We start from the raw sequence: 57,022 nt of genomic DNA, 5'->3' as shown, positions 1-57,022 counted from the left end.
ACCGCCGGGACGTACTGGCCCGCCGATCAGTGGACCGCGCTGCTGACGATGCTGCTCACCGGGGCGGCGGTGGTCTGTCTGCGGGGCTTCTGGTCGCGTATCGCGATCTTCCTGGGGCTGGTCTTCGGCTATGCGGTCTCCTGGGTCTTCGACCGCGTCTTCGGCAGGATCCACTCGATGGACGGCAGCGGACGGGTCACCGACCACTGGCGGCTGGATCTGTCCGGTGTGGGCAAGGCGGACTGGATCGGTCTGCCGTCCCTGCACGCGCCCAGCTTCCACTGGTCGGCGGTGCTGGTGGCGCTGCCTGTCGTGATCGCGCTGATCGCCGAGAACGCCGGGCATGTGAAGGCGGTCGGCGAGATGATCGGCGACCCGCTCGACGACCAGCTCGGTACGGCGATCGCCGCGGACGGCGCGGCGACCATGATCTCCACATCGGTCGGCGGCCCGGCCAATACGACGTACTCCGAGAACATCGGGGTCATGGCGGCCACCCGGGTGTACTCCACCGCCGCGTACTGGGCGGCCGCGGGCTTCGCGCTGCTCTTCGGGCTGTGCCCGAAGTTCGGCGCGGTGGTGGCGGCCGTGCCGGGCGGGGTGCTGGGCGGGATCACCGTCATCCTCTACGGCATGATCGGGCTGCTCGGTGCGCAGATCTGGGTGCACAACAAGGTGGACCTGCGCAATCCGCTCAATCTGGTGCCGGTCGCGGCGGGCGTCATCATCGGCGTCGGCGGCGTCAGCCTGAAGATCGGCCAGAACTTCGAGCTGGGCGGGATCGCCCTCGGCACGATCGTGGTGCTGCTCGGCTACCACGTCCTGGGCGCCCTGGCCCCGGCCCATCTCAAGCCGCAGGAGCCCCTGCTGGACGCGGGCACCAGCGGATACGACGACGACCGCCCGGCCTGACCGCTGGAGGGATTGTCCCCGCGGGGCGAAGTCCTGTCATCCCCGCGGAGCGAGGTCCTGCAGGCCCAGCACCCGGAGCAGTTCGAGCCGCTCGGCGGACTCGCTGCCGGGGCGGGCGGTGTGGACGATCAGCCGCTGGGCGTGTTCCGAGCTCAGCAGGACCTCGCAGTCCAGCTCCATCGCGCCCACCACCGGGTGGATGAACCGCTTGACCGAGGAGTGCCGTACGGCCACCTCATGGGCCTCCCACAGCGCCGCGAACTCCGGGCTCACCGACAGCAGTTCGGCCACCAGGGCCGCCGGGCCCGGGGCGTCGGGGCGGGCCGCGAGCACGGCGCGGAGGTTGGCCACATGCAGCCGGGCGTGCTCCTCGATCTCCTCGCTCGGGAAGATCCCGGGGGCGCCGGAGGCGTCGTCGGGCCGGGTGAAGAAGCTCCGGACGATATTGCGGTCGCCGACCGGCCGCGCCGTGATGTCGCCGACCAGCGCCGCCGCCATCGCGTTCTGCGCCAGCACCTCGCCCCAGTCGGTGATCACCTGGGCCGGGGTGTCGTACAGCCGGTCCAGCACCCTGAGCAGACCGGGCCGCACATGCTCCGAGGTGCTGCGGTCCCGCGGCGGCTCCTCCCCCACCAGGTGGAAGAGATAGTCGCGCTCGTCGTCGGTGAGCCGCAGCGCCCGGGCCAGCGCGGTCAGCATCTGGCGGGACGGGCGCGGGCCGCGGGCCTGCTCCAGCCGGGTGTAGTAATCCGGCGACATGCCCGCGAGCTGGGCCACCTCCTCCCGGCGCAGTCCGGGCGTACGGCGTCGGGGGCCGGGCGTCAGGCCCACCTCGGCGGGGCCGATGCGGGCGCGGCAGCGGCGCAGGAAGTCGGCGAGTTCCGATCGATGCACGCTCCCATGGTCGCCGCGCCCGCGTCGCGTATCCAGGGTCTGCCGATCCCTGGATGGGGAGGTCTCTCCCGGCCCTGCCGAGGCCGTCGCAGGCTGAGGCCGAGCGAACGGGACGAAAGGCGGATGCTGATGCCCTTGATTCTGGTGACGGGTGCGACCGGCCAGGTGGGACGGCGGTTCACCAAGCGGCTGCTGGAGCGGCCCGCGGCCGGTACCGAGGTACGGGTGCTGGTGCGCGACGAGGAGCGCGGTGCGCCCTTCGCGGCCCAGGGCGCGCAGCTCACGGTGGGCGATCTGCGCGAGGAGAAGGATCTGCGCAGGGCCATGGAGGGGGTGCATGCGGTGGTCAACATCGCGGCGGCCTTCCGCGGGGTGCCGGACGAGGAGGCGTGGGCGGTCAACCGGGACGCGGCGGTCGCGCTCGGACGGGCCGCGGTGGAGGCCGGGACGAGCCGGTTCCTCCAGGTCAGCACCAATCTGGTGTACGGCGCCTCACGCGGCCGGCCGTTCACGGAGGACGACGAGAGCGTGCCCGGCGGTCTGCTGTGGGGCGCCTACCCCGCCTCGAAGGCGGAGGCGGAGCGGGAGTTGCTGGCGCTGCACCGCGAGCACGGCCTCGATCTGCGGATCGGCAGCCTGGCCTTCGTGTACGGGGACGGCGATCCGCATGTGGCGAACTTTCTGCCGTACGCGGCGAACTGGGCCGGGAGCAAGCGGCTCGCCATGGTCCACCACGCGGATGTCATACAGGCGCTGCTGCGGCTGCTGCGGGCACCGGGCGGCACGGCCGGCGGCTCGGTGTCGGGGCGCAAGTACAACATCGTCGACGACGCCCCGGCGACCGCCGTCGAACTGCACCAGCTCAGCGGCGCGCCGCTGCCCGAGGGCATGACCGGGCGGACGGACGACGACCCCTGGTCCGGGATCACCTCCAACCTCCGGCTCCGCGATGAGCTGGGCTGGCGGCCGCTGTATCCGTCGATCTGGACGGCCCGCGACGCGGGGGTGCTGTGATACGCCGGTTGACGGGGCGTTAGACCGTCCGGGGGAAGCGGCGGCGTACGGCGGGACCGCACCGGTCCGGCCTGCCACCCTGGCGTCCATGACGATGCCCACGCACGCGCGGCCCGCGCCGCGCACCGTGCAGAGCGTCGTGGCGCGCATGAGCGCGCTCGGCGCGGCGCTGCCGCCGAGAGACGGGGTGGCGGTCTTCAACGGGGTGTACCTCTCGGTCACCGAGGAGGTCGGCCGCCGGCTCACGGACGGGTATTTCCACGATCCGTCCGCCACCGAGGAACTGGATGTGCGGTTCGCCGGGCGCTATCTGGCGGCGGTCGACACGGTGGTCACGGGCGGGCGGCCGCCCGCCTGCTGGCGGCCGCTGTTCCAGCTCCGGCGCCATCCGGCGGTCCGCCCGGTGCAGTTCGCACTTGCCGGGATCAACGCCCATATCGGCCATGACCTGGCGCTCGCGCTGCTGGACACCTGCCGGGCCCGGGACCTCGAACCGGAGGCCCTGGAGGGCGACTTCGACCGGATCGGCGCGCTGCTCACGGGGATGGAGGAGCGGATCCGGGAGGAGCTGATGCCCGGCCCCGACCTGCTGGACGTGGCCGATCCGCTCACCCATCTCGTGGGCTCCTGGAGCCTGGAGAAGGCGCGGGACGCCGCGTGGGCGGCGTTCCGCGCGCTGTGGGGGCTGCGCGGGGTGCCGGAGCTGGCGGAGGAGTTCGCGGAGCGCGTCGATACGACCGTGGGCCTGGTCGGGCGCTTTCTGCTCACCCCTCTGCCGGCGGCGTAAGCGGCCCGCCGAGGGCGTAAGGCGGCCCGCCGCCGACGTTACGGCCCGCCGACGGCCTGACGACTTGCCGTCGGCGTGACGGCCCTGGGACCGGCTCAGTCCTCCGGGAGCTCGACGGGCGCGATCTCGTCGTACAGATCGCCCGGCCCGGGGTTCTTCGGGTCGGTGGCGCCGCCGAAGCGGTGCATCACGCCCCACACGGCGTTGAGCGCGGTCTGGATGGCGCCCTCGGCCCAGCCCGCCGTCCAGGAGATGTCGTCGCCCGCGAGGAAGATGCCCCCCTTGTCGGCGGGCAGCCGGTCCTGCATGAAGTGGGTGAACAACCGGCGCTGGTAGCGGTAGTGGCCGGGCAGATTGGCCTTGAACGCGCCCATGAAGTACGGCTCGTTCTCCCAGGACACGGTGACCGGGCTGCCGATGATGTGCTTGCGGATGTCGACGTTCGGATAGATCTCCGAGAGCGACTTGAGCATGACCTCCATCCGCTCGTTCGCCGACAGCGGCAGCCACTTGAGGCTGTCGTCGCACCAGGTGTAGGAGAGGCAGATGACGGCGGGCCGGTCCGGGCCGTCGTCCAGCAGATAGGTGCCGCGGGTCATCCGGTCGGTGAGCGTCATGCTCATCGTGTCCCGGCCGGTGACCTCGTCCTTGTCCAGCCAGAACGGCCGGTCCACCGGCACGAAGAGCTTGCTGGACTCCATGTAGTGGGTGCGCTCGATCGCCGTCCAGTGGTCGATCGGGAAGAGCGAGTCAGCACAGTCGATCTTGGAGAGCAGCATCCAGGACTGTGCGGTGAAGACCACCGCCTGGTACGAGCGGATGTCGCCGCTCGCGTCCGTCACCACGACGCGGTCGCCCGCGGCCCGGTGCAGCCGGGTCACGGCCGGGCGGGGCTCACCGCCGTGCAGCGAGGACAGCGAAGTGCCCTGGGGCCAGTGGACGATCTTCCCGGGCTCGCGCTCCCACAGCCGCAGCGGAAGCTGCTGGCTGCCGCCGACGATGCCGCGGTGGTGGTCGTCGGCCTCGGTGTAGACGACCCGCAGGATCTCCAGGATGGAGTTGGGGAAGTCGGTGTCCCAGCCGCCGGTGCCGAAGCCGACCTGGCCGAAGATCTCCCGGTGGCGGAAGGAGGTGAAGGCCGCGGAGTCGCAGAGGAAGCCGTAGAAGGTCTGGTTGTCCAGCTTCCCGACCAGCCGCGACCAGATCTCCCGGATCCGGGGGACGTTCCGCTCGCGGATGGCGCGGTTCATATCGGAGAAGTCCGCGCCCTCCTCCAGGCAGGCGTTCCAGGCGTCGGCCACCTCGCGGTAGACCGGCGGCAGATCGTCGATGGTGCGGGCGTAGTGGGACTCGCCCTTGAGGTCGACGACGGTCGAGGGGGTGTCGGGGGCCAGCGGGTTGGGGAACGGCTGGGTCTTCAGGCCCACCAGGTCGATGTAGTGCTGGAGGGCGGTGGAGGACGGCGGGAAGCGCATGGCGCCCATCTCGGCGGTCAGCGCGTCGTCACAGCCGTCGAAGCCGACGGTGCGCAGCCGTCCGCCGATCCGGTCGGCCTCGTAGACCACGGGCTTCAGGCCCATCTTCATCAGCTCGTACGCGGTGACGAGGCCGGCGAGACCGCCGCCGACGACCGCGACCTCGGCGCCGTGCTCGGTCGCGGGTATCTGGCCCAGGCCCGCCGGGTGGGCGAGGAAGTCGTCGTAGGCGTAGGGGAAGTCCGGGCCGAACATGGTCATGGGCGGAAGGGCCTCAAGGGCCTGCGTTTCCTGCTCGTCATGGACGGCGGTGGGCACCGTGGACGTCATGGGGTACGGATTCCTTGCTGGTTGGTGCTCAGAGCGTGTTTCGGGTACGGCGGAGGGCCGGACTGATCAGGTGAGGGCGGATCAGCCGAGGGAGGAGTACAGACCGGGGCGGCGGTCCCGCAGATACGGGTTGATCCGGCGCGAGGTGGTCAGCAGCTTGGGGGCGACATCGCCGAGGAGGAGTTCCTCGCCGCGGCCGGCGCGCAGACAGGTGGCGCCGTCGGGCCCGGCCAGACAGCTCAGGCCGACGAAGTCGAACTCGCCCTCGACGCCGCTGCGGTTGACGTACGCGATGTACATCTGGCTCTCGAAGGCGCGCACCGGAATCACGGATTCGGCGACGAACTCGAAGGGGTGCATCTGCGCGGTGGGCACCAGCAGCAGATCGGTCCCGGCCAGGGCATGGGCCCGTACGTTCTCGGGGAACTCCACGTCGTAGCAGATCAGGATGCCGACGGTCAGCTCGCCGACGGTGGCCTGGACGACGGGCGTCTCACCGGGGGTGAACGACGCCCGCTCGAAGCAGCCGTAGAGATGGGACTTGCGGTAGTTGGCCAGCTCGGCGCCGTCGGCCCCGACGAGCCGTGCGGAGTTGTACACGGCGCCCGCGTGGCTCTCGGGGTAGCCGTAGAGGATGGCGAGACCGTGCGTCGCGGCGATCTCGGCCACGGCCCGGCCGCTGGGCCCGTCGGCGGGCTCGGCCAGCTCCCGTACGCCGCGGCCGCCAATCGCGTATCCCGTGAGGAACATCTCCGCGGTGACCAGCAGCCCGGCCCCGTCGGCGGCCGCGCGGGCGGCGGCCTCGTCGAGGACCTTGAGGTTTCCGGCGGGATCGCCGGGGTGACCGGAGTTCTGGAGCAGAGCGGTGCGCAGCGGCGACATGGCAGACCTTGAGGGGAGGGGTACGGGTATAAAAACAGTACGTTGCCTCCGGATCGCCCAACAAGACGGCTTCGTTGCGTCCGGCGTCGATTCATGACGCATGGGGATCGGTGCGCGTCGATTCATTGCGCACGCCCTGAAGGGGCGCGGGGCTGTGTCGATGTGCGGCTCCGCCGCCTCGGGCGCGACCGGCGAGGGCGGGCGCCCTGAAGGGGCGCGGGGCTGTGTCGATGTGCGGCTCCGCCACGTGGGCGCGACCAGCCACGACGGCGCCGCAGCCGACCGACAGCAGCTCAGGGCAGACGCCCCTCAGCGTGACGCCGCAGCCGACCGGCAACAGGTCACCGAAGAACCCGCGCACCGAGCGGAGCGCCTACGTGGGCGCCCCCGAGCTGAACCGCCGCAGCAGGGGCGAGAGCACCAGCACGGACTTGGTGCGCTCCACGAACGCCTCCCCCGCGATCCGCTCCAGCACCCGCTCGAAGTGGCGCATATCGGAGGTGAAGACCTGGACGACGGCGTCCGCGTCGCCGGTGACGGTCGACGCGGACACCACCTCGGGATAGCGCGACAGGCCCCGGCGGATGGCGTCCGGCGAGGTGTTGTGGCGGCAGTAGAGCTCGATGAAGCCCTCGGTCTCCCACCCCAGTGCCACCGGGTCGACCCGCACCGTGAAGCCGGTGATGGCTCCCTCCGCGCGCAGCCGGTCCACCCGCCGTTTGACGGCGGGCGCGGACAGTCCGACCAGCTCGCCGATGTCGGCGTAGGAGCGGCGGGCGTCCTCGGCGAGGGCGTGGACGATGCGTTCGTCGAGATCATTCAGTCGCACTGGGGGGCAATCACTTCTCTGCTGTGGCCAGTCGGGATCGGCGCATGCCGTATGCGAAGTACAGCACAAGGCCGACGGCCATCCAGCAGCCGAAGACCACCCAGGTCACGAGCTGCAGGCTGCCCATCATCCACAGGCACAGCGCGAAGCCGATCACCGGGAAAAGCGGGGACAGCGGCACCCGGAAGGTGCGCGGCATATCGGGCCGGGTCCGGCGCAGCACGATCACCGCGATGTTGACCAGCGCGAAGGCGAAGAGGGTGCCGATGCTGGTGGCGTCGGCGAGCTGGCCGAGCGGGATCGCGGCGGCCAGGACCCCGCAGAAGAGCGAGACGATCACGGTGTTGGCGCGGGGCACCCCGGTCCTGGCGTGGACGGTGGAGAAGACCTTGGGCACCAGCCCGTCCCGGGACATCGCGAAGAGGATGCGGGTCTGGCCGTAGAGCACGGTCAGCACCACGGAGGCGATCGCGACGACCGCTCCGGCGGCCAGCAGCACGGCCCAGGCGTCCTGTCCGGTGACATCCTTCATGATCGAGGCGAGCGCGGCCTCGGAGCCGGAGAACTTCTTCCACGGCAGGGCGCCCACCGCGACGGCGGCGACCAGGCAGTACAGCGCGGTGACGATGATCAGCGAGAGCATGATCGCGCGGGGCAGGTCGCGCTGGGGGTTCTTGGCCTCCTCACCGGCCGTGGAGGCGGCGTCGAAGCCGATGTAGGAGAAGAAGAGGGTGGCGCCGGCGGCACTGACGCCCGCCATACCCAGCGGCATGAAGGGGGTGTAGTTGCCGGCCCGGATGCCGGTGAAGGCGACGGCACAGAAGAGGATCAGTGCCGCGATCTTCACCGCCACCATGACCGTGTTGGCGCGGGCGCTCTCCTTGGCGCCGCCCAGCAGGAACGCCATGGCCAGCAGCACCACGAGCAGGGCGGGCAGATTGAAGATCCCGCCGTCGCCGGGCGGGGCGGCCAGGGCGTCGGGGATGGTGACGCCGAGGGTGCCGTCGAGCAGTTCGTTGAGGTACTCGCCCCAGCCGACGGCGACGGCCGCTACCGAGACCCCGTACTCCAGGATCAGACACCAGCCGCAGACCCAGGCGATCAGCTCGCCCATCGTGGCGTAGGCGTAGGAGTAGGAGGAGCCGGAGACGGGGATGGTGCCCGCCAGCTCGGCGTAGGACAGCGCGGAGAACAGCGCGGTGAGCCCGGCGATGACGAAGGACACGATGACGGCGGGACCGGCGTCCGGCACGGCCTCGCCGAGCACCACGAAGATGCCGGTGCCCAGGGTGGCCCCGATGCTGATCATGGTGAGCTGCCACATGCCCATGGAGCGCCGCAGACTGCCGCCCTCGCCCTGGCCGCCCTCGGCGACCAGTCGTTCCACCGGCTTGCGCCGCATCAGCCGGGCGCCCAGCCCGCCGACCGGAGGGTCTGGTTCCGGTTGCTGGGTGGCGGGCGGTGCTGCGCCGTGCTCCAACACAGGGGTGGCTCCTTAATCGCTGCCATCGGGTGGTGGCGACCGACTGCGGACATACGGGTGCCCGAAGAGCAAACCCGCAGGTGGGAATCGTCGAGCAGTCGGTCCCCGCCACTCCACGTCAGCGCAAGACCCTATGAGCCGTCCGCCGACGGCCGTAATGGACCATGGTTGCGCATACCCGTGGCAACGTTGCGCGCGGGGGCGCTCGACGGGGAATCGTTGCGAGACAGTGCGCGAGTCAGCGCTCGTTTCACCCGAATGCCGCGATACTGCACCATTTTAGCGGTCGTTGGTGGGGACGTGACCACTGACAGCCTGCAACCACCCGATCACTCCCGCCTCAGTGCCGAACCCGTGTTCCGGCCCCGAGACCAGGGGGGTGACAGCGAGCGCTACCCGCTCGAATACTGCGCGAGAGTCTGGGAGGACTTCATCCGGGCACTGGGCCGGATCGAGGCGGACTTCGTCCAGCGGTCCGATACGCCGGAACCAGGCGTCAAGGCATGACGTACACCGAGCCGAGGCCGGGCGGCTACGGGCCCCCACCCACCGGCCACCGGCACGCCCCCGCGCCCCCTCCCGGGGAGCGGTACGAGGCGGCAGCCGATTATGAGATGAATCCTTTCCCCCTGCCCGACCCGGAGACCATCGAGGGCCGCTGGGACCTGGAGGGAGACCTGGCCCGGCTGCTCCAGACGACCTCCCCCGAGGAGTCGGTGCACACCACCGGTCCCATCGGACCGGTCGCCCCTCTCCACACCCCCTCCCCCACGCATGTACGGGGGCGCGGCAAGCGCCGCCGGGTCCGCTTCCGGCTGCCGACGCTGCCGTGGCTGCATGTGATCAGCCTGATCTTCGCGGCGGTGACCACAATCATCGTCGCGATGCTGAGCGTGCTCGGCGGAATGATCTCCTACGGCCCGCTGCGCTATCTCGCCTCCCCGAGCACCTCGGAGTCCATGGCGGCATGGTGGCCCCTGCTGGTCTACGGACCCTGGCTGGTCGCCTCGCTGTCGGTGCTGCGGGCCGCCCTGCACCGGCGGGGCGCCGCGCACTCATGGGCCGTGGTGGTGCTCTTCTCCACCATCGCGGTGTTCCTGTGCGTCGCACACGCCCCGCGGAACGCGCCCAGCATGGCCGTGGCCGGTCTTCCCCCGGTCGCCGCGCTGGTCTCGTTCCACCAGTTGGTCCGGCAGATCACCCTCACCAGCCCGCCGCGCCACGCGCTGCCCCGCACCCGGGGTGAGCGCGGAGTGGCGAGGTGAGACCCCGCCGCGACACACCACCACAACCCCCACTCACCCGAGCCGAGTGGGGGTTGTGGTGTTTCCGGGCTCGATTCGCCACCGGGGGCGAGCCGAACTCCTGAACCTCAGTCCCAGCTCGCGTGGAGCGGCTTGCCCTCCGCGTAGCCCGCGGCGCTCTGCACGCCCACCACTGCCCGCTCGTGGAACTCCTCCAGCGACCCGGCGCCCGCATAGGTGCAGGAGCTGCGCACGCCCGCGATGATCGAGTCGATCAGGTCCTCGACTCCCGGCCGGGCCGGGTCCAGGAACATCCGCGAGGTGGAGATGCCCTCCTCGAACAGCCCCTTGCGGGCCCGCTCGTACGCCGACTCGTCGCTGGTGCGGTTGCGCACCGCGCGTGCCGACGCCATGCCGAAGCTCTCCTTGTACGGCCGGCCGTCGGCGGTGTGCTGGAGGTCGCCGGGCGACTCGTACGTCCCCGCGAACCAGGAGCCGACCATCACGTTGGACGCCCCGGCCGCGAGCGCCATGGCGACGTCGCGGGGGTGCCGGATGCCACCGTCCGCCCAGATGTGCTTGCCGAACTTCCGTGCCTCGGCGGCGCATTCCAGCACCGCGGAGAACTGCGGACGGCCCACGCCGGTCATCATGCGGGTGGTGCACATCGCGCCCGGTCCGACGCCGACCTTGACGATGTCGGCACCGGCCTCGATGAGGTCGCGCACCCCCTCGGCGGCGACCACGTTGCCCGCCACCACCGGCACCCGCGGGCCCAGACCGCGGACCGCCTTGAGCGCGGTGATCATCGACTCCTGGTGGCCGTGGGCGGTATCCACGACGAGGGCGTCCGCCCCGGCGTCCAGGAGCGCCTTCGTACGGCCCTCCACATCGCCGTTGACCCCGACGGCGGCCGCGACCCGCAGCCGGCCGCCCGCGTCCACCGCGGGCTTGTAGAGCGTCGCGCGCAGCGCGCCCTTGCGGGTCAGGATGCCGACCAGCTTCCCGTCCGCGTCGACGGCGGGGGCGAGCTTGCGGTGGGCGGCGTCGAGGCGGTTGAACGCCTCCTGGGGGTCGATGTCCGCGTCGAGCACCATCAGTTCGCGCGACATCACCTCGGACAGTTGCGTGAAGCGGTCCACGCCGGTCAGGTCGGACTCGGTCACCACGCCCACCGGACGCCCGTCCTCGACCACCACGCCCGCGCCGTGTGCCCGCTTGGGCAGCAACGACAGCGCGTCGGCGACGGTGCCGGTCGGGGCGAGGACGATCGGGGTGTCCAGCACCAGATCGCGGCTCTTGACCCAGCGGATCACGTCGGTGACGACGTCGATCGGGATGTCCTGCGGGATGACGACGAGGCCACCGCGACGGGCGACCGTCTCGGCCATGCGGCGGCCGGCGATCGCGGTCATGTTGGCGACGACGAGCGGAATGGTGGTGCCGGTGCCGTCGGGTGAGGCCAGGTCCACCCCCTGGCGGGAGCCGACCGCGGAGCGGCTCGGCACCATGAACACATCGTCGTACGTCAGGTCGTAGGGAACCGGGGAAGATTCCACGTGGCGCCCCGTACCGGGCTCGAGGAAACGCATGAGTCTCACATTTTCACGCGAAACGACGCAGGTCACTCGCACAGCGGCACAACAAAACACCCCCGCATTCGTAGAGTCCTCCAAAGAGGCGCTGCGGGGGCTGCTGCGGTGCCGACAGGCAACCTGCCTTACGTCGAAACGTTACCCGAGCGCCCGCCCGAGGGCGAGTGACCCCATGCGGCGGAGCACCGTCTCGGCGCGCCCCCGAGCGGTCGGGGCCCGACCGGGAGCCATAGGAGGGCGCGATGGCGCCGTACGTTCCACCGCCCGCGACTTTCTGAGGCAAGCCCTAGATCTCGCTCTCCGCAGTTCCGGGATCACTGGTGGTGCGCGTACACAGGAGGTGCGGGGCGCTCGACACGAATGCCCCGCGTGCCAACCGCGCACGGGAGCCGCGCATGCCCATCCGCTGAGGTGTGTGTGAGCGGCCCTGGGTGCGAACGGCTGCCGTCGCCCCCTCTATCGAAGGAGTTGACCATGTCTATTGCCGTACCGGCCGAGTCGGCCAAGGAAATGTCGGAGTTCGACCTGGACGTGCGTGTCGAGCTCGACGAGCCGACGGCCGCGCAGGGCGCCGCCAGCGTCACGCCCGGGGCGTCCATCATCTGGTGCACGATCGTCGCCCCGGCCTGTGGCTAGTGGTGGATAGGAGGACGGGGCCCGGACCGGTGTCCGGGCCCCGTCCGGCTCGCCGACGGCGCAATTCTCGGCGGTGCCGAGCGTGAACGGGAGAGACGACCCCTTGTCCGAAGACCACGCGATGTTCCACGCGGAGCCCACCGGGATGCTCCGGGTACCCCTCCTTCCCCACTCGGCCACCGGGACCCGCGCACACCTCGACCCGCGCGACCGCGAACAGGTCCGCCGGTACATCGACGCGCTCCTGACCGACGAACGAGTCGAGGAAGCCCTCGCCGTCTCCAGCCCCTCACTGCACCGGACCGTCGAGGCGCTGCGCGCGGGCGCGCCGATGAAACCCGGCGCCCTGCGCAAGCTCACCCTCTCGGCGACGCGCTACGTCCTGCGGGCCGCCAGCCGCGCCACCCCCTTCGGACTCCTGGCGGGCGTCGCCCCGGTGTCCTTCGGCGCGGCGGGCCGCCAGGTCCGGCTGGGCACCCGGCACCGCAAGGCGGTGCGCCCGGACGGCGGCTGGCTGACCGGCGTGCTCACCGCCTGGGAGGGCGACCTCGAGGTGCTGCGGGCGCTGCGCGTCGTGGCGAACGACCTGGGCTTCGCACGCGGGCAGCGCTGGGTGCTCCCCTGCGGCTACGACGCGCAGGACCCCGCCGGCTCCGATGAGCCGGCCGCCGACGAACGGCGGCGCGAGGGGCGGACCGCCCAGGAGATCTCCGTACGCCACACGGCGGCCGTGAAGACCATCCTCGCCGCCACCCGGCACCCCCGCCCGGCCGGGGGCCTGCTGAAGACCCTCGACGAGGCGTACCCGAACGTCCCCGCGTCCGCCAAGGAAGGGCTTCTCCTCGAGCTCGTCCGCCAGGGCTTCCTCCTCACCGAGCTGCGCCCCCCGCTCGGCGAGACCGACCCGCTGCGGTACGCGGTGGACGTCCTCAAGTCCGTGGGCCAGGCCGACAAGGCGGGCGAACTGGCCGCCATCGGCGACCTGTTGGAGGAATACGGCGCGGAACGCCTCGGCGCGGGGCTCGGCCGCTGGAAGAAGGCGCTGGACGCGATGGGCGGCCTGCGCGCCGATGACCGGCCGATCCAGGTCGACATGCGGCTGGACGCCGAAGTCACCCTGGACCGGGAGGTGTTGCGGGAGGCGGAGCGCGCGGCCACGGCGCTGTGTCTCGCCGCGCCCGACACAATGCCGACGCCGGAGCTGCGGGAGTACCGTGACGCGTTCGTCGAACGCTACGGCACCGGCCGGGCCGTGCCTCTCGCCGACGTCCTCGACCCGCACACCGGCCTGGGCCCGCCCGGCGGCTACGACCACCCCAAAAGCGAGCGGCGCACGGCGGAGGCCGGTGAGCCGAGCGAACGCGACCGGGCCCGGAACGACTTCCTGGCCGAGCTGGCCCTCACCGCGATCGCGTCGGGCGAGCGCGAAGTGGTGCTCGACGACGCGGCGCTCGACCGGCTGCGCGGCTCCGGAGCACCGCCCCCGGCCGCGCTGGAACTCTGCGCCCATCTGACCGCCCCCTCGCGGCGATCCCTCGACGAGGGCGACTTCACGCTCGTGCTCTCCCCGTCGACGGGATCGCCGGCACCGGGCGCGCTCTTCGGCCGGTTCGCCTACCTCCTCGACGACGTGGAGGAGGTGGGCGAGTTGGTGCGCCGTTCCGCCGCCGACTCGGCCCGGGACGGCGCGCTCCAGGCGCACCTGGACTTCCTGCCCCTGAGGGGGCGGGACGCCAATGTGGCCCGCGTTCGGCCGTTCTGGACCGAGCGGGTCGCGGTGGGCTGCTTCGCGGACCGCGCCTCGCCCGCCGTGCGGGGAATGGGCGATCTCGCACTGGCCGCCGACCCGGACCGGCTGTATCTCGTGGACGCCTCGACCGGACAGGAGATCAACCCCCGGGTTCCGACCATGCTCGACCCGCGGCGCGCCCCCGCGGCGGTCCGGCTGCTGCGCGAGGTGCCGACGATGGGCGGCTGGCCCTCGTGCGTATGGACATGGGGGCGTCTCTCCACCCTTCACCACCTGCCCCGCGTCCGGTTCGGCAGGACGGTCCTCGCCCCCGCCCGATGGCGGCTGACCGACCCCGGCCTGTTCGACTCCGCCCTCCCCGACGCGGAGTGGGAGCGCCGTTTGGACGACTGGCGGGCGCGCTGGAACGTGCCCGACCGGGTCGCCGTCGGCGGCGGCGATCACCGGGTGGAGCTCGACCTGACCGCCCCGCTCCACCGCATGGTGCTGCGCCGCGAGCTCGGCCGGAGCAAGGACGTGACGGCGTACGAGACGCCCGAGGACGCGGGGGCGGGCGACGGCTGGCTCACCACCGACTCGGGGGCGTTCAGCAGCGAACTGGTGATACCGCTGCTGCCCGCCCGTCCGGCGCCCGCCGAGTCCCCGGCCGTCCGGGCTCCGGCGCGGCGGATCCGCCCGGTCGGTCCGCCCGTCCCGCGGCACAGCCGCGAGTGGCTCTACGGCAGGCTCTCCACCTATGCGGGCCGCCAGGACGAGGTGCTGGCCGAGCATCTGCCCCGGCTGCTGGCGGCCCTGCCGCCCGCGGTGGACCGCTGGTTCTTCATCCGCTACGCCGATCCGGCCGGCGCACATCTGCGGCTGCGCTTCCACGGCGACCCCGCGACGCTCCACGGCGAGCTGACACCGGGCGTCCTCGACTGGGTGGAGCAGCTGCGCGACCTGCGCCTGGCCGGGGCGTTCGTCATCGACGGCTATGAACCCGAAACCCACCGCTACGGCGGCCACGAGGCCATCGAGGCCGCCGAGACGGTCTTCCACCACGACAGCGTGGCCGCCCTCGAACAGCTCCGCCTGCGGGCGGCCGGCGCGGTCACCGTCGAGCCGCAGGTGCTCGCCGCCGCCAACTACCTCGACCTCGCCCGCCAGGTCCACGGCGACCGGTGGACCGGCTGGTGGCTGCGCGACCCGCGGGACGAGGAGCACCACGCCTACTTCCGGGAACGCCGCGCGGCGGCACTCCGCCTGCTGGACGGCGGGCTCCGGGCGACGTTCCCCGCCGAGGGCGCTGCCGCCGCGCTCGCCGCCCTCGACGCCAGGGCGGCCGCCATGCGCGCCTATGCCTCCGTGGCCGCCGACCCGTCGGTGCTGGCGAGCGTGTTGCATATGCACCACAACCGGCTGATCGGCACCTCACGCACCTCCGAAGGCCGTTCACTGGCGGTGGCGCGTGGCCTCGCCCAGGCCGACCACGGACGGCGGAGGCACCTCGGATGACGACGGAGGCATCTCGGGCGACGGCGGAGGCATCTCGGGCGACGGCGGCATCAGCCCGGCGGTGGGACCTCGACACGGTGGTGGCCGAGATCGCCGCCCGTATCCGCGACCACGTCACCGGCACCGGGGACTTTCCCGCTGCAGGGCTCGGCATGGGTGCCTCGGGGGCGGCGCTGTTGCTCAGCGAGCTGAGCAGGAACGACCCGGGCCTGCGCCCGACCGTCCACGCCCTGCTGGCGGCGGAGGCCGGGTACGCCGGTGCCAGAGGTCCCGGGCTGATCACGGGCCTGGGCAGTCTCGGCTTCGCCGCCAAGCATGCCGCCCGCTCGCCCCGGGACTACGCCACCGTACGGGGCCGGGTGGACGCGACCCTGCGGCATCGCCTCGCGAAGGTCCTCGACGCCGAGTACGGCCGGATGGAATCCGATGTCCCCGGGGCGGACCGGGAACACTTCGACGTCGTCTCCGGTGTGACCGGCCTCGGCCGGTACTTCCTCGCCGAGCCGTCCGACCCCGAAGCCGTCCACGACGTGCTGCGGTATCTCGTCGCCCTCACCGAGCCCGTCAGGGCCGCGGCCGGGCCGCTGCCCGGCTGGTTCAGCCCCCCGTGGCCCGCCGCGGTGGACCCGCGGCGGCGGGAGTGGGTGCTCGACCTGGGCCTCGCCCACGGCATCGCCGGGCCGCTCGCGCTGCTGTCCCTGTGCTGGACGCGCGGACTGCGCGTCCCCGGCCACGACACGGCCATCCGCCGTATCGCCCGGTGGCTGATGAGCTGGCGCCAGGAGGACCCGGACGCGGGCCCCGGCTGGCCCGGTACGGTCTCCGCCGACCAGGAGCTGGCGGCCACCCGGCCCGCCCTGGGGCCGGGGCGCGCGAGCTGGTGCTACGGCGCTCCGGGAATCGCCCGCGCGCTCCAGCTCGCCGGAGTCGCGCTGGGCGAGGACGCGTGGGTGCACACCGCGGCGGAGGCGATGAGGGCGGTCTTCGCCCGCCCCGGCGGACTGCGGGGGATGGACGATCCCGGGCTGTGCCACGGCCTCGCCGGGCTGGCCCGGATCACCGGGCGGATGGCCGACGAACTGGACGACGCGTCGCTGTCCGCGCGGGCGGACGAGATCGCCGAGCGGCTGTGCGCCCGCTTCGACCCTGGCACGGCCTTCGGCTTTCCCACCGCGCCGGTGCTCCCGCTCCGGCCGGAGCCGCTGGACGCGCCGACGTTCCTGGAGGGCGCGGCGGGCGTCGCGCTCGTTCTGCTCGGCCGGAGCACGCCGCCCGCCGGAACCGCCGACGGTGAGGACCGTGAGGTGCCGTGGGACGCCGCCCTGCTTCTGGCGTGATCCGATGTGGCGAGCGGCGGGCCGCTCGCCATTTCCCCCTTGCCCGCCGTTCCCCCTTGCTCGCCGCGGCCGGTGCTCGCCGCGACCGGCCCGCTACACGCCGTCCGGGTCGGCGCGGTCCAGGGCGGGGTGGGCGGCGGGGGTGGTTTCGGCGAGCAGGTAGTCCGCGGCGGCGGTGTCCGTCACCAGGCTGGTGACCAGGCCGGACCTCAGCACCGCCCCGATCGCCTCGGCCTTACGGCGGCCACCGGCGATGGCCACCACCTCGGGAATCCGGCGCAGCCGGTCGGCCTCCACGGTGATGCAGCGCTCGCCCAGGTCGCGGCCGATGCGGCGGCCCTCGGCGTCGAAGAGGTGGGCCGACATCTCGGCGGCGGCGCCCAGGTTCTCGTAGTGGGCCCGCTCCTTCTCCGTCAGCATGTCGTAGACCGTGGAGATGCCGGCCTCCCAGGAGCCGATGGAGACGCAGGCCACGGTGACCTTGTCGAAGTACTCGAAGGCGCGGGCGATACCGGTCTGGCCGCGCAGGGCGTCCGCGGTGGCCGTGTCCGGCAGCAGCATCGGCGCGTAGATGGGGTGCGCCTCACCGCCCGAGACGGCGGCGGCGCGGCGCACCGCCTCGACCGAGCCGCGCTCGGCCGTGCCCGCGTCGTACACGCCGGTGAGCTGGACGACGGTGCACGGCGGCAGCCGGTGCAGCGCGGCCGCCATGTGGATCGTGGACCGGCCCCAGGCCAGCCCCAGCACATCCCCCTCGGTCACCAGCTCGCCCAGCAGGTCCGCGGCGACCTCGCCGAGGTTCTCCGGGTCCGGGGTGTCCGCCTCGGCGTCGGCCGGTGACTCCACGACGACCGCGTGGCGCAGCCCGTAGCGGGCGCGCAGGGCGTCGGAGCGCTCCGCGTCGAGTTCGGCGGGAACCCGGATCTCGATGCGCACCAGATCGCGCTCGAGCGCCGTCTCCAGCACCCGCGCGACCTTGAAGCGGCTGACGCCGAACTCCTCGGCGATCTGGATCTTGGACTTGCCCTCGAGGTAGAAACGGCGCGCCATGGCCGCCGCCTGCACCAGTTCGGCGGGTCCCATCCGCGTGGCTGAACGGCCCGTCGACACCGCGGTCTCCTCACTATTCACTGTCCGGACTCACCGTTCATCCTGTCAGAAACGGCGGAGTTGGTTCGCCCTTCACCCTTGAGTTCATCGACCGGTAGCTACGTCGCCTCATGTTCCGGGGGTGCCGGTTGCCTTCTCGGCGAGCCGGCGCAGTGCCTGTACGGCCTTGGCCGGGTCGTCGGCGCCGTAGACGGCCGAGCCCGCCACGAACACATCGGCGCCCGCCTCGGCGCACCGCTCGATGGTGGCGGCCGAGACCCCGCCGTCCACCTGGAGCCACATCTGCAATCCATGCTTGTCGATCAACTGCCGGGTGCGGCGGATCTTCGGCAGCATGATGTCGAGGAACGCCTGGCCGCCGAAACCGGGTTCCACGGTCATGACCAGCAGCATGTCCAGCTCGGGCAGCAGATCCTCGTACGGCTCGATGGGCGTGGCCGGCTTGAGCGCCATCGAGGCCCGCGCGCCCTTGGCCCGGATCTCGCGCGCCAGCCGCACCGGCGCGGCCGCGGCCTCCACATGGAAGGTGACGGAACCGGCGCCCGCCTCGATGTACTGCGGCGCCCAGCGGTCCGGGTCGTCGATCATGAGATGGCAGTCCAGCGGGGTTTCGGTGACCTTGCCCAGCGACTCGACCACCGGAACCCCGAGGGTGAGGTTCGGGACGAAGTGGTTGTCCATGACGTCGACGTGGAGCCAGTCGGCACCCTCGACCGCCTTCGCCTCATCCGCGAGGCGGGAGAAGTCTGCGGACAGGATGCTGGGGTTGATCTGCAAGGCCATGCCCCCAGCCTCCCACGGTCGGAGCCGGTCCATGGAGCCGGGATCATCGCAACGGCCCGCACCGCCGTGATCACTTGGTTCCGCTCCGATCGACGCACGGCGACGGAGCCAGGACCATGAAGAAATCGAAGGAAACCCCTAGACGTCACGTGCAAACAGGCAACCCACCATGACCAGCGATCGAATACCCCGGCATCTCAAACCCCGGCATCCCCGCACCGCGGTGTGCGCGGCGCTGACCGCGGCCGTCCTCGTATCACCGGTCGCCGGGGCCGGGCCCGCCTCCGCCGCGGCCACGGCACCGCGGCCGGTCTGCGTCTCACACCAGTCCGGGCTGGCCGGCAAGCTGTCCAAGGACATCGCCGCGGCGCTGCGCGGCCGGTCCGGCACCACCGCGATCAGCCTCCGCGACCACGCCACCCACACCCGCTGCACCCTGCGCGCGAACCAGCGGTTCGACTCCGCGAGCGTGGTGAAGGCGACGGTCCTGGGGACGCTGCTGTGGGACGCGCAGCGCCACCACCGGCCGCTGACCAAGAGCGAGAAGACCCTCGCCAAGGCCATGATCACCAAGTCGGACAACGCCTCGACCAGCAAGCTGTGGAAGAAGCTGAAAGCCTCCCGGGTCAAGGCGTTCCTGCGGGCGGCGGGCATGGACGCCACCGTGCCCGGCAAGAACGGCTACTGGGGCCTCACCCAGGTCACCGCGAACGACCAGGAGCGGCTCCTGGACCTGATCACTCACCCGAATACGGTGCTGACCGACGCCTCCCGCCGCTACATCCTCTCGCTGATGGGCAAGGTCATCCGCGAACAGCGCTGGGGCACCCCGGCCGGCGCCCCCGGCGGGGTGCGGATCCAGGTGAAGAACGGCTGGCTGGAGCGGTCGACGCACGGCTGGCGGGTGCACAGCATCGGGGCCTTCACCGGCGGCGGCCACGACTACACCCTCACCGTGCTCACCCAGGACAACCGCACCATGAAGGCGGGCGTGGCCACCATCGAGGCGGTGGCACGCGCGGTGCACAAGGACCTCAACCCCACCGCCCACGCGGCCGCCGTCTACGCCCCGACCGACCGGCCCCAGGAAGCGCTTCCGGCGGTCCCGAAGGACTGACGCGCCGTTCACCGCGGCCGTGCGATGCCCCGGGGCCGCTCTCTCTCCGGGAACCCGCGAGAAGAACGGGCGCGGTCAGCCGGTGCGGCGCGACCGGGCGCGGTCAGCCGGTGCGGCGCAGCAGGGCCAGATACATGGCGTCCGTACCGTGCCGGTGCGGCCATAGCTGGATGTCCGGGCCGTCGCCCAGCTCGGGCACCCCCGGCAGCAGCGGACGGGCGTCGATCCACTCCGCGGAGACGGCCGGGCCGCCACGCCCCTTGAGGACGTCCTCGACCACGGCCCTGGTCTCGGCCGGATGCGGGGAACAGGTCGCATAGCCGACCACGCCGCCGATCCGCGCCGAGGCCAGGGCCTCCCGCAGCAGCCCGCGCTGCAGCGGGGCGAAGCCGTCGAGGTCCTCGGGGCGGCGCCGCCAGCGCGCCTCGGGGCGGCGGCGCAGCGCACCGAGCCCGGTGCACGGCACATCCACCAGCACCCGGTCGAAGGCGCCGGGCCGCCACGGCGGCCGGGTGCCGTCCGCGGCGATCACCTGGTACGGGCCGGGGTTGCCCGCCAGGGCCCTGGCCACCAGCCGGGCCCGGTGCGGCTGCTTCTCGGCGGCCAGCAGCGCGGCGCCGCGCTCCGCGGCCAGCGCGGCGAGCAGCGCGGCCTTGCCGCCGGGGCCCGCGCAGCCGTCCAGCCAGCGCCGGTCCTCCCCCTCCAGCGGCGCGTTCGCCAGCGCGAGGGCCACCAGTTGGCTGCCCTCGTCCTGCACCCCGGCACGCCCCTCGCGCACCGCCTCCAGCGCCCCGGGCTCCCCGCCCTCGGTGAGCCGCACCGCGTACGGTGACCAGCGGCCCTGTACCGCGGCCCCCTCGCCCACCGCGTCCAGCAACTCCCCGGCCGTGGACCGGCCGGGGCGGGCGACGAGGGTGACCTCGGGCCGTTCGTTGTCCGCGGCCAGCAGCTCCTCGATCCCGGAGCTGCCGCCGCCGAGCGCGTCCCACAGGGCGGAGACGACCCAGCGCGGATGCGAGTGGCGGACGCCCAGATGCTCCTCGGGGTCCTCGTCGTAGGGCGGGGCGACCCGCTCCAGCCAGCCGTCGAGGTCATGGGCGGCGATCCTGCGCAGCACCGCGTTGACGAACTTGGCCCGGCCGTCGCCGAGCACCACCCGCGCCAGCTCGACGCTGGCCGAGACGGCGGCGTGCGTAGGGATACGGGTCCCCAGAAGCTGATGGGCGCCGAGGTTCAGCACATCGAGCACGGGCGGATCCACCTCGCGCAGCGGGCGGTCCACGCATTCGGCGATGATCGCGTCGTAGGTGCCCTGATGGCGCAGGGTGCCGTAGACCAGCTCGGTGGCGAGCGCCGCGTCCCGGGCGTCGAACCGCGGCCCGCCGGCCTCCGCGCTCTCCCGCGCCTTGCGCAGCAGGGGCGGGAGAACGAGGTTGGCGTACGCGTCCCGTTCGTCGACCGCCCGCAGCGCCTCGAAGGCGAGGATCCGCACGGGGTCCTTCTGCGGGCGGCGATAGGGCTTGCCAGGCCGGGGCGGGGCGTGGGGACGGCGACGACGGGGCTGGTCGGTCACGGGAAATGTGCTCCGGGGGACGGATCGGGCTTGAAGAGACCAGCCTACGTCGCCGGGGCCTCGGCGGCCGTGGGGCCGCCGTCCAGGGCCGTGACCTCGGCGCCGGTGCCGGGGGCACTCGCTCCGTCCACGACCGCCACCTTCGTGCCGGTGCCGGGGGCACTCGCTCCGTCCACGGCGAACCCGTCGCCCATCGGGGCCGGCTGCTCGAACTGGGTGCGGTACAGCTCCTCGTAGCGGCCTCCGGCGGCCAGCAGCGCGGTGTGCGTACCGCGCTCCACGATCCGCCCGTCCTCGACGACGAGAATGAGATCCGCCGCCCGAACCGTGGACAGCCGATGGGCGATCACCATCGCGGTGCGCCCCTCCAGCGCCTCGCCGAGCGCCTCCTGCACATCCGCCTCCGAAGTGGCGTCCAGATGCGCGGTGGCCTCGTCGAGGATCACCACCCGGGGCCGGGCCAGCAGCAGCCGGGCGATGGTCAGCCGCTGGCGCTCACCGCCGGAGAGGCGGTAGCCGCGCTCGCCCACGACGGTCTCCAGCCCGTCCGGCAGGGAAGCGATCAGCCCCTCCAGCCGGGCCCGGCGCAGCACTTCCCACAGCTCCTCGTCGGTGGCCTCCGGCCGGGCCAGCAGCAGATTGGCGCGGATCGAGTCGTGGAAGAGATGGCCGTCCTGCGTGACCATGCCGAGGGTGGCGCGGATCGAATCGGCGGTCAGATCGCGGACGTCCACCCCGGAGAGCCGTACGGCGCCGCCGTCGGCGTCGTAGAGCCTCGGCAGTAGCTGCGCGATGGTCGACTTCCCGGCGCCGGAGGAGCCCACCAGCGCGACCATCTGGCCCGGTTCGGCGCGGAAGGAAAGCTGGTGCAGGACCTGGACGCCACCGCGGGTGTCCAGGGTGGCGACCTCCTCCAGGGAGGCGAGGGAGACCTTGTCCGCGGCCGGGTAGCCGAAGTCGACGCGGTCGAACTCGACGGACACGGGCCCGTCGGGGACCTCCCGGGCGTCCGGCTTCTCCTTGATCAGCGGCTCGAGGTCGAGCACCTCGAAGACCCGCTCGAAGCTGACGAGCGCGCTCATGACCTCGACCCGCGCCCCGGCCAGCGCGGTCAGCGGCGCGTACAGCCGGGTGAGGAGCAGCGCGAGCGCGACGACGGCGCCGGGGTCGAGCCGCCCGTGCAGCGCGAACCAGCCGCCGAGGCCGTAGACCAGGGCGAGGGCCAGGGCGGAGACGAGGGTCAGCGCGGTCACGAAGGAGACCTGGACCATCGCGGTCCGCACCCCGATGTCCCGCACCCGCCGGGTCCGCGCGGCGAACTCGGCGGACTCGTCGGCGGGCCGGCCGAAGAGCTTGACGAGAGTGGCCCCGGGCGCGGAGAAGCGCTCGGTCATCTGGGTACTCATCGCGGCGTTGTGCGCGGCCGCCTCGCGTCGCAGCTTCGCCAGCCGTCCGCCCACCCGGCGTGCGGGCAGCAGGAAGAGGGGCAGGAGCACCAGCGTCAGCAGGGTGATCTGCCACGAGATCCCGATCATGACGACCAGGGTGAGCAGCAGCGTCACCATATTGCCGACCACCCCGGAGAGGGTGTCGCTGAACGCCCGCTGCGCACCGATGACGTCGTTGTTGAGCCGGCTGACCAGCGCACCGGTGCGGGTCCGGGTGAAGAACGCCACCGGCATCCGCTGGACGTGGTCGAAGACGGAGGTGCGCAGATCGAGGATCAGCCCCTCGCCGATGTTCGCCGACAGCCAGCGGGTCAGCAGCCCGATGGCCGCCTCCGCCACGGCGATGGCGGCGATGAGCCCGGCCAGCCCGAGCACCGTGTCCTGTCCCGAATGGTGGACGATCGCGTCCACCACCCGGCCGGCCAGCAGCGGCGTCGCCACCGCGAGCACCGCCGTGACCGTGCTCAGCACCAGGAACAGTTGCAGCCGACGGCGGTGCGGACGGGCAAAGGCGCCGATGCGGCGCAGCGTCTCGCGGGAGAAGGGCCGCCGGTCGTCACTGGCATTGGACGCCTGATACAGGGAATGCCAGGCGGTCACTTCGATGTCCATCACGTACCTCCGAGGTCTCATGAGGAACGTAGGACTTCAACATAGGTTGAAGTCAACATCCGCCGCCCCGGCGCGCCCGATGGCCGCCTTTCAGCCCTGCGGACCTGCTCGGGTTTCTGCCCTGTGGACCTGCTCGGGTTTCTGCCCTGTGGACCTGCTCGGGATCGCCGTGCCGCTGGGTCCGCCTCGGTCCTGTGGCGTGTGCCGCTGGAGCGGCTTCAGCCCCGTGGTCCGCTCAGGCCCCGAGCCGCTCGCCCTCCGCGATCCGCACCCCGCGCGCCCAATCCGCCGCGAGCATCGGCTTCTTGCCCTGCGGCCGCACCCAGGCCAGCTCGACGGCATGGCTGCCGGTGCCCACGTACACGGCCTTCTTGGTCGCGGCCAGCCGCCCGGGCTCCAGATCCGTACGGTCCGCCACCGGCCGCGCCGAGACGACCTTCAGCCGCTCCTCACGGAAGGTGGTCCACGCACCCGGGGCGGGGGTGCACGCCCGCACCAGCCGGTCGACGCGCAGCGCGGGCGCCGTCCAGTCGATCTTCGCGTCCTCGACGGTGATCTTCGGGGCGAGCGAGATGCCCTCGGCAGGCTGCGGCACCGGGAGCAGCGTGCCGTTCTCGATGCCGTCCATCGTCGCCTCGAGCAGCCCCGCACCGGCGAAGGCGAGCCGGGTCAGCAGATCGCCGCTGGTGTCGGTGGCCCGCACCTCCTCCGTCACCACCCCGAACACCGGCCCGGAGTCCAGCCCTTCCTCGATCTGGAAGGTCGAGGCGCCGGTCATCTCGTCGCCCGCGAGCACCGAGTGCTGCACGGGTGCCGCGCCCCGCCACGCCGGGAGCAGCGAGAAGTGCAGATTGACCCAGCCATGCGCCGGGATCTCCAGCGCGGCCTTGGGCAGCAGCGCGCCGTAGGCCACCACCGGGCAGCAGTCCGGTGCGATCTCGCCGAGCCGGGCGAGGAACTCCGGATCGCGCGGCTTGGCGGGCTTGAGCACCTCGATACCCGCCTCCTCGGCCCGTTCGGCGACCGGGCTGGCCACCATCCGGCGACCGCGCCCGGCGGGCGCGTCGGGACGGGTCACCACGGCCACCACCTCGTGCTTCTCCGACGCGATCAGCGCGTCCAGAGCGGGCAGGGCTACCTCGGGGGTACCGGCGAACACGAGCCTCATGGGTGGCGAACTACCTCTCACACAGCGGATACGGCGGAACGTCGCAAACAGCCCCTGAAGTCTATGGTCCGCCGGCCGAGGGGGCGTACGGGCGGACTGCCGCACGCCCCGGACCGTGACCGACGGGCGGGTGCCGCGTTGGTCAAGGCAGATTGACCGCATCGGGCCGCTGCCGCGGCCCGATGCGTTTCCCGCCGCCCGTTCGACTTCCCCCTCCAGCATCAGCCCCCTCCATCCCCCATCCCCCGTCAACGCCCGTTCGAGAGGCTTGTACATGGCCGACCACGCAACTCATGACGCCCAGGCACGGGCCAGCCTGCACCTCCTGGTCCGGGACATCGAGCGGGTCCGCCGGCAGGTGGACGCGCTGCGCACGCTCACCGCCCAGCTCGGCAACGTCTACCGCCCCCGTCGCACCGGCCCGGCCGCCGGTTTCGTGGTCTACGGACGCGCTCCGGCCCCCACCGTGCGGCTCGCCCAGGAACTGCGCGACAGCGTCGAGACGCTGGTCACCGCCGCCGTCGACTTCGACCGCTCGCTGGGCTTCTCCTGGGACGCGGTGGGCTCCGCGCTCGGCGTCACCAAGCAGGCGGTGCACCGCCGTTACGGCTCGCGCCGGGCCGCCGCGCAGAACGCCCCCGAGGGCGGCGAACCGTCCCCGGGCCGCCCGACCGAGCCCGCCGCCGTACCCTCGGTGCCCGCCGCGCGCACGGTCCCGCCGCAGTCGACGCCGTCGCTCCGCGAGGACCCCCGCCCCAGCCCCAGCCCCTTCCCCGGCCCCCGCCACGGCTGACTGGGCGCCCCCCTTTCTTTGAGGCTCGGTTCGCCTCCGGGGCGCAAAAGCCTCCCCCAGCTACCGCTGGGAGGTACCCCCTGTCGACGGTCGACCGTGCCCGGCCCCTTCGTTTCCCCAGGGGCCTGCGCGCGCTCTCCCTTACGACAGCGACGCACCCCTTCGCCTCGCCCCCAGCTACCGCTGAGAGGTGCCCCCTGCCGGTAAGCCCAAGCGCCCGGAAGTTTTACGGCACCCTGCGGCTTACCCGGTTCCTCCGGGGCGCCCCCGGCCAGTAGGCCCAAGCCCCCGGAGACTCTGCGGCACCCTGCCCTTCGCCCTGGCTGCCGCCGGACGGGCGCACCAGGCCAGAGGAACCGAGCGCCGGAAGACCCCAGCACCCGCCCTGCGGCACCCGGAGGCACTACGGCAGCGCGGCGGCACGGTCCCGGCCGGGGGCTCCGTGCTCCAGGGCATCGGCGCCGCGTCCGACTGGCTGACGGCCCATGTGCCAGGCAAGGTGCGCAACTGCGGCCGCCCCGGGTCCACTTCGACCGAGCTGTCCCGGCAGGATCCGACCTGCGGCTTACCCGGTCACTCCGAAGGGCGCCCCCGGCCGGTAAGCCCCAGCACCCGGAGGCCCTGCGGCCCCCGGACACTCCGCAGCACCCGGTGCGCGCCCCCGGCCGCAGCACCCGGTGCGCGCCCCCGGCCGGGAGCAGCCGAGGTCGGCCAATGCCCAGGCCGAGGTCAGCCAATCCCCAGACCGGGATCAGCTCAGGTCAGCCAATATCCAGCGGATCCACCCGCACCGCGGGATCCTTCTCCCCCCGCGCCAGGCGGCCCGCCTTCGCCTCCTTGAGGGCCGCCGCGAGGGCGCTGCCCTGGCCGGGAGGTACCCGCAGCAGCGCGCGCTCCCAGACCTCGCCCGGCGGCGGGTCTCCGGGGCGGCGCGGACGTCCAGGGGGCGCCGGGGGCAGCGGGACCGGGCCCAGCGTCTCGGCCCCCTCGGGCAGCCCGGCCGAGGCGATCAGCTCGGCCACCGCCTCCGCGGGGCCGGTCACCGCCGCCATCCGTGAGATCGGCGGAAAGCCTAGCTGGGACCGCTCGGCCAGCTCACGTGCCGCATACCCGGCCGGGTCCCAGCGCACCAGTGCCTGGACGGGCCGCTGCGTCGGCTCGGCCATGATCACTACCGTGCCGCCCCCGCCGTCGCCCCCCTCGCCCTCGCCCCCGCCCCCGTCACCGTGGCCGCGGACCAGTGAGGCCGCCTCCAGCCAGTGGCGCAGCGCGTCCTCACCGGCGCGCAGGTCGGGGCGGCCGAGCAGGGCCCAGCCGTCGAGCAGCAGCGCCGCGGCGTAACCGCCCTCGGCGACCGGCTCGGCGCCCGGCGTGCTCACGACGAGCGCCGGACGGTCGGGGACGGACGTCAGCACATGGTCGCGGCCGGAGGTGCGCACGGGCACGGCCGGGAAGGCGCGGCCCAGCTCCTCGGCGGTGCGCCGGGCGCCGACTATGGACGCCCGCAGCCGGACACCCCCGCATTCACGGCAGTGCCAGGCGGGTTCGTCCCGCCCGCACCATCCGCACACCAGATGCTCCGCGTCCCGCGCCTCCAGCGGGCCCGAGCAGTGCGCACAGCGCGCGGGCTCCCGGCAGCGCTCACAGGCCAGCTTCGGCACATAGCCCCGGCGCGGCACCTGTACCAGCACCGGGCCCCGGGTCAGCGCCGCCCGTACGGTCTGCCAGGCGAGTGTGGGCAGCCGGGCGGCACGGGCCTCCGTGTCCCGGGCCACCTCGCCCTCGTCGACCGTACGGATCAGCGGGGCGGCCGCGCGGACCTGCTCGCGGTCGGCTTCGAGCGGCCGCGCCCAGCCGTTCTCCACCAACTGGGCGGCCTCGACGGTGCGGCCCAGGTCGCCCAGGAGAAAGCCGGTCTTCTCATGGACGGCGCGCAGCAGCAGCACATCGCGGGCGTGCGGCTGCGGCAGCCGGTCGTCGCTGTGGCTGCGGTCCCCGTCGTCCCAGATCCCCACCAGCCCGAGGTCCCGGACCGGTGCGAACATCGCCGCCCGGGTGCCCACCACCGCCCGGACCGAGCCCCGGCTGACCGCCAGCCAGCGGCGGTAGCGCTCCTCGGGCCCGAGGTCGGCGGTGAGCAGCACATGCCGCCCCGGGCCGCCGAGCACCTCCGTGAGCGCCGCGTCCACCCGCTCGGCGGTCCGCCCGTCCGGGACGACGACGAGCGCCCCGCGCCCGGACGCGAGCGTGGCGGCCACGGCGGTGGCCCACTCCCGGGGCCAGTGCGGCCCGGGCAGCGCGGTCCATACGGCCCGCGGCCGGTCACCGCGGGCAAGCGCCTCCAGGAACCCGGGCCCGGCCGGATAGCGCTCCCAGCTCCCGGGCGCGGGCGGCTCCGGCGGGGGCAGCGGCGGCGATGACGGCTCGCCCTCGGCGCGGGCGTTGCGCTTGGGCAGGGCGAGCTGCAGCACATCGGCGAGCGATCCGGCGTACCGGTCGGCGACCGCCCGGCACAGCGCCAGCAGCCCCGGCCCCAGCACCGGCTCCGGGGAGACCACCTGCGCGAGGGCGGCCAGCGGGCCCCGGTACTCGGACTCGGCGACGCGCTCGATGACGTACCCGTCGAGCAGCCCGCCACCCTCGCGCCGCCCCTCGCGCACCTTCCCCGTCCCGGCCCCGAACCGCACCCGCACCCGCACCCCGGGCCGGGCCTCGGCGTCCATCTCGGCCGGCACCGCGTAGTCCCACAGCTTGTCGAGGTGGACCGGCCCCTTGTCGACCAGCACCCGCGCCACGGGCAGCTCACCGGCCAGCTTGGCCCCCCGCCAGGTCCGCGGCCTGGCCCGCTCCCCCTTGGCCTTGCGCACGGTCTCCCGAATGAGCGCGAGCTGCTCCCCCTCCGACGCCTCCGCCGGATCCTTCGGCCGCTCGTTGTCCCTGCTCACAGATCAAGTCTTAGCAGACCGCACGGACAGCAACGCATGCGAAGGCCCGGACGCCGAGGAGCGTCCGGGCCTTCGCGGAAACCGTGGCCGAAGCGGGGGGTGCTACAGGCCCGCCGCCGCGCGGAGGGCGTCGACGCGGTCGGTGCGCTCCCAGGTGAAGTCGGGGATCTCACGGCCGAAGTGGCCGTACGCCGCGGTCTGGGCGTAGATCGGGCGCAGCAGGTCGAGGTCGCGGATGATCGCGGCCGGGCGAAGGTCGAAGACCTCGGAGATGGCCTTCTCGATCTTCTCGGCGTCGACCGCGGCGGTGCCGAAGGTCTCGACGAAGAGGCCGACCGGCTCGGCCTTGCCGATGGCGTACGCGACCTGCACCTCGCAGCGCTGCGCGAGGCCCGCGGCGACCACGTTCTTGGCGACCCAGCGCATGGCGTAGGCGGCGGAGCGGTCGACCTTGGAGGGGTCCTTGCCGGAGAACGCGCCGCCGCCGTGGCGGGACATGCCGCCGTAGGTGTCGATGATGATCTTGCGGCCGGTGAGACCGGCGTCGCCCATCGGGCCGCCGATCTCGAAGCGCCCGGTCGGGTTGACCAGCAGGCGGTAGCCCTCGGTGTCGAGCTTGATGCCGTCCTCGACCAGCTCGTTCAGCACGTGCTCGACCACGAATTCCCGGATGTCGGGCGCCAGCAGCGAGTCCAGGTCGATGTCGGAGGCGTGCTGCGAGGAGACGACGACGGTGTCCAGGCGGACCGCCTTGTGGCCGTCGTACTCGATGGTGACCTGGGTCTTGCCGTCCGGACGCAGGTAGGGGATGGTCCCGTTCTTGCGCACGTCGGACAGCCGGCGGGAGAGCCGGTGCGCCAGGTTGATCGGCAGCGGCATCAGCTCGGGCGTCTCGTCGCAGGCGTACCCGAACATCAGGCCCTGGTCGCCCGCGCCCTGCTTGTCCAGCTCGTCCTCATCGCCCTCGACCCGGAGCTCGTAGGCGGAGTCCACACCCTGGGCGATGTCGGGGGACTGTGAGCCGATCGACACCGAGACGCCGCAGGAGGCGCCGTCGAAGCCCTTCTTCGACGAGTCGTAGCCGATGTCGAGGATCTTGTTCCGCACGAGCGCCGCGATCGGGGCGTACGCCTTGGTGGTCACCTCGCCGGCTACATGCACCAGGCCGGTGGTGATCAACGTCTCGACGGCGACCCGGGAGGTCGGGTCCTCCTTGAGAAGGGCGTCGAGGATGGTGTCGCTGATCTGGTCAGCGATCTTGTCGGGGTGACCCTCGGTCACGGATTCCGAGGTGAACAGGCGGCGGGACACATCGCTCCCTGGGGTTGCAGCGGCTGCTGGCTGATCATGGTCGGACCGCTCGGGAGCTGCGCCCGGTGCGGTTCCTGGGCCAGTTTATCCGGCACGTCCACCGGTCAAGCATCCCCGTCCCACAGAACGGGCAGGCCCGTGACCGGGAACATACCTTGCCTCAAGCCGAAATACAGCCCCACCCCGCCGTGGCAGGCACGTGTCATGAGCCCGATCGGCCGCAGTGCGGCCCCCGCCGAGGGCGTCCGCCGGGCTCCGCGTGAGGCCCGCCGGACGCCCGGGCCGGGCTCATCCCAGGCGGTCGGCCACCAGGTCCCAGACGGTGTCGGCGAGCGCGCCCTTGGGCCCGTACGGCACGGGCGTCTCGGTCCCGTCGGCACCGAGCACCACGGCCTCATTGGTCTCGGCGCCGAAGGTCTTGTGCTCCCCGACCTCGTTCACCACCAGCAGATCGCAGCCCTTGCGGGCGAGCTTGGCGCGGCCGTTGGCGAGCACATCGTCGGTTTCGGCGGCGAAGCCGACCACGATCTGGCCGGGGCGGGCGCGTTCCGCGGAAATCTCCGCGAGGATGTCCGGATTCCGTACCAGGGTGATCGGCTCGGGCTCCTGGCCGTCGCGCTTCTTGATCTTCCCCTCGGCGTAGTGCGCGGGGCGGAAGTCGGCGACGGCGGCGGCCATCACCACGGCGTCGGCGTCCGCGGCGGCCTTGAGCACGGCCTCCCGGAGCTGCGCGGCGGTGCCCGCGCGCAGCACATCGGCGCCGGCCGGGTCGGGCAGCTCGCTGTTGGCCGAGACAAGAGTCACGCGCGCGCCGCGGGCGACGGCGGCACGGGCCAGGGCGTACCCCTGCCGGCCGGTGGAGCGGTTGCCGAGGAAGCGCACCGGGTCCAGCGGCTCGCGGGTGCCTCCGGCGCTGACCACGACATGGCGGCCGGCCAGATCGGTGGTGTGCGACTCGGCGCCGCGGGCCAGCACCCGGCGGCAGACCTCGAAGATCTCCCCGGGGTCCGGCAGCCGCCCCTTGCCGGTGTCCACACCGGTGAGCCGTCCCACGGCGGGTTCGATGACGACCGCGCCGCGGCGGCGCAGGGTCGCCACGTTCTCCTGGGTGGCGGGGTGCTCCCACATCTCGGTGTGCATCGCGGGCGCGAAGACGACCGGGCAGCGCGCGGTGAGCAGCGTATTGGTGAGCAGATCGTCCGCGAGGCCATGGGCGGCCTTGGCGAGCAGATCGGTGGTGGCGGGGGCGATCACGACCAGATCGGCGGACTGGCCGATGCGGACGTGCGGCACCTCGTGGACGGAGTCCCACACCTCGGTCGCCACCGGATGTCCGGACAGCGCCGACCAGGTCGCCTCGCCGACGAAGTGCAGCGCCGAGGCGGTCGGCACGACGCGTACGTCATGGCCGGACTCGGTGAGGCGGCGCAGCAGCTCGCACGCCTTGTAGGCGGCGATCCCGCCACTGACGCCCAGGACCACTTTGGGCTTGTCCATCGCTCCGCTCCCCACCGGGTACGTCGTCTGTCCTACGTCCAGTCACGGTACGCCGGGTCGCGTCACGTACCCATGACACACCACGAGCCCGGCAGTCACTGCCGGGCCGTGGGTGAAGCGATCGAAACCTACTGGGCCGGGCCCTCGATGGCCTCGGAGGTCAGCAGGCCCGCGTTGATCTCGCGGAGCGCGATCGAGAGGGGCTTCTCGTGGACGTGGGTGTCCACGAGGGGACCGACGTACTCGAGCAGGCCCTCACCGAGCTGCGAGTAGTACGCGTTGATCTGCCGCGCGCGCTTGGCCGCGTAGATCACCAGGCTGTACTTGGAGTCGGTGGCCTCGAGCAGCTCATCAATCGGAGGGTTGATGATCCCCTCGGGCGCGGTCATGGGAGAGGACACTCTCTAGCCTTCCTTATTACGCCTCATGGCAAGAGTGAATCGAAGATCAAGCCACTCGCATCAAGGCTAGCAGCTCATTTGCCACGTCCTCGACGGAGGTATTGACCATGGTCGTATCGAACTCGGACTCGGCAGCCAGCTCGGTCCGAGCGGCCTCCAGGCGCCGCTCGATGACCTCGGGCGCCTCGGTGCCCCGGCCGGTGAGCCGGCGGACCAGCTCCTCCCAGCTCGGCGGCGCGAGGAAGACGAGCTGCGCCTCCGGCATGGACTCGCGGATCTGCCGTGCGCCCTGCAGATCGATCTCCAGCAGCACCGGCTCGCCCGCGCCGAGGCGCTCCATGACCGCCTCACGCGGGGTGCCGTAGCGGTTGCCCGCGAATTCGGCCCACTCCAGCAGCTCACCATTGGCTATGAGCTTGTCGAACTCCCCGTCGTCCACGAAGAAATAGTGGACGCCGTCCCGCTCGCCGGGGCGCGGTCGGCGGGTCGTGGCGGAGACCGAGAGCCAGACCTCGGGGTGTTCTTTGCGCATATGAGCGACGACCGTGCTCTTACCGACCCCAGAGGGGCCGGAGAGCACGGTCAGTCGCGGTCGTGCGGAGTGTGCTGCCATGGAGCGATTATCCAGGTTCCCGGGAGTGCCTGGAAACGCCGGGCCGCGTCAGCCGGCGGCGCCGCCGAACTCACGCTCGAGCGACGCGATCTGGTTGGAGCCCAGACCCCGCACTCGACGGCTCTCGGAGATGCCGAGCCGCTCCATGATCTGCTTGGCGCGGACCTTGCCGACGCCGGGCAGGGACTCGAGGAGAGCGGACACCTTCATCTTGCCGATGACGTCGTTCTCCTGGCCCTGCTTGATGACCTCGTGCAGGGATGCGCCGGAGTGCTTGAGTCGATTCTTGACCTCGGCGCGCTCCCGGCGAGCCGCGGCGGCCTTTTCGAGCGCGGCTGCGCGCTGTTCAGGGGTAAGGGGCGGAAGAGCCACGCCTACGTCACCTCGGATGTCGAACTGTCGGATATGGACCGGTGAGGAACTTAGTCGCCCCTCACCTGGGGAGCAACGCGCAACGCAGCAGCGCGTTCGCTCTCGTCGGAGACTAGCGGCCGATCCCGCTCCAGTCAGCGAGAACAGACGAAAAGTCCTGGTCAGACTCGCTCGACTCGGACATTTACGGACAAAATAGCCGGGTTATTCGGCCACAGCACGCACTTCCTCAGCCATTCGGGAGGCCGCCGCGACCAGCGACGCGGCGTCCGGACCGTGCCGAAGCACCCCCCTGCTGACGCTCGGAACGACATTTTTGATCGCCGGGCCGAAGACCGCCGGAAGATCGGCGGGGGTCGCGCCCTGGGCGCCGATGCCGGGGGCCAGCAGCGGCCCGTCGATCGTCAGATCGACGCACGCCTCCTCCGGCGCCCTGCCCAGCGTCGCGCCGACGACCGCGCCGTACGAGCCGAGGCGGCCCTCGGCGGCCTCGGCCGCGTTCTCGGCCTTGAGCGCCCTCAGTACGGTGGCCGCGACGGTCGAACCGTCGGGCCGTACCGCGTGCTGCACCTCGGTGCCCTCCGGGTTGGAGGTCAGCGCCAGCACGAAGACGCCCGCCCCCGCCGCCCGCGCCGCGTCCAGCGCCGGGCGCAGCGAGCCGAAGCCGAGGTAGGGGCTGACGGTGACCGCGTCCGAGAACAGCGGGCCGGCCGGATCCAGATAGGCGGAGGCGTACGCGGCCATGGTCGACCCGATGTCGCCGCGCTTGGCGTCCATCAGCACCAGCGCCCCGGCGGCCCGGGCGTCGGCGACGGCCCGCTCCAGCACCGCGATGCCGCGGGAGCCGAACCGCTCGAAGAAGGCCGACTGCGGCTTGAGGACGGCGACCCGCTCGGCGAGGGCGTCCACAACGGTCCTCGTGAACCGCTCGAGCCCCGCGACGTCGTCCCCCAGGCCCCAGTCGGCGAGCAGGGAGGCGTGCGGGTCGATGCCGACGCACAGCGGGCCGCGGGCGTCCATGGCGGCGCGCAGCCGCGTACCGAAGGGGGTGGGGGCAGAGGTCGTCATTGGTCTCTCCTCAGGAAATTCAGCCCCTCCGGCGATCGAGGGAGCAACCTCCCAGCCCCTCCGGCGTTTGAGGAGCGGGGTCCGGGGCGGAGCCCCGGCGGGGGCCCGGCGGCTCCGCCCCCGGTTCGGGAAGGGGCGGGGTGGGGAACAACGCCGCCGGAGGCGTTACGCGGATGCCTTCGCGCCGACGGCCTCGGCGAGGGTGGCGTACGGGCTCGCGGCCAGCCGGTCCGCGAGGCCGCGGTGGATCTCACGGCACCAGAACGGGCCCCGGTAGATGAAGGCGCTGTAGCCCTGCACCAGCGTGGCACCGGCCAGAATCCGCTCCCAGGCGTCCTCCGCGGTCTCGATCCCGCCGACCCCGACGAGGGTCAGCCGGTCGCCCACACGGGCGTACAGGCGGCTCAGCACCTCCAGGGAGCGTGCCTTCAGGGGGGCGCCGGACAGGCCGCCGGTCTCGGCGGTGAGCCGCGAGTCGCAGGTGAGGCCGAGGCCGTCGCGCGCGATCGTCGTGTTCGTGGCGATGATGCCGTCCAGGCCGAGCTCGACCGCCAGATCGGCGGCCGCGTCCACGTCCTCGTCGGCGAGATCCGGCGCGATTTTGACCAGAAGTGGCACCCGGCGATCGGTGACCGTACGGTCAGCGGCCTCGCGGACCGCGGTCAGCAGCGGCCGTAGCTGGTCCACGGCCTGGAGATTCCGCAGTCCGGGGGTATTGGGCGAGGAGACGTTGACGACGAGGTAGTCGGCGTGGGCGGCGAGCCGCTCGGTGGAGGTCACATAGTCGGCGACGGCCTCCGCCTCCGGGACGACCTTGGTCTTGCCGATGTTGACGCCGAGCGTCGTGACGAAGGCCGGGCGCCGGGCGGCGAGGCGGGCCGCGACCGCCGCCGAGCCCTCGTTGTTGAAGCCCATCCGGTTGATCAGGGCTCGGTCGGCGACCAGCCGGAAGAGCCGCCGCTTGGGGTTGCCGGGCTGCGGCTGGGCGGTGACCGTGCCGATCTCGACATGGTCGAAGCCCAGCATGGCCATGCCGTCGATTCCGGCGGCGTTCTTGTCGAATCCGGCGGCGAGCCCGAAGGGCCCGTGCATCCGCAGGCCCAGCGCCTCGGTGCGCAGCGCCTTGTGGCGGGGGGCGAGGACGGCGGCGGCGAACGTCCGCAGGACGGGGACGCGGGCCGCCAGCCGGATCCAGGAAAAGGCCAGGTGATGGGCCTTCTCCGGGTCCATGCGCCGGAAGATCAGGTTGAACAGGAGCGCGTACATGAGGGGCTTTCTGCGCGGAGGCGAAGGGGTGGGCTCATCAGGAGGCGGGCTCATGAGGGGCTCATAAAGGGCTGGCCCATGAAGAGGGGCTCATGAAGAGGGGGCTCATGAAGAGGGGGCTCATGAAGAGGGGGCTCATGAAGAGGGGGACACCGGCCGGTGTCCCCCTCCCTCGCCTCACTCCTCGCGGGCGGCGGTCAGATGTTCCGCGTGTTCCTGGAGCGATCGGACGCCGACCGCGCCCCGGCCCAGCGCCTCGATGCCCTGGACGGCGGCCGCGAGCGCCTGGACGGTGGTCAGGCAGGGCACCCCGCGGGCGACGGACGCCGTACGGATGTCATAGCCGTCCAGCCGCCCTCCGGTGCCGTACGGGGTGTTGACGATCAGGTCGACCTCGCCCTCGTGGATGAGCTGGACGATGGTCTTCTCACCGTTCGGCCCCTCGCCCTCGCTGTGCTTGCGCACCACGGTCGCGTTGATCCCGTTGCGCTTGAGCACCTCCGCCGTGCCCGAGGTCGCCAGCAGCTCGAAGCCGAGGCCGACCAGCTCCCGGGCCGGGAAGATCATCGAACGCTTGTCGCGGTTGGCGACGGAGACGAACGCGCGCCCCTTGGTCGGCAGCGCGCCGTACGCCCCGGCCTGCGACTTGGCGTAGGCCGCGCCGAAGACCGAGTCGATGCCCATGACCTCACCGGTCGAGCGCATCTCCGGGCCGAGGATGGTGTCCACCCCGCGCCCGGAGGCGTCCCGGAACCGCGACCACGGCATCACGGCCTCCTTGACGGAGATCGGCGCGTCCAGCGGCAGCGTGCCGCCGTCGCCGCTGGAGGGCAGCAGCCCCTCGGCGCGCAGCTCGGCGATGGTGGCGCCCAGCGAGATCCGGGCGGCGGCCTTGGCCAGCGGTACGGCGGTGGCCTTGGAGGTGAAGGGGACGGTGCGGGAGGCGCGCGGGTTGGCCTCCAGCACGTAGAGGATGTCCCCGGCCAGCGCGAACTGGATGTTGATCAGCCCGCGGACGCCCACACCGCGTGCGATGGCCTCGGTCGAGGCGCGCAGCCGCTTGATGTCGAAGCCGCCGAGGGTGATCGGGGGCAGGGCGCAGGCCGAGTCGCCGGAGTGGATCCCGGCCTCCTCGATGTGCTCCATGACGCCGCCGAGGTAGAGCTCCTCGCCGTCGTAGAGCGCGTCCACGTCGATCTCTATGGCGTCGTCGAGGAAGCGGTCGATCAGCACGGGGTGCTCGGAGATCAGCCCGGCGTGCCGCTCCAGGTACGCGGCGAGCGAGGGCTCGTCGTAGACGATCTCCATGCCGCGGCCGCCGAGGACGTAGGAGGGGCGGACCATGACCGGGTAGCCGATCTCGGCGGCGATGCCCTTGGCCTGCGCGAAGGAGAAGGCGGTGCCGTACTTGGGCGCGGGCAGCCCGGCCTCGGTGAGCACCCGGCCGAAGGCGCCGCGCTCCTCGGCGAGGTCGATCGCCTCGGGCGAGGTGCCGACGATCGGCACACCGTTGTCCTTGAGTGCCTGGGCGAGGCCCAGCGGGGTCTGGCCGCCGAGCTGGACGATCACACCGGCGACCGGGCCCGCCTGCTGCTCGGCGTGGACGATCTCCAGCACGTCCTCCAGGGTGAGCGGCTCGAAGTAGAGCCGGTCGGAGGTGTCGTAGTCGGTGGAGACGGTCTCCGGGTTGCAGTTGACCATGACGGTCTCATAGCCCGCGTCATGCAGCGCGAAGGAGGCGTGGACGCAGGAGTAGTCGAACTCGATGCCCTGGCCGATGCGGTTGGGGCCCGAGCCGAGGATGATCACCGCGGGGGTCTCGCGCGGGGCGACCTCGGACTCCTCGTCGTAGGAGGAGTAGAAGTACGGGGTCCTGGCGGCGAACTCGGCGGCGCAGGTGTCGACCGTCTTGTAGACGGGCCGGATGCCCAGGGCGTGCCGCACCTCGCGGACCACGTCCTCGCGCAGCGAGCGGATTCCCGCGATCTGGGCGTCGGAGAAGCCGTGCCGCTTGGCCTCGGCGAGCAGCTCGGGGACGAGCTTGTCGGCGGCGGCGACCTCGTCCGCGATCTCGTTGATCAGGAAGAGCTGGTCCACGAACCACGGGTCGATCCGGGTGGCGTCGAAGACCTCCTGCTGAGTGGCCCCGGCGCGGATCGCCCCCATCACGGTGTTGATCCGCCCGTCGGTCGGGACGGCGGCCTTGGTCAGCAGCTCGGCCTTGTTCCCGGGCTCGCCGGTGAAGTCGAACTGGCTGCCCTTCTTCTCCAGCGAGCGCAGCGCCTTCTGCAGCGCCTCGGTGAAGTTGCGGCCGATGGCCATGGCCTCGCCGACCGACTTCATGGTGGTGGTGAGCCGGGCGTCGGCGGCCGGGAACTTCTCGAAGGCGAAGCGCGGCACCTTGACCACGACGTAGTCGAGCGTGGGCTCGAAGGACGCCGGGGTCTGCTCGGTGATGTCGTTGGGGATCTCGTCGAGGGTGTAGCCGACGGCCAGCCGGGCGGCGATCTTGGCGATGGGGAAGCCGGTGGCCTTGGAGGCGAGCGCCGAGGAGCGGGAGACGCGCGGGTTCATCTCGATGACGATGACCCGGCCGTCCTCGGGGTTGACCGCGAACTGGATGTTGCAGCCGCCGGTGTCGACGCCGACCTCGCGGATGACGGCGATGCCGATGTCCCGCAGGATCTGGTACTCGCGGTCGGTGAGCGTCATCGCCGGGGCCACGGTGATCGAGTCACCGGTGTGCACGCCCATGGGGTCGAAGTTCTCGATGGAGCAGACGACCACGACGTTGTCGTTGCGGTCGCGCATCAGCTCCAGCTCGTACTCCTTCCAGCCGAGGATGGACTCCTCCAGGAGCACCTCGGTGGTCGGCGAGAGGGCCAGGCCCTGGCCGGCGATACGGCGCAGCTCGTCCTCGTCGTGGGCGAAGCCGGAGCCAGCGCCGCCCATGGTGAAGGAGGGGCGGACCACGACGGGGTAGCCGCCGAGCTCCTCGACGCCCGCGAGGATGTCGTCCATGGAGTGGCAGATGACCGAGCGGGCGGACTCACCGTGGCCGATCTTGGCGTGGACGGCCTCGACGACCCTCTTGAACTGGTCGCGGTCCTCGCCCTTGTGGATCGCCTCGACATTGGCGCCGATCAGCTCGACGCCGTACTCGTCGAGGGTGCCCGCCTGGTGCAGGGAGATGGCGGTGTTGAGCGCGGTCTGGCCGCCGAGGGTGGGCAGCAGCGCGTCGGGGCGCTCCTTGGCGATGATCTTCTCGACGTACTCCGGGGTGATCGGCTCGACATAGGTGGCGTCGGCGATCTCCGGGTCGGTCATGATCGTGGCCGGGTTGGAGTTGACCAGGATGACCCGCAGGCCCTCGGACTTCAGCACCCGGCAGGCCTGGGTGCCGGAGTAGTCGAATTCGGCGGCCTGGCCGATGACGATCGGGCCGGAGCCGATAACCAGGACGGACTGGATGTCGGTGCGCTTAGGCACGCTGGCCCTCCATCAGGGACACGAAGCGGTCGAAAAGGTACGCGGCGTCATGCGGACCTGCGGCGGCTTCGGGGTGGTACTGGACGCTGAACGCGGGGCGGTCGAGCAGCCGCAGCCCCTCGACCACGTTGTCGTTGAGGCAGACATGGGAGACCTCGGCGCGGCCGAAGGGGGTGTCGGACGGCGCGTCGAGCGGGGCGTCCACGGCAAAGCCGTGGTTGTGGGCGGTGACCTCCACTTTCCCCCCTGTCCACGTTCCCGTGGCGCCGCGCTCCTGCACCGGCTGGTTGATCCCGCGGTGGCCGTACTTCAGCTTGAAGGTGCCGAAGCCGAGCGCGCGGCCGAGGATCTGGTTGCCGAAGCAGATGCCGAACAGCGGCGTGGAGCGCTCCAGCACGGCCCTCATCAGGGAGACGGGGTGGTCGGCGGTGGCCGGGTCGCCCGGGCCGTTGGAGAAGAAGACCCCGTCCGGGTCGACCGCGTAGATGTCCTCGGCGGTGGCGGTCGCGGGCAGGACGTGCACCTCGATGCCGCGCTCGGCCATCCGGTGCGGGGTCATGCCCTTGATGCCCAGGTCGATCGCGGCGACGGTGAACCGCTTGGTGCCGATCGCCGGGACGACGTAGGTCTCGGCGGTGGCGACCTCGCCACTGAGGTCGGCGCCCTTCATCTGCGGGGCGGCCTGCACCTTCGCGAGCAGCGTGGCCTCGTCGGCGATTGCCTCGCCGGAGAAGATGCCCACGCGCATGGCGCCGCGCTCGCGCAGATGGCGGGTGAGGGCACGGGTGTCGATCCCGCTGATGCCGACGACGCCCTGGGCGGTGAGCTCCTCGTCGAGCGACCGGCGGGAGCGCCAGTTGGAGGGCGTACGGGCCGGGTCGCGCACCACATAGCCGGAGACCCAGATGCGCTGGGACTCCGGGTCCTCGTCGTTGACGCCGGTGTTCCCGATGTGCGGGGCGGTCATCACGACGACCTGGCGGTGGTAGGAGGGGTCGGTCAGCGTCTCCTGGTAGCCGGTCATCCCGGTGGAGAACACGGCCTCGCCGAAGGTCTCCCCCACGGCCCCGTAGGCCCGGCCGCGGAAGGTGCGGCCGTCCTCCAGGACGAGTACGGCAGGGGCGCTGGCGCCCCGGGTGGAGGTCGTCATCGTTCGGCGCCTTCCGTCTGGTTGCTGGGGTGGTTCTGGTCGCTGTCGGAGGTGGTGAGGGCGTCGACCCAGGCCGGGTGCTCGGCGGCGTGGTCGGAGCGGAAGCCCGAGTCGATCAGCTTCTCGCCGAGCTGCCAGGTGATCACCAGCAGCCCGCCCTCGGCGAGGACCTTGCCCGCGATGCCCTTGTCGAGCCGGGCGCCGCGCAGCTCGGCGGCGGGGATGAAGAAGTCCTGGGCGCCCGGCCGGACCACGCTCACGCCCTGGTCGGTGAGGGTGAGCTCGACCCGGCTGCGGGTGCCGAGACCGTGGGCGACGATCCGGTCCAGCCACTGCCCGGCGGTGGTGGAGCCGTGGTAGCGGCCGCTCATCCGAAGCTGCGGGTCACCGGGCTCGGACGGGGCCTGGGGCAGCTCGGGGAGGTCGCCCTGGAGGGTGCCGCGCCACTTCCAGCCCTCGCGCATCAGCCAGTAGACCAGCGCGATGACCAGCAGCAGCCCGACGACCCAGCCGATCCGGGCGGCCCAGTCCGTCACGTCCTGCGATTTCTGCTCGGCGGCGAGGCCCGCGAATCCCGCGAGGCCCGCCACCGGATGGTTCACAGATGTCACGCCAACTTCCCGTCCACAACCGTCGCCCGGCCCCGCAGGAAGGTGTACGTCACGCGGCCCGGCAGTTCGCGGCCCTCGTAGGGGGTGTTGCGGCTGCGGGAGGCGAAGCCCGCGGGGTTCACCACACCACGGTAAGCGGAGTCGAGCAGGGTGAGGTTGGCGGGCTCCCCGGCGGCGACGGGACGGCCGTGGCCGGTCAGCCGGCCGATCGCCGAGGGCCGCACCGACATCCGGTCGGCGACGCCCGTCCAGTCCAGCAGCCCGGTGTCGACCATGGTGTGCTGGACCACGGACAGCGCCGTCTCCAGGCCGACCATGCCCATGGCCGCGGCGCCCCACTCGCAGTCCTTGTCCTCGTGCGGATGCGGGGCGTGGTCGGTGGCCACGCAGTCGATGGTGCCGTCGGCGAGCGCCTCGCGCAGCGCCATCACATCGGCCTCGGTGCGCAGCGGCGGGTTCACCTTGTAGACGGGGTCGTAGGAGCGTACGAGCTCGTCGGTGAGCAGCAGATGGTGCGGGGTGACCTCGGCGGTGACGTTCCAGCCCTTGGACTTGGCCCAGCGGACGATCTCGACCGAGCCGGCGGTGGACAGATGGCAGATGTGCACCCGGGAGCCGACGTGCGCGGCGAGCAGCACATCGCGGGCGATGATCGACTCCTCGGCGACGGCCGGCCAGCCGCCCAGGCCCAGCTCGGCGGAGACGATGCCCTCGTTCATCTGGGCGCCCTCGGTGAGCCGGGGCTCCTGGGCGTGCTGGGCGATGACGCCGTCGAACGCCTTCACATACTCCAGCGCGCGGCGCATGATCACCGCGTCGTCCACGCACTTGCCGTCGTCGGAGAAGACCCGCACCCCGGCGGCGGAGTCGTGCATCGCGCCCAGTTCGGCGAGCTTCTTGCCCTCCAGGCCCACGGTCACCGCGCCCACCGGCTGGACGTCGCAGTAGCCGGACTCCCTGCCCAGCCGCCACACCTGCTCCACGACGCCCGCGGTGTCCGCGACCGGGAAGGTGTTGGCCATGGCGTGGACCGCGGTGAAACCGCCGACCGCGGCGGCCCGGGTGCCGGTGAGGACCGTCTCGGAGTCCTCGCGGCCGGGCTCGCGCAGATGGGTGTGGAGGTCGACCAGGCCCGGCAGCAGGATCTGCCCGGCGACGTCGATCACGGTGGCGCCGTCCGCGTCCAGCCCGGTGCCGACCGCGGCGATGCGCTCCCCCTCGATCAGCACGTCCCGCGGCTCACCCCCGAGCACCTTCGCCCCGCGAAGCAGCGTCTTGCGGGTGTCGCTCATGGTCACTTGCTCTCCTCGGTGCGGGCGGTGGCGACGGCGGACTCGTTCCCGCCGAGCAGCAGATACAGGACGGCCATGCGGATCGAGACGCCGTTGGCGACCTGCTCGACGGCGGTGCAGCGGTCGGAGTCCGCGACCTCCGCGGTGATCTCCATACCGCGGTTCATGGGGCCGGGGTGCATGACGATGGCGTGCTCCGGCATCCGCGCCATGCGGTCGCCGTCCAGGCCGTAGCGGCGGGCGTACTCCCGCTCGGTGGGGAAGAACGCGGCGTTCATCCGCTCGCGCTGGACGCGCAGCATCATCACGGCGTCGCTCTTGCCGACCACCGCGTCCAGGTCGTAGGAGACCTCGCAGGGCCAGCTCTCCACGCCGAAGGGGACCAGCGTCGGCGGGGCGACCAGCGTGACCTCGGCGCCCAGGGTGGCCAGCAGATGGACGTTGGAGCGGGCCACCCGGCTGTGCAGGATGTCGCCGACGATCGTGACCCGGCGCCCGGCCAGGTCCTGTCCGACGCCGGAGGCGTCCGGGGTCAGATGGCGGCGCATGGTGAAGGCGTCGAGCAGCGCCTGGGTGGGGTGCTCATGGGTGCCGTCGCCCGCGTTCACCACGGCGCCGTTGATCCAGCCGGAGGTGGCGAGCCGGTGCGGGGCGCCGGAGGCGTGGTGGCGGATCACCACGGCGTCCGCGCCCATGGCCTCCAGGGTGAGCGCGGTGTCCTTCAGGGACTCGCCCTTGGAGACCGAGGAGCCCTTGGCGGAGAAGTTGATGACGTCGGCGGACAGCCGCTTGGCGGCCGCCTCGAAGGAGATGCGGGTGCGGGTGGAGTCCTCGAAGAAGAGGTTGACGACGGTACGGCCGCGCAGGGTCGGCAGTTTCTTGATCGGCCGGTCGGCGAGCCGGGCCAGCTCCTCGGCGGTGTCGAGGATCAGGACGGCATCGTCGCGCGAGAGGTCGGCGGCCGAGATGAGGTGGCGCTTCATCCGGTTGCTCCGTGGGTGAAGGAGGTGTGCGGGCGTGCGGGCGGGCAGGCGCGGGGACCGGTGTCATGGCGGCACCGGTGGTCCGTCGGGCGGGTCCCCCCGGGGTCGCCGGGGCGGCACTCGCCGTCGGTGAGGGGCGCTACTCCCCGTCCGCGGGGGTGGTCTCGCGCAGCCCGAGGAGCACGCTGTCGCGGCCGTCCTCCTCGGTGAGCTGGACCTTGACCGTCTCCCGCAGCGACGTGGGGAGGTTTTTACCGACATAGTCGGCGCGGATCGGCAGTTCACGGTGACCACGGTCGACGAGGACCGCGAGCTGGACCGCGCGCGGGCGCCCGATGTCACCGAGGGCGTCGAGCGCGGCGCGGATGGTGCGGCCGGAGAAGAGCACATCGTCGACGAGGACCACCAGACGGCCGTCGATGCCGTCGTCGGGGATCTCGGTACGGGCGAGCGCGCGGGCCGGGCGCAGCCTCAGGTCGTCGCGGTACATCGTGATGTCGAGCGAGCCGACCGGGATCCGGCCGGGCTTGCCGGTGATCTCTTCGAGCCGGGCGGCCAGCCGCCGGGCGAGAAAGACACCACGGGTGGGAATGCCGAGCAGCACCACGTCATCGGCGCCTTTGGCGCGTTCGACGATCTCGTGGGCGATGCGGGTGAGAACGCGCGCGATATCCGGTGCTTCCAGCACGGGGCGCGCGGCGTCCGAGGTAGGGGCGTCCATACGAAACGGACCTCCTTCTCCGCCTCACGGGACGGACCTTAAAGGACGGTCGGATTTGCGCCATTCACACTAGCAGGGGTCCGGGGTGCTCTCGCCATCACCCCTGGCCGGAGCCCCTCCGCTCCGTTCGGCTTGACGAATGGAAATTACGCTGCGTAACCTCACAGTGAGTGACCAGCCGCGCGGCACAGCCGCACGTCGATACAGCGTCCGGGGAGCTTTATGTCCAGCGAATACGCCAAACAGCTCGGGGCCAAGCTCCGCGCCATCCGCACCCAGCAGGGCCTCTCCCTCCACGGTGTCGAGGAGAAGTCCCAGGGCCGCTGGAAGGCCGTGGTGGTGGGATCGTACGAGCGCGGCGACCGCGCCGTGACCGTGCAGCGTCTCGCCGAGCTGGCCGACTTCTACGGCGTCCCGGTGCAGGAACTGCTTCCGGGCACGAGCCCGGCCGGGGCCGCCGAGCCGCCGCCGAAGCTGGTACTGGACCTTGAGCGACTGGCCCATGTGCCGGTCGAGAAGGCAGGCCCGCTGCAGCGGTATGCCGCCACGATCCAGAGCCAGCGTGGCGATTACAACGGCAAGGTGCTCTCGATCCGCCAGGACGACCTGCGCACCCTCGCCGTTATCTACGACCAGTCGCCGTCCGTGCTGACCGAACAGCTCATCAGCTGGGGCGTGCTGGGCGCCGACGCCCGCCGCGCGGTCCAGCACGAAGACGTCTGAGTCCCCAGTCCCCTTTCCCTCTTCACCAGCAGAAACGTGCCGCCGGAGGCGGTGGGGCCCCTCTGGGTCCTCCACCGCCCCCGGCGGCTTTGTCGTATGACGCGCCTGTGCGGCGTATGACGCCCCTGTGCGGCGTCCGTCGTATGGCCCGGCGGTCCGGCTCGTAGTCCGGCGTGACGGCCCCGTCGCGGTTATGCCCGGTGCTCCGGGTGCTCCTGATCGCGACGCAGAGTCGGCTTCAGCTCCTTGATACGGCCCAGCAGACCGTTGACAAAGGCCGGCGAGTCATCGGTGGAGAACTCCTTGGCGAGCTGCACCGCCTCGTCGATCACCACCGCGTCCGGGGTCTCGTCCTCCCACACCAGCTCATACGCGCCCAGCCGCAGGATATTCCGGTCGACGACCGGCATCCGGTCCAGCGTCCAGCCCACCGCATAGGTGGCGATCAGCTCGTCGATCCGGTCGATGTGCTGCGCATATCCCTCGACGAGCTGCATCGTGTATTCGCTGACGGGCGGCTGCCGGTCGTCGGTCCGGGCGAGCCGGATCCAGTCCGCGAGCACGATCTGCACGGTGGCGCCGCGCTGATCGGCCTCGAAGAGGATCTGAAAGGCACGCTTACGGGCCTTGTTGCGGGCAGCCACGGTTAGTTGTTCACCCGACCGAGGTACTCGCCGGAGCGGGTGTCGACCTTGATCTTCTCACCGGTGGTGATGAACAGCGGCACGCCGATCTCGTAGCCGGTCTCCAGCTTGGCGGGCTTGCTGCCACCGGTGGAGCGGTCGCCCTGGACGCCCGGCTCGGTGTACTCGATCACCAGCTCGACGGCGGCGGGGAGCTCGACGTACAGCGGGTTGCCCTCGTACATCGCCACGACGGCCTCGAAGCCCTCCAGCAGATAGCGGGCGTTGTCGCCCACGACCTCGGGGGTGATGTAGATCTGGTCGAAAGTGTCCATGTCCATGAACACAAAGCTCTCGCCGTCCTTGTACGAGAACTGCATGCCGCGCTTGTCGACATTGGCCGTCTCGACCTTCACGCCGGCGTTGAAGGTCTTGTCGACCACCTTGCCGGACAGCACGTTCTTGAGCTTGGTGCGCACGAAGGCGGGGCCCTTGCCGGGCTTGACGTGCTGGAACTCGACGACGGACCAGAGCTGGCCGCCTTCGAGCTTGAGCACCAAGCCGTTCTTGAGGTCGTTCGTGGATGCCACGGTTGCGGGTTCTCCTGGACTACAGCTGGCGGAGACCAGAAAGCCGCCGGCGCGCCCTGTTCTTCAGAGTGCGAGCAGCTCTTTGGTCGTGATGGTGAGTAGCTCGGGTCCGCCGTCCGCCTCGGGGCGGACGACGAGCGTGTCATCGATCCGGACACCGCCCCGTCCCGGGAGGTGGACCCCCGGCTCGACGGTGACCGGCACACAAGCGTCCAGTTTACCCATGGCGGACGGTGTGAGCCGAGGGTCCTCGTCGATTTCCAGGCCCACACCGTGTCCGGTGCACGGTTCGAGGGCGTCTCCGTAGCCCGCCGCGGTCAGCACCTGGCGGGTCACCCGGTCCACATCGCAGTAGGCCCGGCCCGGCAACAGCGCCTCCCGCCCGGCCCGCTGGGCGGCGAAGACGGCATCGTACAGCTCGACCTGCCAGTCCGCGGGCGAGGGTCCGATGACGAAGGTACGGCCCACCTGGCAGCGGTAGCCGCGGTAGTCGGCACCCAGGCAGATGGTGAGGAAGTCGCCCTCCTCGACCCGCCGGTCGGTGGGCAGATGGCCGGGGCGTCCCGCGTTGGGCCCCGCCGCGACGACGGTGGGGAAGGCCGGGCCGTCCGCGCCGTGGTCCACCAGCCGGCGCTCCAGCTCCAGCGCCAGATGACGCTCGGTGCGGCCCACCAGAATCGACTCCAGCAGCTCGCCGAGCGCCTGATCGGCCAGCTCCCCGGCGATCCGCATACAGGAGATCTCCTCGTCGTCCTTGACGAGCCGCAACTGCTCGACGGCGCGGTCCAGATCGGCCAGACGGAGCCGGGGCGCGGCGGCGCCGAGCGCCCGATGGCGGGCGACGGTCAGATCGTGCTCCTCGACGGCCAGCGAGTCGGCGCCGTCCGCCGCGGCCAGATCGGCGGCGGCCACCACCGGATCGCCGTCCGCGCCGGGAATGACGAGCAGCCGGGGCTCGTCCGAACGCGTCGGGCCCGAGGAGAGGGACGGAGAGAGCGGTGGAGCGGACGGGATCTCGGTGGCCACCAGCACATCCTGGACCGGGCCGAGCAGCAGCACGGCTCCGGGCGGCACGGCGCCGCACAGATAGCGCACATTGGCGGGCCGGGACACCAGCGCCGCCGCGCTCCCGGCCGCGGTGCACTGATCGTGCAGACGGGCACGTCGGGCCGCGTACACCTCGGACATGTCCCCGAGCGTACGCACGCTCAGGGGTCTTGGCTCCTCCAATGGCTCCGGCGAGTGAGCCGAAGGGGCGCGTCGCTGTCGAGTCGCTGTCGAGTCGCTGTCGAAAGGGAGCGCGCGCGCAGGCCTCTGAGGAACGAAGAGGCCGAGCACGGTCGACCGTCGACAGGGGGCACCTCCCAGCGGTAGCCGGGGGGGGAGAGACTGAGGCGCCCGGAGGCGAACCGAGCCTCAAAAAGGGGCGGCCGTGGTTACCAGCTCGGTGGGCTTGCGATGGAGCGGGTGACCACCTCGTCGAGCATGCGGGCCGTGGTCTCCACGTCATACGTGGAGTTGTCGATGATCGGCAGGCCGGAGCCGTACCACCCGGCCATCCGGCCGTGGATCCGCGCCACCTCCTCGTCGCTGAGGCGGCGGTTACCGGTGCGGGCCGCGTTCCGCTCCAGGACGATCTCCAGGCCCGGAAGGACCACCACCGGCAGCAGACCGGGGCCCACATGGCGCTTCCAGCCGCCGAGACCGACGACCGGGCGGTCGGGGAAGACGGCGTCGTCGAGGATGCAGGAGATCCCGTTGGCCAGGAAGTTACGGGCGGCGAAGCCGCAGGTGCGGCGGGCGAGACGATACTGCGCCTCGGAGTTCTCGTTCCACCCCGACTGGGGGTTGGCGAAACCGGACCGGACCCACTCCCGCACATCGTCGAGGCTGATGTGCGCGGTCGGCACCCGGCGGCGGTCGGCCCAGTGGCGCGCGACCGTCGTCTTGCCCGCCCCGGCCGGTCCGATCAGCAGGACCGCCACGGCCGCCTGCGAGACATCGGCGACCGACGGGTCCGCCGGGGGGTGCGGCAGCGGCACCGGACCGCCGGGCGGGAGCTGGATATGGCCGGTGGTGTTCACCGTCTCCAGCGGCGCCCCGGGGTGCGCGGGCGGGGCCGGCGGAGGCGATACCGGATGCTGCGCGGGCGGTGCGGGGTGCTGCGCGGGCACCGGAGGCGCGGGCGGGGCGGGGTGCCCGGGCACCGGAGGCGCGGGCGGGGCGGGGTGCCCGGGCACCGGAGGCGCGGGCGGGGCGGGGTGCCCGGGCACCGGAGGCGCGGGCGGGGCGGGGGGATTGGGGTGAGGTCCCGGGTGATGGTTCGCACTCGCGCCCTGGGCCCAGCCCGCACCCTGCGGACCGGGCACCGGCCCCGGCTGGTGGGGCGGTGGCAGCGGAGCTCCCACTGCATGCTGCATCCGGTGGCACTCCGTCTCGTACAGGCAGTTCTCATCCGACAACTGTCACGTTGATACGGCGGTGAGGCCGCTCCTACCGAACGGTACCTGCCCAGAGCGCCGCTGTGTGAACGCCCCGCAAACCCGTTGTGCGCCCGCCACCCCTTGCCTGCCAGGCAATTCGTAAGGGCCACAACTACGAGAGGTTGGGAAGCTGTTCGAAAGCCCGCGGCGATGCCGCGGGCTTCGAGGGCGATGACAGAGTTGCGACGCGACGCCAACGGCGACGACGGATTACCTTCCGCGTCAGCGGGAGATCTCGGCGTACGCGGCGAGCAGCACCGCCGGGTCCGGGCCCTCCAGGACGGTGGGCTTGGCGAGACCGTCCAGGACGATGAAGCGCAGCAGGTCACCGCGGGACTTCTTGTCGACCCTCATGGTCTCCAGCAGCTTGGGCCACTGGTCGCCACGGTAGGTGAGCGGCAGGCCCACGGACTCCAGGACGGCGCGGTGGCGGTCGGCCGTCGCGTCGTCCAGACGGCCCGCCAGCCGCCCCAGCTCGGCGGCGAAGACCATGCCCACGGAAACGGCCGCGCCATGGCGCCAGTTGTAGCGCTCGTTCTTCTCGATGGCGTGGGCGAGCGTATGCCCGTAGTTGAGGATCTCCCGCAGCCCGGACTCCTTGAGGTCGCTGGAGACGACCTCGGCCTTGACCCGGATGGAGCGCTCGATGAGCTCGGCGGTGTGCGGACCGGCGGGGGTGCGGGCGGCGGCCGGGTCCCGCTCGATCAGCTCCAGGATCTCCGGGTCAGCGATGAAGCCCGCCTTGATGATCTCGGCGAGCCCGCTGATGTAGTCGTTGGCCGGCAGCGAGTCCAGCGCGGCCAGATCGCACAGCACCCCGGCCGGGGGGTGGAAGGCGCCGACGAGGTTCTTGCCCTCGGCGGTGTTGATCCCCGTCTTGCCGCCGACGGCGGCGTCGACCATGGCCAGCACGGTCGTGGGAACGGCGATCCAGCGCACGCCGCGCAGCCAGCTCGCGGCGACGAATCCGGCGAGATCGGTGGTCGCGCCGCCGCCGACGCCGACGATCACATCGGTGCGGGTGAAGCCGGTCTGCCCGAGCGCCTTCCAGCAGTACGCGGCGACCTCGACGGTCTTGGCCTCCTCGCCGTTGGGCAGCTGGATCGCGACGGCGTCGTACCCCTGCTCGGCGAGGTCCTGACGGATGGCCTCACCGGTCTCGGCCAGCGCCTCGGGGTGCAGGACGGCGACGCGCTTGGCCGCGCCGATCAGCCCGGGGAGCTCGCCGAGGAGCTGCCGGCCGATCAGCACCTCGTACGGCGCGGTGCCCGCGGTGCCTCCGACCTGGATGCGCGTAGGAGTATCGGCCACAGGGGGTGTCATGCGTTCTTCAGCTCCAGTACGTCCAGGACGGCCTCGGCCACGTCCTCGGGGGTGCGGTCCTCGGTCGACACGACGGCGCGGGCGACCTCGGTGTACAGCGGGCGGCGCTGCTCCATCAGTTCACGCCAGCGCTGGCGCGGGTTGACGGTGAGCAGCGGGCGCGGGGCGTCCAGCCCGGTGCGCTTGACGGCCTCGGCGACGCCCATCTCCAGGAAGACGACGGGGAGGCCGACGAGCAGCTCACGGGTGCCCTCGTCGAGGATGGCGCCGCCGCCCAGCGCGAGCACGCCCCGGTGCTCGGCGACGGCGGTCCGTACGGCCTGCCGCTCCAGCTCACGGAAGTGCGGCTCGCCCTCGTCGATGAAGATCTCCGAGATCTCCTTGCCCGCCGTCGCGACGATGTCGGTGTCACTGTCGCGGAAGGTGGTGCCGAGCCGGTGTGCGAGCACCTGCCCGACGGTGGTCTTCCCGACGCCCATGGGCCCGACCAGCACGACGACGGGCCCCTCCCCGGCCTGCCCGCTCAGCCCCGCCGAATCGTTCGCCCCGCCGCGGCAGCGGCTGGTGTCACCGTCGCCCGTTCGGCGAAGGCGCGCGTCGTCGTCCGTCTGCCGCCCGGCGGCCTCGCGTGCGTCGCTCAGCCCCGCCGAATCGTTCGCTTCTCCGCCCGTTCGGCGAAGGCGCGCGTCGTCGTCCGTCTGCCGCCCGGCGGCCTCGCGTGCGTCGCTCACCGAATGGCCAGGTTCTCGAGGAAGCCCCGCACATTACGCCGCGTCTCGGTGACCGAGTCGCCGCCGAACTTCTCGGCGACCGCGTCCGCCAGGACCAGCGCGACCATCGCCTCGGCGACGATCCCGGCCGCCGGGACGGCACAGACGTCGGAGCGCTGGTGGTGGGCCTTGGTCGGCTCGCCGGTGGTCACATCGATGGTGGCCAGCGCCTTCGGCACGGTCGCGATCGGCTTCATCGCGGCCCGCACGCGCAACAGCTCGCCGGTGGTCAGCCCGCCCTCGGTGCCGCCGGAGCGGCCCGAGGAGCGCCGGATGCCCTCGTCCGTGGAGACGATCTCGTCATGGGCCTTGGAGCCGGGCACCCGCGCCAGGTCGAAGCCGTCGCCGACCTCGACGCCCTTGATGGCCTGGATGCCCATGAGCGCGCCGGCCAGCCGTGCGTCGAGCCGGCGGTCCCAGTGCACATGGGAGCCGAGGCCCACCGGCACGCCGTACGCGAGCACCTCGACGACGCCGCCGAGGGTGTCGCCGTCCTTGTGGGCCTGGTCGATCTCGGCCACCATCGCCTTGCTCGCGTCGGCGTCCAGGCAGCGCACCGGGTCGGCGTCCAGCTTCTCGACGTCGGAGGGCTTGGGGTAGACGCCGTACGGCGCCTTCGCGGCGGCCAGCTCCACGACATGCGAGACGATCTCGATCCCGGCCGTCTCCTTGAGGTAGGAGCGGGCGACGGTGCCCAGCGCCACCCGGGCGGCGGTCTCGCGGGCGCTGGCGCGCTCCAGGATCGGCCGGGCCTCGTCGAAACCGTACTTCTGCATACCGGCCAGGTCCGCGTGGCCGGGGCGGGGGCGGGTGAGCGGGGCGTTACGGGCGAGTCCCTCGAGGATCTCGGGGTCCACCGGGTCGGCGGCCATGACCTGCTCCCACTTCGGCCACTCCGTGTTGCCGACCATGATCGCGACCGGGGAGCCGAGGGTCAGTCCGTGCCGTACGCCGCCGAGGAAGGTGACCTCGTCGCGCTCGAACTTCATCCGGGCACCGCGGCCATAGCCGAGCCGCCGTCGGGCCAGGGCGTCCGCCACCATGTCGGTGGTGATCGGCACCCCGGCGGGCAGCCCCTCCAGCGTCGCCACGAGTGCGGGGCCGTGCGACTCCCCCGCGGTCAGCCAGCGCAACCTGCTCAACGGTGCTCCCTCATGCGCGTGCCTCGACGTCTTGCGGCGCGACCCGGTCCGCGCGACTCCGGCCCGCACCTCCGATCCTCCCACGACCCGGGAGTCTCATCGGTGCATGGTCCATGGGGTGGACGGTCGCGGCGGGCCGGGGACGGGTCGGGGGACGGTCGCGCCCGGCCGGTCGGGGGCCGCCGAGGAGCCCATGAGGCGGGTCAGCGCGACGCCAGCGCCTCGCGCATCGCGGCCAGCGGCGCGGGGGCGCGGCCCGTCATCTGCTCGACCTGGAGCACCGCCTGGTGGACCAGGAGGTCCAGGCCGCCGACGACCGAGCCGCCGCGCGCCGCCCAGGCGGCGGCGAGCGGGGTCGGCCAGGGCTCGTAGAGGACGTCGAAGAGCGCGCCGGGGCGGTCCGGTACGGACGCGGCGAGCGCGTCGGTGGTGCCCGCGGGGGTCGTGGCGATCACCAGGGGCGCGTCGAGCGCCTCGGCCGCGTCGCCCCAGTCCGCCGTGCGCACCGCGACGCCCAGCCGCTCGCCCCACTGCCGCATCTCGGCGGCGCGGGCCTCGCTGCGGACGTATGCGGTGACCTCGCCGTCGCAGATCCGGGAGAGCGCGGCCAGCGCCGAGGAGGCGGTGGCACCGGCGCCCAGCACGGCGGCGCGCGCCACGCGCCCGACACCGCGCTCCCGCAGCGCCGCCAGCATGCCCGGGATATCGGTGTTGTCCCCGAGCCTGCGGCCGTCGTCGGTGAAGACGACCGTATTGACGGCCTCCACCGATGCCGCGGTGTCGGTGATCTCGTCCAGCAGCGGGATGACGGCGCGCTTGAGCGGCATGGTCAGGGACAGCCCGGCCCAGGCCGGTCCCCCGTCCTCGCCGAGGTGCTTGAAGAAGTCCGGCAACGCGGTCTCGTCCACCTCGAAGCGGTCGTACGTCCAGCCGCTCAGGCCCAGCTCCCGGTACGCCGCGCGGTGCAGCACCGGTGACAGGGAGTGGGCGATCGGCGAACCGAGCACCGCTGCCCTGCGGTTTTCCGACATCTTTCCTCAGCCGTTGTTCGTGCGCTGCTTATTGAACTTGTCGACCCACTTCTGGTGATCCGCGTAGGTCTTGGAGAACTGGCTCTTCCCGCCTACCGCGACAAAGTAGTACCACCCGTCGGAGGTCGGGTTCAGCGACGCCTTCAGCGCGTCCGCACCCGGATTGCCGATCGGGCCCGGCGGGAGCCCCTTGTAGAAGTAGGTGTTGTACGGATTGTCGTATCCCTTGATCTCGCTGATCGGGATATCCAGCTTGCTCTGATTCTTGATGTAGTTGTACGTGGAGTCGAATTCCAGCTTGCCGTAGGTCTCCGGATTCGCGGGCTTGAGCCGGTTGTAGACGACCTCGGCCATCTTCCGGAAGTCGTCGTGGGTGACGCCCTCCGCCTGGACCAGGCTGGCCACGCTGATGAGCTGGAGCGGGGACTTGAGGCCCAGCTCCTTCGCCTTGCCCTCCAGGTCCTGGCTGCCGTAGTTGCGGTTGGCCTCGGCGACCATCTTGCGCAGCACGTCAGCGGGCTTGGCGCCCTTGCCCACGCTGTAGCGGGACGGGTAGAGGAACCCTTCCAGCGGATCCTTGATCTTGCTGTTGTCGTCGGCCCAGGAAGGCAGCCCGAGGTTCTTCGCCTCCTTCTTGGCGATGTCCGCGGTGGTACCCGCCTTGACGCCGATCTTCTTGTCGATCGCCGTGTAGATCGCGGCGTCGCGCATGCCCTCGGTGACGATCAGGGCGTTGCTGCTGGTGGGGTCGAGCATCAGCTTGACCGCCGCCGCGCCGGACATCTCCTTGCGCAGGCTGTACGTGCCCGGCTGGACGAACTTGCCGCTGTCCTCCACCGCCTTGACAAAGGCGCCACTGCTCTTGACCACGCCCTTGTCGGCGAGGATCGAGCCGATCTCGGCATTGCCGGAGCCGGAGGGAACGTCCACCTCGATCTGGCCGGTGCCGTCACCGGAGTAGTCGGGTGCGGGGCCGAAGCGGGTCTGCCAGAAGTCGTAGGCGTAGTAGCCGCCTCCGCCGACGGCGCCCACCAGGACGACGGTGACAAAGAGGCACGCCACGCCGCTGCGGCGCTTCTTGGGCTTGCCCTTGCCCTTCTTGCCGCCGCGCGCGCCGGCCTCGTCGTCGTCATCGTCATCGTCCGCCGCGTCGTCCAGGCCCCGGCCGCCGCCGTCCGTGAAGAACGGGTGGTCGTCCTCGCCGTCCGCCCGGGCAAACGGCTCCTCGGGAGCCTCACGCTGACGCGGCACCTGGTGCTCCGCGGACACCGTGGGCATCTGCTGTGTCTGCGGGGGCGCATGAGGGCCCTGGGGCCCCGAGGGGGCCTGCGCTGACTGCTGTTGTCCCTGATAGGCGTCCTGGGCCGGGTAGGAAGCGCCCTGGCCCCCGTAGGGATCCTGCGGATCCATGCCCCCGTACGAGCCGTCCTGGGGCGGATAGGGAACACCCTGGCCGGGGTACTCCTGCGGGTGCCGCTGATGCGGGTAGCCACCGTCCTGGCCGTCCCACTGGGGCTGCTGATGCTGCTGGTGCTGCTGCTGGGGATCCTGCTGATATCCGTGCGGATACTGCTGGTGCCCGTAGGGATCCTGGGCGTACGCGTCCTGCCCGTAGGAGCCCTGACCGTACGGATCCTGTCGGTAGACGTCCTGCGCATAGGGGTCCTGCGCGTACTGATCCTGAGCGTACTGATCCTGAGCGTAGGGGGCCTGCGCGTAGGGGGCCTGCGCGTAGGGATCCTGACCGGCCGCCGTGGGGTGGCCGTTCCACTCTCCGTCCCCGTACAGCGGATCCTCGGGAGGCCACGGTTGGGAGCCTGGTCCCCGGCCGTACTCAGTCATCGATCCCCTAGCGACGGAGGTGGTCACCGCCCGGCGTGTGCGTGGCACGGGTGGCGGCGGCCATGTCGCGCGGAACGTTACCGTACCGCGATCAGATGACCACTTCGACGGCTTCTCCGGGGGCCCGGCCCGAGACCCGCTCGGTCTCCAGCGCGCTCTGCAGGATCACCACGGCGGCTGCCTGGTCAACCACCGAGCGGCCCTTCTTCGACGTCACCCCGGAGGCACGCAGCCCCTGGGACGCTGTGACAGTGGTCATACGCTCGTCGACGAGCCGTACCGGCACCGGGGCGACCCGCCGCGCCAACTCGCGCGCGAAGGTGCGCACTTTGGCCGCGGCCGGCCCCTCGCGCCCGCTGAGCGAGCGCGGCAGGCCGACCACCACTTCGAGCGGTTCGTACTCCTCGACGAGCGCCGCGAGCCGCTTGTGGGCGGCCGGGATGTCGCGTCCCGGCACGGTCTCCACAGGTGTGGCGAGGATCCCGTCGGGGTCGCACGAGGCGACCCCGATCCGGGCGTCCCCGACGTCGATGGCGATCCGCCTGCCGCGTCGCACGACTAACGGCCCGATTCCGTGACAAGCCGCTCGACGGCCTCGATGGCCTCGCCGACGGCGTCCGGGTTCTGGCCGCCGCCCTGGGCCACGTCCGGCTTGCCGCCGCCTCCGCCGCCGAGTGTCTTGGCGGCGGTGCGGACCAGGTCACCGGCCTTGAGACCGCGCTCACGGGCGGCCTCATTGGTGGCGATCACGGTGAGCGGACGGCCGCCCGCCACGGTGAAGAGGGCGACTACGGCGGGGCGGTCGCCCGGGATGCGCCCGCGCACGTCCAGGACCAGCTTGCGCAGATCGTCGGCGGAGGTGCCGTCCGGCACCTTGGCGGCGACCAGGGCCGTGCCCCGGACGTCCTTGGCGCCCTGGGCGAGACCGGCGGCGGCCTGCAGCACTTTCTCGGCGCGGAACCGCTCGATCTCCTTCTCGGCCTCCTTGAGCTTGCCCAGCATGCCGGAGATCTTCTCCGGGAGCTCCTCGGGGCGGCCCTTGACCAAGTCGGTGAGCTGGGAGACGACGGTGTGCTCACGGGCGAGGAAGTTGTAGGCGTCGACGCCCACCAGGGCCTCGACCCGGCGCACACCGGAGCCGATGGAGGATTCGCCGAGCAGCTTCACCAGACCGAGCTGAGCGGTGTTGTGCACATGCGTGCCACCGCACAGCTCCTTGGAGAAGTCGCCGATGGTCACCACGCGCACCCGGTCGCCGTACTTCTCGCCGAACTCCGCGATGGCGCCCTGCTTCTTGGCCTCGTCCATGCTCATCACCTCGGCGGAGACGTCGAGTTCCCGCGAGAGCACTTCGTTGATCTTCTGCTCGACGTCCATGAGGACCCCGCCGGGCACGGCGGCCGGCGAGCCGAAGTCGAAGCGGAAGCGGCCGGGCGAGTTCTCCGAACCGGCCTGGGCGGCGGTGGGGCCCAGCGCATCGCGCAGCGCCTGGTGGGTGAGGTGGGTGGCGCTGTGGGCGCGGGCGATGGCGCGGCGGCGCGTGATGTCGATCCGGGCGTGGACACCGGCGCCGACCGTCACCTCGCCGACCTGGACGACGCCCTTGTGCACGCTGACGCCGGGCACCGGCTGCTGGACGTCCCGGACCTCCACCACGGCGCCGGTGTCCAGCGTGATCCGGCCGGTGTCGGCGAGCTGGCCGCCGCCCTCGGCGTAGAACGGGGTGCGGTCCAGGACGACCTCGACCTCGTCGCCCTCGCCGGCGGCGGGCGAGGACACCCCGTCGACCAGCAGGCCGACGATGGTGGACTCGCCCTCGGTGTGGCTGTAGCCGGTGAACTCGGTCAGGCCGGAGCTGTCGGCCACCTCGCGGTAGGCGGACAGGTCGGCGTGGCCGGTCTTCTTGGCCTTGGCGTCGGCCTTGGCGCGCTCCCGCTGCTCCTTCATCAGCCGGCGGAAGCCCGCCTCGTCCACCGAGAGGCCCTGTTCGGCGGCCATCTCGAGGGTGAGGTCGATCGGGAAGCCCCAGGTGTCGTGGAGCAGGAACGCCTTGTCGCCGGCGAGCACGCTGCCACCGGCGGCCTTGGTGTCGGTGACGGCGGTGTCGAGGATGTTGGTGCCGGCCTTGAGCGTCTTGAGGAAGGCCGACTCCTCGGCGAGGGCGACGGTCTCGATGCGCTTGCGGTCGGTCAGCAGCTCCGGGTACTGCTGGCCCATCGTCTTGAGGACGACGTCGACCAGCTCGCCGACGACCGGCTCGGTGGCGCCGAGGATGCGCATGTTGCGGATGGCGCGGCGCATGATGCGGCGCAGCACATAGCCGCGGCCCTCGTTGCCGGGGGTGACGCCGTCGCCGATGAGCATGACGGAGGTGCGCATATGGTCGGCGACCACGCGCAGCGAGACGTCGGACTCATGGGCGGCGCCGTAGGCGACCCCGGTCAGCTCGGTGGCCTTGTCCATGACGACGCGCAGGGTGTCGGTCTCGTACATGTTCCGCACGCCCTGCAGGATCATCGCGAGGCGCTCGAGGCCGAGGCCGGTGTCGATGTTCTTGCTGGGCAGCTCGCCGAGGATCGGGAAGTTCTCCTTGCCCTCGCCCGCACCGCGCTCGTACTGCATGAAGACCAGGTTCCAGATCTCCACGTAGCGCTCGTCGTTGACGGCCGGGCCGCCCTCCTCGCCGAACTCCGGACCACGGTCGTAGTTGATCTCGGAGCAGGGACCGCAGGGGCCGGGGACGCCCATGGACCAGTAGTTCGGGCCCATGCCCAGGCGCTGGATACGCTCGGCGGGGACGCCGATCACCTCGCGCCAGATGCGCTCGGCCTCGTCGTCCTGCTCGTAGACGGTGATCCACAGCCGCTCGGGGTCGAGGCCGTAGCCGCCCTCCTCCTGCGAGCTGGTCAGCAGCTCCCAGGCGTAGGTGATGGCGCCTTCCTTGAAGTAGTCGCCGAACGAGAAGTTCCCGCACATCTGGAAGAAGGTGCCGTGGCGGGTGGTCTTGCCGACCTCTTCGATGTCCGGGGTGCGCACGCACTTCTGCACGCTGACGGCCCGGTCGAAGGGCGGCTTGACCTCGCCGAGGAAGTACGGCTTGAAGGGGACCATGCCCGCGGGGACCAGCAGCAGCGTCGGGTCGTCCGCGATGAGCGACGCCGACGGCACGACGGTGTGCCCGCGCTCCTCGAAGAAGCGCAGCCAGCGGCGGCGGATTTCAGCCGACTCCATCAGTGGTCCTCATTTCCGGCTTTGTGGAGCTTGTGGGGAGTGGTGTGGTTGAGCTGGGCCCGGCCCCGCTGGGCCGGGAGCTGCTTACGGTCGTCCGGCGGTGGCGCCGAGAGCCCGAGCGCGTCCTTGAGCGCGGCCTCGCGGTCGGCCATGCCGTCCCGTACGTCGAGGGCGAAGACCTTGATCCGCCGGCCCGCCAGCACCGCGCGGTCGGCGGCCTTCGCCGCCAGACTCTCCGGGGTGAGCTGGTTGAGCTTGCGGTTGACCTTGGTGGTGGCC

The 57,022-nt window shown here is 71.9% G+C and carries 48 protein-coding genes (2 of these 48 only partly in view); 11 read left to right on the top strand and 37 right to left on the bottom strand.

Annotated elements, in window-relative coordinates:
* Nucleotides 1-912, top strand: partial view of a uracil-xanthine permease family protein gene (locus tag STRVI_RS13935; RefSeq protein WP_014056292.1) — the 3' portion only. Its footprint begins 471 nt before the window's first position; the window shows 912 of its 1,383 coding nt (coding positions 472-1,383); its start codon lies off the left edge, out of view; its stop codon occupies nt 910-912.
* Between the two features lie 36 nt (nt 913-948).
* On the opposite strand, the gene STRVI_RS13930 is transcribed toward STRVI_RS13935, so the two are convergent.
* Nucleotides 949-1,806 carry a helix-turn-helix transcriptional regulator gene (locus STRVI_RS13930; protein ID WP_014056291.1) on the bottom strand — a complete coding sequence of 286 codons (858 nt, stop codon included), beginning with the start codon at nt 1,804-1,806 and terminating at the stop codon, nt 949-951.
* A gap of 129 nt (nt 1,807-1,935) precedes the next feature.
* On the opposite strand from STRVI_RS13930, the gene STRVI_RS13925 reads away from it, so the two are divergent.
* A complete protein-coding gene (locus tag STRVI_RS13925; protein ID WP_014056290.1) occupies nt 1,936-2,820 on the top strand; it encodes an NAD-dependent epimerase/dehydratase family protein in 885 nt (294 codons plus the stop codon).
* 88 nt (nt 2,821-2,908) lie between these two features.
* Entirely contained in the window at nt 2,909-3,607 is a 699-nt protein-coding gene (locus tag STRVI_RS13920; protein WP_014056289.1) for a DUF5995 family protein, read from the top strand.
* Nucleotides 3,608-3,702: 95 nt separating this feature from the next.
* Here the strand turns inward: STRVI_RS13920 and STRVI_RS13915 are convergent, their stop codons facing one another.
* The 4 genes from STRVI_RS13915 to STRVI_RS13900 form a co-directional block, all read right to left on the bottom strand.
* Complete coding sequence (locus STRVI_RS13915; protein WP_014056288.1) at nt 3,703-5,412, bottom strand: flavin monoamine oxidase family protein; 1,710 nt, start codon at nt 5,410-5,412, stop codon at nt 3,703-3,705.
* Between the two features lie 81 nt (nt 5,413-5,493).
* Nucleotides 5,494-6,294 carry a carbon-nitrogen hydrolase family protein gene (locus STRVI_RS13910; protein WP_014056287.1) on the bottom strand — a complete coding sequence of 267 codons (801 nt, stop codon included), beginning with the start codon at nt 6,292-6,294 and terminating at the stop codon, nt 5,494-5,496.
* Between the two features lie 373 nt (nt 6,295-6,667).
* Nucleotides 6,668-7,123 (bottom strand): Lrp/AsnC family transcriptional regulator, encoded by a 456-nt coding sequence (locus tag STRVI_RS13905; RefSeq protein WP_014056286.1) that lies wholly within the window; start codon nt 7,121-7,123, stop codon nt 6,668-6,670.
* A 10-nt stretch (nt 7,124-7,133) separates the two neighbouring features.
* A complete protein-coding gene (locus STRVI_RS13900; protein WP_014056285.1) occupies nt 7,134-8,606 on the bottom strand; it encodes an amino acid permease in 1,473 nt (490 codons plus the stop codon).
* Nucleotides 8,607-8,906: 300 nt separating this feature from the next.
* Between STRVI_RS13900 and STRVI_RS52050 the strand changes: the two genes are divergently transcribed.
* Complete coding sequence (locus tag STRVI_RS52050; protein ID WP_014056284.1) at nt 8,907-9,113, top strand: hypothetical protein; 207 nt, start codon at nt 8,907-8,909, stop codon at nt 9,111-9,113.
* A complete protein-coding gene (locus STRVI_RS13895) occupies nt 9,110-9,871 on the top strand; it encodes a DUF2637 domain-containing protein (RefSeq protein ID WP_014056283.1) in 762 nt (253 codons plus the stop codon). Before STRVI_RS52050 ends, STRVI_RS13895 begins: the two co-directional genes overlap by 4 nt.
* Before the next feature lie 107 nt (nt 9,872-9,978).
* Here the strand turns inward: STRVI_RS13895 and STRVI_RS13890 are convergent, their stop codons facing one another.
* A complete protein-coding gene (locus STRVI_RS13890) occupies nt 9,979-11,442 on the bottom strand; it encodes a GuaB1 family IMP dehydrogenase-related protein (protein ID WP_014056282.1) in 1,464 nt (487 codons plus the stop codon).
* A 477-nt stretch (nt 11,443-11,919) separates the two neighbouring features.
* Here STRVI_RS13890 and STRVI_RS52630 point away from each other — a divergent pair, with 477 nt between their 5' ends.
* From STRVI_RS52630 to STRVI_RS13880, 3 genes are all read left to right on the top strand, one after another.
* Nucleotides 11,920-12,081 carry an FDLD family class I lanthipeptide gene (locus STRVI_RS52630; protein ID WP_014056281.1) on the top strand — a complete coding sequence of 54 codons (162 nt, stop codon included), beginning with the start codon at nt 11,920-11,922 and terminating at the stop codon, nt 12,079-12,081.
* A 103-nt stretch (nt 12,082-12,184) separates the two neighbouring features.
* Nucleotides 12,185-15,325, top strand: a complete 3,141-nt coding sequence (locus STRVI_RS13885; protein WP_014056280.1) for a lantibiotic dehydratase — start codon at nt 12,185-12,187, stop codon at nt 15,323-15,325.
* Nucleotides 15,322-16,662, top strand: a complete 1,341-nt coding sequence (locus STRVI_RS13880; protein WP_014056279.1) for a lanthionine synthetase C family protein — start codon at nt 15,322-15,324, stop codon at nt 16,660-16,662. The genes STRVI_RS13885 and STRVI_RS13880 overlap by 4 nt, the downstream gene beginning before the upstream one ends.
* A 93-nt stretch (nt 16,663-16,755) precedes the next feature.
* Here STRVI_RS13880 and STRVI_RS13875 read toward each other — a convergent pair whose 3' ends face one another.
* Together STRVI_RS13875 and rpe are read right to left on the bottom strand one after the other, a co-directional pair.
* The gene (locus STRVI_RS13875; RefSeq protein WP_208949236.1) at nt 16,756-17,745 is read right to left on the bottom strand and encodes a sugar-binding transcriptional regulator; all 990 of its coding nucleotides are present in this window, start codon (nt 17,743-17,745) and stop codon (nt 16,756-16,758) included.
* Between the two features lie 135 nt (nt 17,746-17,880).
* On the bottom strand, nt 17,881-18,555 hold the full coding sequence (gene rpe / locus STRVI_RS13870; RefSeq protein ID WP_014056277.1) for a ribulose-phosphate 3-epimerase: 675 nt from the start codon (nt 18,553-18,555) through the stop codon (nt 17,881-17,883).
* Between the two features lie 169 nt (nt 18,556-18,724).
* Here rpe and STRVI_RS13865 point away from each other — a divergent pair, with 169 nt between their 5' ends.
* Complete coding sequence (locus tag STRVI_RS13865; RefSeq protein WP_014056276.1) at nt 18,725-19,672, top strand: serine hydrolase; 948 nt, start codon at nt 18,725-18,727, stop codon at nt 19,670-19,672.
* 103 nt (nt 19,673-19,775) lie between these two features.
* Here STRVI_RS13865 and STRVI_RS13860 read toward each other — a convergent pair whose 3' ends face one another.
* The 3 genes from STRVI_RS13860 to fmt form a co-directional block, all read right to left on the bottom strand.
* Complete coding sequence (locus STRVI_RS13860) at nt 19,776-21,245, bottom strand: RsmB/NOP family class I SAM-dependent RNA methyltransferase (RefSeq protein ID WP_014056275.1); 1,470 nt, start codon at nt 21,243-21,245, stop codon at nt 19,776-19,778.
* 44 nt (nt 21,246-21,289) lie between these two features.
* Nucleotides 21,290-23,305 carry an ABC transporter ATP-binding protein gene (locus STRVI_RS13855; RefSeq protein WP_014056274.1) on the bottom strand — a complete coding sequence of 672 codons (2,016 nt, stop codon included), beginning with the start codon at nt 23,303-23,305 and terminating at the stop codon, nt 21,290-21,292.
* Between the two features lie 235 nt (nt 23,306-23,540).
* Entirely contained in the window at nt 23,541-24,473 is a 933-nt protein-coding gene (fmt, locus tag STRVI_RS13850) for a methionyl-tRNA formyltransferase (RefSeq protein WP_043235881.1), read from the bottom strand.
* Between the two features lie 274 nt (nt 24,474-24,747).
* On the opposite strand from fmt, the gene STRVI_RS13845 reads away from it, so the two are divergent.
* Nucleotides 24,748-25,266 (top strand): hypothetical protein, encoded by a 519-nt coding sequence (locus STRVI_RS13845; RefSeq protein WP_014056272.1) that lies wholly within the window; start codon nt 24,748-24,750, stop codon nt 25,264-25,266.
* Nucleotides 25,267-26,027: 761 nt separating this feature from the next.
* On the opposite strand, the gene STRVI_RS13840 is transcribed toward STRVI_RS13845, so the two are convergent.
* The 14 genes from STRVI_RS13840 to pyrR form a co-directional block, all read right to left on the bottom strand.
* Nucleotides 26,028-28,211 (bottom strand): primosomal protein N', encoded by a 2,184-nt coding sequence (locus tag STRVI_RS13840; protein WP_014056271.1) that lies wholly within the window; start codon nt 28,209-28,211, stop codon nt 26,028-26,030.
* 102 nt (nt 28,212-28,313) lie between these two features.
* On the bottom strand, nt 28,314-29,522 hold the full coding sequence (gene metK / locus STRVI_RS13835; RefSeq protein WP_014056270.1) for a methionine adenosyltransferase: 1,209 nt from the start codon (nt 29,520-29,522) through the stop codon (nt 28,314-28,316).
* 288 nt (nt 29,523-29,810) lie between these two features.
* On the bottom strand, nt 29,811-31,019 hold the full coding sequence (coaBC, locus tag STRVI_RS13830; RefSeq protein WP_014056269.1) for a bifunctional phosphopantothenoylcysteine decarboxylase/phosphopantothenate--cysteine ligase CoaBC: 1,209 nt from the start codon (nt 31,017-31,019) through the stop codon (nt 29,811-29,813).
* A gap of 128 nt (nt 31,020-31,147) precedes the next feature.
* The gene (rpoZ, locus tag STRVI_RS13825; RefSeq protein WP_020867048.1) at nt 31,148-31,408 is read right to left on the bottom strand and encodes a DNA-directed RNA polymerase subunit omega; all 261 of its coding nucleotides are present in this window, start codon (nt 31,406-31,408) and stop codon (nt 31,148-31,150) included.
* A gap of 58 nt (nt 31,409-31,466) precedes the next feature.
* A complete protein-coding gene (gene gmk, locus STRVI_RS13820; RefSeq protein ID WP_014056268.1) occupies nt 31,467-32,033 on the bottom strand; it encodes a guanylate kinase in 567 nt (188 codons plus the stop codon).
* 48 nt (nt 32,034-32,081) lie between these two features.
* Nucleotides 32,082-32,405: an integration host factor gene (locus STRVI_RS13815; protein WP_009713618.1), complete on the bottom strand. Its 324-nt coding sequence runs from the start codon at nt 32,403-32,405 to the stop codon at nt 32,082-32,084.
* Between the two features lie 204 nt (nt 32,406-32,609).
* The gene (pyrF, locus tag STRVI_RS13810) at nt 32,610-33,473 is read right to left on the bottom strand and encodes an orotidine-5'-phosphate decarboxylase (protein ID WP_014056267.1); all 864 of its coding nucleotides are present in this window, start codon (nt 33,471-33,473) and stop codon (nt 32,610-32,612) included.
* A gap of 165 nt (nt 33,474-33,638) precedes the next feature.
* Nucleotides 33,639-34,739 (bottom strand): quinone-dependent dihydroorotate dehydrogenase, encoded by a 1,101-nt coding sequence (locus tag STRVI_RS13805; RefSeq protein ID WP_014056266.1) that lies wholly within the window; start codon nt 34,737-34,739, stop codon nt 33,639-33,641.
* Between the two features lie 177 nt (nt 34,740-34,916).
* Nucleotides 34,917-38,228, bottom strand: a complete 3,312-nt coding sequence (gene carB / locus STRVI_RS13800) for a carbamoyl-phosphate synthase large subunit (RefSeq protein WP_014056265.1) — start codon at nt 38,226-38,228, stop codon at nt 34,917-34,919.
* Complete coding sequence (carA, locus tag STRVI_RS13795) at nt 38,221-39,378, bottom strand: glutamine-hydrolyzing carbamoyl-phosphate synthase small subunit (RefSeq protein WP_014056264.1); 1,158 nt, start codon at nt 39,376-39,378, stop codon at nt 38,221-38,223. The genes carB and carA overlap by 8 nt, the downstream gene beginning before the upstream one ends.
* On the bottom strand, nt 39,375-39,989 hold the full coding sequence (locus STRVI_RS13790; protein ID WP_014056263.1) for a hypothetical protein: 615 nt from the start codon (nt 39,987-39,989) through the stop codon (nt 39,375-39,377). Before STRVI_RS13790 ends, carA begins: the two co-directional genes overlap by 4 nt.
* Nucleotides 39,986-41,281 carry a dihydroorotase gene (locus STRVI_RS13785; protein ID WP_043235877.1) on the bottom strand — a complete coding sequence of 432 codons (1,296 nt, stop codon included), beginning with the start codon at nt 41,279-41,281 and terminating at the stop codon, nt 39,986-39,988. Before STRVI_RS13785 ends, STRVI_RS13790 begins: the two co-directional genes overlap by 4 nt.
* Before the next feature lie 2 nt (nt 41,282-41,283).
* The gene (locus tag STRVI_RS13780; protein WP_014056261.1) at nt 41,284-42,264 is read right to left on the bottom strand and encodes an aspartate carbamoyltransferase catalytic subunit; all 981 of its coding nucleotides are present in this window, start codon (nt 42,262-42,264) and stop codon (nt 41,284-41,286) included.
* Between the two features lie 139 nt (nt 42,265-42,403).
* On the bottom strand, nt 42,404-42,985 hold the full coding sequence (gene pyrR, locus STRVI_RS13775) for a bifunctional pyr operon transcriptional regulator/uracil phosphoribosyltransferase PyrR (protein WP_014056260.1): 582 nt from the start codon (nt 42,983-42,985) through the stop codon (nt 42,404-42,406).
* A gap of 222 nt (nt 42,986-43,207) precedes the next feature.
* Here pyrR and bldD point away from each other — a divergent pair, with 222 nt between their 5' ends.
* Complete coding sequence (gene bldD / locus STRVI_RS13770) at nt 43,208-43,708, top strand: transcriptional regulator BldD (protein WP_014056259.1); 501 nt, start codon at nt 43,208-43,210, stop codon at nt 43,706-43,708.
* Nucleotides 43,709-43,899: 191 nt separating this feature from the next.
* Here bldD and nusB read toward each other — a convergent pair whose 3' ends face one another.
* The 12 genes from nusB to STRVI_RS13710 form a co-directional block, all read right to left on the bottom strand.
* On the bottom strand, nt 43,900-44,352 hold the full coding sequence (gene nusB, locus STRVI_RS13765) for a transcription antitermination factor NusB (protein ID WP_014056258.1): 453 nt from the start codon (nt 44,350-44,352) through the stop codon (nt 43,900-43,902).
* A gap of 2 nt (nt 44,353-44,354) precedes the next feature.
* The gene (gene efp / locus STRVI_RS13760; RefSeq protein WP_014056257.1) at nt 44,355-44,921 is read right to left on the bottom strand and encodes an elongation factor P; all 567 of its coding nucleotides are present in this window, start codon (nt 44,919-44,921) and stop codon (nt 44,355-44,357) included.
* A 63-nt stretch (nt 44,922-44,984) separates the two neighbouring features.
* Nucleotides 44,985-46,109, bottom strand: coding sequence for an aminopeptidase P family protein (locus STRVI_RS13755; RefSeq protein ID WP_014056256.1), 1,125 nt, complete (start codon nt 46,107-46,109; stop codon nt 44,985-44,987).
* Nucleotides 46,110-46,357: 248 nt separating this feature from the next.
* Entirely contained in the window at nt 46,358-47,341 is a 984-nt protein-coding gene (locus tag STRVI_RS13750; protein WP_014056255.1) for an AAA family ATPase, read from the bottom strand.
* A gap of 285 nt (nt 47,342-47,626) precedes the next feature.
* Nucleotides 47,627-48,727: a 3-dehydroquinate synthase gene (gene aroB / locus STRVI_RS13745; RefSeq protein WP_014056254.1), complete on the bottom strand. Its 1,101-nt coding sequence runs from the start codon at nt 48,725-48,727 to the stop codon at nt 47,627-47,629.
* On the bottom strand, nt 48,724-49,206 hold the full coding sequence (locus STRVI_RS13740; protein ID WP_050993943.1) for a shikimate kinase: 483 nt from the start codon (nt 49,204-49,206) through the stop codon (nt 48,724-48,726). The genes aroB and STRVI_RS13740 overlap by 4 nt, the downstream gene beginning before the upstream one ends.
* Before the next feature lie 248 nt (nt 49,207-49,454).
* A complete protein-coding gene (gene aroC, locus STRVI_RS13735; RefSeq protein WP_043235872.1) occupies nt 49,455-50,639 on the bottom strand; it encodes a chorismate synthase in 1,185 nt (394 codons plus the stop codon).
* 203 nt (nt 50,640-50,842) lie between these two features.
* On the bottom strand, nt 50,843-51,670 hold the full coding sequence (locus STRVI_RS13730; RefSeq protein ID WP_014056251.1) for a shikimate dehydrogenase: 828 nt from the start codon (nt 51,668-51,670) through the stop codon (nt 50,843-50,845).
* Between the two features lie 6 nt (nt 51,671-51,676).
* A complete protein-coding gene (mltG, locus tag STRVI_RS13725) occupies nt 51,677-53,512 on the bottom strand; it encodes an endolytic transglycosylase MltG (protein ID WP_014056250.1) in 1,836 nt (611 codons plus the stop codon).
* A 91-nt stretch (nt 53,513-53,603) separates the two neighbouring features.
* A complete protein-coding gene (ruvX, locus tag STRVI_RS13720; protein WP_014056249.1) occupies nt 53,604-54,068 on the bottom strand; it encodes a Holliday junction resolvase RuvX in 465 nt (154 codons plus the stop codon).
* A gap of 2 nt (nt 54,069-54,070) precedes the next feature.
* A complete protein-coding gene (gene alaS, locus STRVI_RS13715) occupies nt 54,071-56,743 on the bottom strand; it encodes an alanine--tRNA ligase (RefSeq protein WP_014056248.1) in 2,673 nt (890 codons plus the stop codon).
* Nucleotides 56,743-57,022, bottom strand: partial view of a DUF6167 family protein gene (locus tag STRVI_RS13710; RefSeq protein WP_014056247.1) — the 3' portion only. Its footprint extends 50 nt past the window's final position; 280 of the gene's 330 nt are visible here — the last part of the coding sequence; the start codon falls outside the window, past its right edge; it ends in the stop codon at nt 56,743-56,745. Before STRVI_RS13710 ends, alaS begins: the two co-directional genes overlap by 1 nt.

The organism is Streptomyces violaceusniger Tu 4113 (genome assembly GCF_000147815.2).
GTDB classification, from domain to species: Bacteria; Actinomycetota; Actinomycetes; order Streptomycetales; family Streptomycetaceae; genus Streptomyces; species Streptomyces violaceusniger_A.
This window is presented reverse-complemented; position numbering and strand designations above follow the sequence as displayed.

What these genes read in the sequence shown, in the direction of transcription:
- STRVI_RS13915 (WP_014056288.1), bottom strand. Translation starts at nt 5,412, where the DNA reads ATGACGTCCACGGTGCCCACCGCCGTCCATGACGAGCAGGAAACGCAG.
- pyrR (WP_014056260.1), bottom strand. Translation starts at nt 42,985, where the DNA reads ATGGACGCCCCTACCTCGGACGCCGCGCGCCCCGTGCTGGAAGCACCG.
- STRVI_RS13910 (WP_014056287.1), bottom strand. Translation starts at nt 6,294, where the DNA reads ATGTCGCCGCTGCGCACCGCTCTGCTCCAGAACTCCGGTCACCCCGGC.
- mltG (WP_014056250.1), bottom strand. Translation starts at nt 53,512, where the DNA reads ATGACTGAGTACGGCCGGGGACCAGGCTCCCAACCGTGGCCTCCCGAG.
- rpe (WP_014056277.1), bottom strand. Translation starts at nt 18,555, where the DNA reads ATGGCCTTGCAGATCAACCCCAGCATCCTGTCCGCAGACTTCTCCCGC.
- pyrF (WP_014056267.1), bottom strand. Translation starts at nt 33,473, where the DNA reads ATGACGACCTCTGCCCCCACCCCCTTCGGTACGCGGCTGCGCGCCGCC.
- STRVI_RS13920 (WP_014056289.1), top strand. Translation starts at nt 2,909, where the DNA reads ATGACGATGCCCACGCACGCGCGGCCCGCGCCGCGCACCGTGCAGAGC.
- STRVI_RS13755 (WP_014056256.1), bottom strand. Translation starts at nt 46,109, where the DNA reads ATGTCCGAGGTGTACGCGGCCCGACGTGCCCGTCTGCACGATCAGTGC.
- STRVI_RS13875 (WP_208949236.1), bottom strand. Translation starts at nt 17,745, where the DNA reads ATGGGACCCGCCGAACTGGTGCAGGCGGCGGCCATGGCGCGCCGTTTC.
- STRVI_RS13890 (WP_014056282.1), bottom strand. Translation starts at nt 11,442, where the DNA reads ATGCGTTTCCTCGAGCCCGGTACGGGGCGCCACGTGGAATCTTCCCCG.
- STRVI_RS13925 (WP_014056290.1), top strand. Translation starts at nt 1,936, where the DNA reads ATGCCCTTGATTCTGGTGACGGGTGCGACCGGCCAGGTGGGACGGCGG.
- bldD (WP_014056259.1), top strand. Translation starts at nt 43,208, where the DNA reads ATGTCCAGCGAATACGCCAAACAGCTCGGGGCCAAGCTCCGCGCCATC.
- STRVI_RS13855 (WP_014056274.1), bottom strand. Translation starts at nt 23,305, where the DNA reads ATGGACATCGAAGTGACCGCCTGGCATTCCCTGTATCAGGCGTCCAAT.
- gmk (WP_014056268.1), bottom strand. Translation starts at nt 32,033, where the DNA reads ATGGCAGCACACTCCGCACGACCGCGACTGACCGTGCTCTCCGGCCCC.
- STRVI_RS13865 (WP_014056276.1), top strand. Translation starts at nt 18,725, where the DNA reads ATGACCAGCGATCGAATACCCCGGCATCTCAAACCCCGGCATCCCCGC.
- STRVI_RS13805 (WP_014056266.1), bottom strand. Translation starts at nt 34,739, where the DNA reads ATGTACGCGCTCCTGTTCAACCTGATCTTCCGGCGCATGGACCCGGAG.
- STRVI_RS13740 (WP_050993943.1), bottom strand. Translation starts at nt 49,206, where the DNA reads ATGGGCGTCGGGAAGACCACCGTCGGGCAGGTGCTCGCACACCGGCTC.
- STRVI_RS13730 (WP_014056251.1), bottom strand. Translation starts at nt 51,670, where the DNA reads ATGTCGGAAAACCGCAGGGCAGCGGTGCTCGGTTCGCCGATCGCCCAC.
- rpoZ (WP_020867048.1), bottom strand. Translation starts at nt 31,408, where the DNA reads ATGACCGCGCCCGAGGGGATCATCAACCCTCCGATTGATGAGCTGCTC.
- STRVI_RS13785 (WP_043235877.1), bottom strand. Translation starts at nt 41,281, where the DNA reads ATGAGCGACACCCGCAAGACGCTGCTTCGCGGGGCGAAGGTGCTCGGG.
- alaS (WP_014056248.1), bottom strand. Translation starts at nt 56,743, where the DNA reads ATGGAGTCGGCTGAAATCCGCCGCCGCTGGCTGCGCTTCTTCGAGGAG.
- STRVI_RS52630 (WP_014056281.1), top strand. Translation starts at nt 11,920, where the DNA reads ATGTCTATTGCCGTACCGGCCGAGTCGGCCAAGGAAATGTCGGAGTTC.
- STRVI_RS13895 (WP_014056283.1), top strand. Translation starts at nt 9,110, where the DNA reads ATGACGTACACCGAGCCGAGGCCGGGCGGCTACGGGCCCCCACCCACC.
- STRVI_RS13780 (WP_014056261.1), bottom strand. Translation starts at nt 42,264, where the DNA reads ATGAAGCGCCACCTCATCTCGGCCGCCGACCTCTCGCGCGACGATGCC.
- carA (WP_014056264.1), bottom strand. Translation starts at nt 39,378, where the DNA reads ATGACGACCTCCACCCGGGGCGCCAGCGCCCCTGCCGTACTCGTCCTG.
- coaBC (WP_014056269.1), bottom strand. Translation starts at nt 31,019, where the DNA reads ATGGACAAGCCCAAAGTGGTCCTGGGCGTCAGTGGCGGGATCGCCGCC.
- STRVI_RS13845 (WP_014056272.1), top strand. Translation starts at nt 24,748, where the DNA reads ATGGCCGACCACGCAACTCATGACGCCCAGGCACGGGCCAGCCTGCAC.
- STRVI_RS13880 (WP_014056279.1), top strand. Translation starts at nt 15,322, where the DNA reads ATGACGACGGAGGCATCTCGGGCGACGGCGGAGGCATCTCGGGCGACG.
- fmt (WP_043235881.1), bottom strand. Translation starts at nt 24,473, where the DNA reads ATGAGGCTCGTGTTCGCCGGTACCCCCGAGGTAGCCCTGCCCGCTCTG.
- aroB (WP_014056254.1), bottom strand. Translation starts at nt 48,727, where the DNA reads ATGACACCCCCTGTGGCCGATACTCCTACGCGCATCCAGGTCGGAGGC.
- STRVI_RS13750 (WP_014056255.1), bottom strand. Translation starts at nt 47,341, where the DNA reads ATGCAGCATGCAGTGGGAGCTCCGCTGCCACCGCCCCACCAGCCGGGG.